The sequence below is a fragment of the Corynebacterium sp. HMSC11E11 genome (assembly GCF_001807025.1).
Lineage (GTDB): Bacteria > Actinomycetota > Actinomycetes > Mycobacteriales > Mycobacteriaceae > Corynebacterium > Corynebacterium freneyi.
This window is the reverse complement of sequence record NZ_KV787116.1, coordinates 1-56,876: the sequence shown is the minus strand read 5'-3', so window position 1 is coordinate 56,876 and position 56,876 is coordinate 1. Positions and strand designations below refer to the sequence as shown.

50 protein-coding genes, 3 tRNA genes and 2 pseudogenes (1 of these 55 running past the window's edge) are annotated in these 56,876 nt (G+C 68.5%); 28 read left to right on the top strand and 27 right to left on the bottom strand.

Features of this window, described 5'->3' with window-relative positions; translation table 11 throughout:
- Window positions 1-170, bottom strand: partial view of an MFS transporter gene (locus HMPREF3121_RS02810; RefSeq protein WP_070519721.1) — the start only. Its footprint begins 1,069 nt before the window's first position; the window shows 170 of its 1,239 coding nt (coding positions 1-170); it begins with the start codon at window positions 168-170; its stop codon lies beyond the left edge, outside the window.
- Between the two features lie 99 nt (window positions 171-269).
- Here HMPREF3121_RS02810 and HMPREF3121_RS02805 point away from each other — a divergent pair, with 99 nt between their 5' ends.
- The gene (locus tag HMPREF3121_RS02805; protein WP_070519672.1) at window positions 270-1,178 is read left to right on the top strand and encodes a LysR family transcriptional regulator; all 909 of its coding nucleotides are present in this window, start codon (window positions 270-272) and stop codon (window positions 1,176-1,178) included.
- Between the two features lie 108 nt (window positions 1,179-1,286).
- Here the strand turns inward: HMPREF3121_RS02805 and HMPREF3121_RS02800 are convergent, their stop codons facing one another.
- Complete coding sequence (locus HMPREF3121_RS02800) at window positions 1,287-2,585, bottom strand: cystathionine gamma-synthase (protein WP_246580152.1); 1,299 nt, start codon at window positions 2,583-2,585, stop codon at window positions 1,287-1,289.
- A gap of 111 nt (window positions 2,586-2,696) precedes the next feature.
- Between HMPREF3121_RS02800 and HMPREF3121_RS02795 the strand changes: the two genes are divergently transcribed.
- Both HMPREF3121_RS02795 and HMPREF3121_RS02790 read left to right on the top strand, forming a co-directional pair.
- A complete protein-coding gene (locus tag HMPREF3121_RS02795) occupies window positions 2,697-4,007 on the top strand; it encodes a saccharopine dehydrogenase family protein (RefSeq protein WP_070519670.1) in 1,311 nt (436 codons plus the stop codon).
- Between the two features lie 31 nt (window positions 4,008-4,038).
- A complete protein-coding gene (locus HMPREF3121_RS02790) occupies window positions 4,039-4,890 on the top strand; it encodes an SDR family oxidoreductase (protein ID WP_070519668.1) in 852 nt (283 codons plus the stop codon).
- Here the strand turns inward: HMPREF3121_RS02790 and HMPREF3121_RS02785 are convergent.
- A complete protein-coding gene (locus HMPREF3121_RS02785) occupies window positions 4,862-5,515 on the bottom strand; it encodes a DedA family protein (protein WP_246580151.1) in 654 nt (217 codons plus the stop codon). The genes HMPREF3121_RS02790 and HMPREF3121_RS02785 overlap by 29 nt on opposite strands.
- A 240-nt stretch (window positions 5,516-5,755) precedes the next feature.
- Here HMPREF3121_RS02785 and HMPREF3121_RS02780 point away from each other — a divergent pair, with 240 nt between their 5' ends.
- From HMPREF3121_RS02780 to HMPREF3121_RS02770, 3 genes are all read left to right on the top strand, one after another.
- A complete protein-coding gene (locus HMPREF3121_RS02780; RefSeq protein ID WP_070519666.1) occupies window positions 5,756-7,252 on the top strand; it encodes a sensor histidine kinase in 1,497 nt (498 codons plus the stop codon).
- Window positions 7,249-7,926, top strand: a complete 678-nt coding sequence (locus tag HMPREF3121_RS02775; RefSeq protein ID WP_070519664.1) for a response regulator transcription factor — start codon at window positions 7,249-7,251, stop codon at window positions 7,924-7,926. Before HMPREF3121_RS02780 ends, HMPREF3121_RS02775 begins: the two co-directional genes overlap by 4 nt.
- Window positions 7,927-8,053: 127 nt before the next feature.
- A complete protein-coding gene (locus HMPREF3121_RS02770) occupies window positions 8,054-9,397 on the top strand; it encodes an MFS transporter (protein WP_083291203.1) in 1,344 nt (447 codons plus the stop codon).
- Window positions 9,398-9,424: 27 nt separating this feature from the next.
- Here the strand turns inward: HMPREF3121_RS02770 and HMPREF3121_RS12840 are convergent.
- The 3 genes and pseudogenes from HMPREF3121_RS12840 to HMPREF3121_RS02755 form a co-directional block, all read right to left on the bottom strand.
- A pseudogene (locus HMPREF3121_RS12840) lies at window positions 9,425-9,739 on the bottom strand (mismatch-specific DNA-glycosylase); the annotation flags it as partial.
- 3 nt (window positions 9,740-9,742) lie between these two features.
- Window positions 9,743-10,300, bottom strand: a complete 558-nt coding sequence (locus HMPREF3121_RS02760) for an NUDIX hydrolase (protein WP_070519658.1) — start codon at window positions 10,298-10,300, stop codon at window positions 9,743-9,745.
- 31 nt (window positions 10,301-10,331) lie between these two features.
- Window positions 10,332-10,667: a YciI family protein gene (locus tag HMPREF3121_RS02755; RefSeq protein ID WP_070519657.1), complete on the bottom strand. Its 336-nt coding sequence runs from the start codon at window positions 10,665-10,667 to the stop codon at window positions 10,332-10,334.
- Between the two features lie 213 nt (window positions 10,668-10,880).
- Here HMPREF3121_RS02755 and HMPREF3121_RS02750 point away from each other — a divergent pair, with 213 nt between their 5' ends.
- A complete protein-coding gene (locus HMPREF3121_RS02750; RefSeq protein WP_083291202.1) occupies window positions 10,881-11,381 on the top strand; it encodes a DUF488 domain-containing protein in 501 nt (166 codons plus the stop codon).
- 7 nt (window positions 11,382-11,388) lie between these two features.
- On the opposite strand, the gene HMPREF3121_RS02745 is transcribed toward HMPREF3121_RS02750, so the two are convergent.
- Window positions 11,389-12,294, bottom strand: coding sequence for a phytoene/squalene synthase family protein (locus HMPREF3121_RS02745; RefSeq protein ID WP_070519655.1), 906 nt, complete (start codon window positions 12,292-12,294; stop codon window positions 11,389-11,391).
- Window positions 12,295-12,529: 235 nt separating this feature from the next.
- On the opposite strand from HMPREF3121_RS02745, the gene HMPREF3121_RS02740 reads away from it, so the two are divergent.
- Window positions 12,530-13,123, top strand: coding sequence for a hypothetical protein (locus HMPREF3121_RS02740; protein ID WP_141742940.1), 594 nt, complete (start codon window positions 12,530-12,532; stop codon window positions 13,121-13,123).
- Window positions 13,124-13,185: 62 nt separating this feature from the next.
- Here the strand turns inward: HMPREF3121_RS02740 and HMPREF3121_RS02735 are convergent.
- Window positions 13,186-13,271, bottom strand: a tRNA-Leu gene (locus HMPREF3121_RS02735).
- A 388-nt stretch (window positions 13,272-13,659) separates the two neighbouring features.
- Here HMPREF3121_RS02735 and HMPREF3121_RS02730 point away from each other — a divergent pair.
- The 7 genes from HMPREF3121_RS02730 to pknB all read left to right on the top strand — a co-directional run bounded on the left by HMPREF3121_RS02730 (window position 13,660) and on the right by pknB (window position 23,309).
- On the top strand, window positions 13,660-14,868 hold the full coding sequence (locus HMPREF3121_RS02730; RefSeq protein WP_070519652.1) for a DUF3662 and FHA domain-containing protein: 1,209 nt from the start codon (window positions 13,660-13,662) through the stop codon (window positions 14,866-14,868).
- 90 nt (window positions 14,869-14,958) lie between these two features.
- Window positions 14,959-15,423, top strand: coding sequence for an FHA domain-containing protein FhaB/FipA (locus HMPREF3121_RS02725; protein WP_070519651.1), 465 nt, complete (start codon window positions 14,959-14,961; stop codon window positions 15,421-15,423).
- The gene (locus HMPREF3121_RS02720; protein ID WP_070519649.1) at window positions 15,420-16,853 is read left to right on the top strand and encodes a PP2C family protein-serine/threonine phosphatase; all 1,434 of its coding nucleotides are present in this window, start codon (window positions 15,420-15,422) and stop codon (window positions 16,851-16,853) included. Before HMPREF3121_RS02725 ends, HMPREF3121_RS02720 begins: the two co-directional genes overlap by 4 nt.
- Entirely contained in the window at window positions 16,850-18,205 is a 1,356-nt protein-coding gene (locus HMPREF3121_RS02715) for an FtsW/RodA/SpoVE family cell cycle protein (protein WP_070519647.1), read from the top strand. The genes HMPREF3121_RS02720 and HMPREF3121_RS02715 overlap by 4 nt, the downstream gene beginning before the upstream one ends.
- Window positions 18,202-19,635: a penicillin-binding transpeptidase domain-containing protein gene (locus HMPREF3121_RS02710; protein WP_070519645.1), complete on the top strand. Its 1,434-nt coding sequence runs from the start codon at window positions 18,202-18,204 to the stop codon at window positions 19,633-19,635. Before HMPREF3121_RS02715 ends, HMPREF3121_RS02710 begins: the two co-directional genes overlap by 4 nt.
- An 83-nt stretch (window positions 19,636-19,718) precedes the next feature.
- Window positions 19,719-21,197, top strand: coding sequence for a serine/threonine-protein kinase (locus HMPREF3121_RS02705; RefSeq protein ID WP_371327310.1), 1,479 nt, complete (start codon window positions 19,719-19,721; stop codon window positions 21,195-21,197).
- A gap of 69 nt (window positions 21,198-21,266) precedes the next feature.
- The gene (pknB, locus tag HMPREF3121_RS02700; protein ID WP_070519641.1) at window positions 21,267-23,309 is read left to right on the top strand and encodes a Stk1 family PASTA domain-containing Ser/Thr kinase; all 2,043 of its coding nucleotides are present in this window, start codon (window positions 21,267-21,269) and stop codon (window positions 23,307-23,309) included.
- A 13-nt stretch (window positions 23,310-23,322) separates the two neighbouring features.
- On the opposite strand, the gene HMPREF3121_RS02695 is transcribed toward pknB, so the two are convergent.
- Window positions 23,323-23,988, bottom strand: a complete 666-nt coding sequence (locus tag HMPREF3121_RS02695; RefSeq protein WP_070519639.1) for an aminodeoxychorismate/anthranilate synthase component II — start codon at window positions 23,986-23,988, stop codon at window positions 23,323-23,325.
- Window positions 23,989-24,181: 193 nt separating this feature from the next.
- On the opposite strand from HMPREF3121_RS02695, the gene crgA reads away from it, so the two are divergent.
- Entirely contained in the window at window positions 24,182-24,451 is a 270-nt protein-coding gene (gene crgA, locus HMPREF3121_RS02690) for a cell division protein CrgA (protein ID WP_035121598.1), read from the top strand.
- Between the two features lie 814 nt (window positions 24,452-25,265).
- On the opposite strand, the gene HMPREF3121_RS02685 is transcribed toward crgA, so the two are convergent.
- Window positions 25,266-25,796, bottom strand: a complete 531-nt coding sequence (locus HMPREF3121_RS02685) for a peptidylprolyl isomerase (protein WP_052054109.1) — start codon at window positions 25,794-25,796, stop codon at window positions 25,266-25,268.
- A 283-nt stretch (window positions 25,797-26,079) separates the two neighbouring features.
- Here HMPREF3121_RS02685 and HMPREF3121_RS02680 point away from each other — a divergent pair, with 283 nt between their 5' ends.
- A complete protein-coding gene (locus HMPREF3121_RS02680) occupies window positions 26,080-27,027 on the top strand; it encodes a prolipoprotein diacylglyceryl transferase (protein ID WP_070519637.1) in 948 nt (315 codons plus the stop codon).
- Window positions 27,028-27,282: 255 nt separating this feature from the next.
- Here HMPREF3121_RS02680 and HMPREF3121_RS02675 read toward each other — a convergent pair.
- The 4 genes from HMPREF3121_RS02675 to gyrA form a co-directional block, all read right to left on the bottom strand.
- Window positions 27,283-27,355, bottom strand: a tRNA-Ala gene (locus HMPREF3121_RS02675).
- 66 nt (window positions 27,356-27,421) lie between these two features.
- Window positions 27,422-27,498, bottom strand: a tRNA-Ile gene (locus HMPREF3121_RS02670).
- A 157-nt stretch (window positions 27,499-27,655) separates the two neighbouring features.
- A complete protein-coding gene (locus HMPREF3121_RS02665; RefSeq protein WP_070519635.1) occupies window positions 27,656-27,988 on the bottom strand; it encodes a DUF3566 domain-containing protein in 333 nt (110 codons plus the stop codon).
- 3 nt (window positions 27,989-27,991) lie between these two features.
- Window positions 27,992-30,586 (bottom strand): DNA gyrase subunit A, encoded by a 2,595-nt coding sequence (gene gyrA, locus HMPREF3121_RS02660; protein WP_070519633.1) that lies wholly within the window; start codon window positions 30,584-30,586, stop codon window positions 27,992-27,994.
- Between the two features lie 198 nt (window positions 30,587-30,784).
- Between gyrA and HMPREF3121_RS02655 the strand changes: the two genes are divergently transcribed.
- Entirely contained in the window at window positions 30,785-30,988 is a 204-nt protein-coding gene (locus tag HMPREF3121_RS02655; protein WP_070519632.1) for a CopG family transcriptional regulator, read from the top strand.
- On the top strand, window positions 30,985-31,425 hold the full coding sequence (locus HMPREF3121_RS02650; RefSeq protein WP_070519630.1) for a hypothetical protein: 441 nt from the start codon (window positions 30,985-30,987) through the stop codon (window positions 31,423-31,425). Before HMPREF3121_RS02655 ends, HMPREF3121_RS02650 begins: the two co-directional genes overlap by 4 nt.
- 33 nt (window positions 31,426-31,458) lie before the next feature.
- Here HMPREF3121_RS02650 and HMPREF3121_RS02645 read toward each other — a convergent pair whose 3' ends face one another.
- Window positions 31,459-32,466: an alpha/beta fold hydrolase gene (locus tag HMPREF3121_RS02645; RefSeq protein WP_246816048.1), complete on the bottom strand. Its 1,008-nt coding sequence runs from the start codon at window positions 32,464-32,466 to the stop codon at window positions 31,459-31,461.
- 174 nt (window positions 32,467-32,640) lie between these two features.
- Here HMPREF3121_RS02645 and HMPREF3121_RS02640 point away from each other — a divergent pair, with 174 nt between their 5' ends.
- Window positions 32,641-34,062, top strand: coding sequence for a lipase family protein (locus HMPREF3121_RS02640; RefSeq protein ID WP_224370844.1), 1,422 nt, complete (start codon window positions 32,641-32,643; stop codon window positions 34,060-34,062).
- Between the two features lie 200 nt (window positions 34,063-34,262).
- On the opposite strand, the gene gyrB is transcribed toward HMPREF3121_RS02640, so the two are convergent.
- The 6 genes from gyrB to dnaA all read right to left on the bottom strand — a co-directional run bounded on the left by gyrB (window position 34,263) and on the right by dnaA (window position 41,957).
- On the bottom strand, window positions 34,263-36,329 hold the full coding sequence (gene gyrB / locus HMPREF3121_RS02635) for a DNA topoisomerase (ATP-hydrolyzing) subunit B (protein ID WP_070519626.1): 2,067 nt from the start codon (window positions 36,327-36,329) through the stop codon (window positions 34,263-34,265).
- 173 nt (window positions 36,330-36,502) lie between these two features.
- Window positions 36,503-37,144 (bottom strand): DciA family protein, encoded by a 642-nt coding sequence (locus HMPREF3121_RS02630; RefSeq protein WP_070519624.1) that lies wholly within the window; start codon window positions 37,142-37,144, stop codon window positions 36,503-36,505.
- Complete coding sequence (recF, locus tag HMPREF3121_RS02625) at window positions 37,141-38,331, bottom strand: DNA replication/repair protein RecF (protein WP_070519622.1); 1,191 nt, start codon at window positions 38,329-38,331, stop codon at window positions 37,141-37,143. The genes HMPREF3121_RS02630 and recF overlap by 4 nt, the downstream gene beginning before the upstream one ends.
- Before the next feature lie 52 nt (window positions 38,332-38,383).
- A complete protein-coding gene (gene dnaN / locus HMPREF3121_RS02620) occupies window positions 38,384-39,574 on the bottom strand; it encodes a DNA polymerase III subunit beta (protein ID WP_070519620.1) in 1,191 nt (396 codons plus the stop codon).
- 84 nt (window positions 39,575-39,658) lie between these two features.
- Window positions 39,659-39,991, bottom strand: coding sequence for a hypothetical protein (locus HMPREF3121_RS12310; protein WP_141742938.1), 333 nt, complete (start codon window positions 39,989-39,991; stop codon window positions 39,659-39,661).
- 157 nt (window positions 39,992-40,148) lie between these two features.
- Window positions 40,149-41,957: a chromosomal replication initiator protein DnaA gene (gene dnaA, locus HMPREF3121_RS02615; RefSeq protein ID WP_246816047.1), complete on the bottom strand. Its 1,809-nt coding sequence runs from the start codon at window positions 41,955-41,957 to the stop codon at window positions 40,149-40,151.
- 735 nt (window positions 41,958-42,692) lie between these two features.
- Here dnaA and rpmH point away from each other — a divergent pair.
- From rpmH to HMPREF3121_RS12070, 8 genes are all read left to right on the top strand, one after another.
- Window positions 42,693-42,830, top strand: coding sequence for a 50S ribosomal protein L34 (rpmH, locus tag HMPREF3121_RS02610; protein ID WP_035121629.1), 138 nt, complete (start codon window positions 42,693-42,695; stop codon window positions 42,828-42,830).
- A gap of 15 nt (window positions 42,831-42,845) precedes the next feature.
- Window positions 42,846-43,220, top strand: coding sequence for a ribonuclease P protein component (gene rnpA / locus HMPREF3121_RS02605; protein WP_070519619.1), 375 nt, complete (start codon window positions 42,846-42,848; stop codon window positions 43,218-43,220).
- Window positions 43,183-43,491: a membrane protein insertion efficiency factor YidD gene (yidD, locus tag HMPREF3121_RS12080; protein WP_083291200.1), complete on the top strand. Its 309-nt coding sequence runs from the start codon at window positions 43,183-43,185 to the stop codon at window positions 43,489-43,491. Before rnpA ends, yidD begins: the two co-directional genes overlap by 38 nt.
- Window positions 43,492-43,554: 63 nt before the next feature.
- A complete protein-coding gene (gene yidC, locus HMPREF3121_RS02600; RefSeq protein WP_070519617.1) occupies window positions 43,555-44,763 on the top strand; it encodes a membrane protein insertase YidC in 1,209 nt (402 codons plus the stop codon).
- A gap of 441 nt (window positions 44,764-45,204) precedes the next feature.
- Window positions 45,205-45,909 carry a 16S rRNA (guanine(527)-N(7))-methyltransferase RsmG gene (gene rsmG / locus HMPREF3121_RS02595; protein WP_083291199.1) on the top strand — a complete coding sequence of 235 codons (705 nt, stop codon included), beginning with the start codon at window positions 45,205-45,207 and terminating at the stop codon, window positions 45,907-45,909.
- Between the two features lie 280 nt (window positions 45,910-46,189).
- The gene (locus HMPREF3121_RS02590; protein ID WP_070519615.1) at window positions 46,190-47,116 is read left to right on the top strand and encodes a ParA family protein; all 927 of its coding nucleotides are present in this window, start codon (window positions 46,190-46,192) and stop codon (window positions 47,114-47,116) included.
- A 14-nt stretch (window positions 47,117-47,130) separates the two neighbouring features.
- Window positions 47,131-48,420 carry a ParB/RepB/Spo0J family partition protein gene (locus HMPREF3121_RS02585; protein ID WP_070519613.1) on the top strand — a complete coding sequence of 430 codons (1,290 nt, stop codon included), beginning with the start codon at window positions 47,131-47,133 and terminating at the stop codon, window positions 48,418-48,420.
- A gap of 375 nt (window positions 48,421-48,795) precedes the next feature.
- Window positions 48,796-49,440: a hypothetical protein gene (locus HMPREF3121_RS12070; protein ID WP_083291197.1), complete on the top strand. Its 645-nt coding sequence runs from the start codon at window positions 48,796-48,798 to the stop codon at window positions 49,438-49,440.
- Here the strand turns inward: HMPREF3121_RS12070 and HMPREF3121_RS02575 are convergent.
- The 6 genes and pseudogenes from HMPREF3121_RS02575 to murJ all read right to left on the bottom strand — a co-directional run.
- Entirely contained in the window at window positions 49,398-50,585 is a 1,188-nt protein-coding gene (locus tag HMPREF3121_RS02575) for an N-acetylmuramoyl-L-alanine amidase (protein WP_070519609.1), read from the bottom strand. The genes HMPREF3121_RS12070 and HMPREF3121_RS02575 overlap by 43 nt on opposite strands.
- A 70-nt stretch (window positions 50,586-50,655) precedes the next feature.
- Entirely contained in the window at window positions 50,656-50,979 is a 324-nt protein-coding gene (gene trxA, locus HMPREF3121_RS02570; protein WP_035121641.1) for a thioredoxin, read from the bottom strand.
- Between the two features lie 38 nt (window positions 50,980-51,017).
- Window positions 51,018-51,953 (bottom strand): thioredoxin-disulfide reductase, encoded by a 936-nt coding sequence (gene trxB / locus HMPREF3121_RS02565; RefSeq protein ID WP_035121643.1) that lies wholly within the window; start codon window positions 51,951-51,953, stop codon window positions 51,018-51,020.
- A gap of 109 nt (window positions 51,954-52,062) precedes the next feature.
- On the bottom strand, window positions 52,063-52,701 hold the full coding sequence (locus HMPREF3121_RS02560) for a hypothetical protein (RefSeq protein ID WP_070519607.1): 639 nt from the start codon (window positions 52,699-52,701) through the stop codon (window positions 52,063-52,065).
- Window positions 52,702-52,718: 17 nt separating this feature from the next.
- On the bottom strand, window positions 52,719-53,360 hold the full coding sequence (sigM, locus tag HMPREF3121_RS02555; RefSeq protein WP_239252743.1) for an RNA polymerase sigma factor SigM: 642 nt from the start codon (window positions 53,358-53,360) through the stop codon (window positions 52,719-52,721).
- Window positions 53,361-54,656: 1,296 nt separating this feature from the next.
- Window positions 54,657-56,876, bottom strand: a pseudogene (gene murJ / locus HMPREF3121_RS13030) (murein biosynthesis integral membrane protein MurJ); the annotation flags it as partial.

The following is a 56,876-nucleotide window of genomic DNA, read 5'->3' as shown; positions in this document are numbered from 1 at the left end:
GCCAGGTCCTCCGTCAGCACCGGCAGCAGCGCCTGCGTCGCATACAGCGCCTGGAACGAGGCGATGCCGGCGAAAAGCACCGCGACCAATGCGCGGCGGAAACCCGGGGCTCCGGGCGTCAGCCCCTCCGGAATCGCCGGAGATGCGACCGTGTGCTGCTCGTTGCTCATGTCGACCATGGTGCGCCGGGGCCTTCGATACTTCCAATGCATTGTCCGGGATGATCCATTGCATGTCGCGCATATCCCCTCGTGGGATACCGTTGTTTCATGATCCCCACCGACCTCGACTGGTTCCTGGACCTCGCGCGCACCCGCCACATGGGCGACTCGGCGGCGAATCTGGGCATCCCGCAGCCGACGCTGTCGCGGCGCCTCGCCAGACTCGAGGCGACGCTGGGCGCGCGACTCTTCGACCGCGATGGCCGGGGCCTGGAGCTCAACGCCCGCGGCCGGGCCTTCGCCGAAGCCGCCGGCGCCGCGACGGATGCCCTACGCGCCGGCGCCGCCGAGGTCGCCCGCCTCGTCGACCCCGCCCAGGGCCCCGTGCGCCTGGACTTCATGCATTCGCTGGGCACGTGGATGGTCCCGGAGATCCTCCGCGCCGCCCGCGCCACCAGGCCGGATGCGGCGATTTCCCTGCATCAGGGCGCCGCCCGCCTGCTCGTCGACCGTGTCTTGGCCGACGAGGCCGACCTCGCGCTCGTCGGCCCGCAGCCCCCCGAATCCCTCGCCGACGGCCCCCTCGAGTGGACGCCCCTGGCCCGCCAGCGTCTGGCCGTCGGCCTGCCCGCCGATCACCGCCTAGCCGGGTCGGCCGCGCCGCTGCGCCTGCGGTCGGTGGAGGAGGATCCGTTCATCGCGATGTTGCCCGGCTACGGCACGCGGCTGCTGCTGGATTCGCTTGCCGACGCCGCCGGGTTCCGCCCCCGCCTCGTCTTCGAGTCGATGGAGTTGACCACCGTCGCGGGCCTGGTCAGCGCCGGTCTGGGGGTGGCGTTGCTGCCCATCGACGATCCGTTTCTCTCCGTGACGGGGATCGTGTTGCGGCCAATCGCCCCGGCGGCCCACCGCGAGCTGGGGATGATCCGCCGCCGCGCCGTCGACATGACTCCGCCCGTCGCCGCGCTGAACGACGACATCCTCGCCCTGGCCGATGCGGGCCGCTGGGTGGCGTGACCGGCGGGCCGGCAGCGGCAGCGGCTTTTCGGCGTTGATGGGCAGCTGCACCACGGGCACGTCGGCGGTGGGCATGAGGTGCTTGAGCACGAACCAGGGGCCGCCCTCCTAGAGCCGGTCGAGAGCCTGCGCGAGGTCCGCGATGAGGTCGTCGACGTCCTCGATGCCCACGGACAGGCGCACCAGATCCGCCGGGATCTCCAGCTGCGTGCCCTCGGTGGACTGGTGGGTCATGCCGGCCGGAACCTCGATGAGCGACTCCACGCCGCCCAGCGACTCCGCCAACAGGAACTCGCGGGTCGACTCGCACAGCTTCGCCGCCGCCTCCGCGCCACCGGCCAGGCGCGCCGACACCATGCCGCCGAAACGCTTCATCTGCGACTTCGCCACCTCATGATTCGGGTGCGACTCCAGGCCCGGGTACAGGACCTGCGAAATCTCCGGGCGCGACTCCAGGAACGCGGCGACCTTCTCGGCATTGTCGCAGTGGCGGTCCATGCGCAGACCCAACGTCTTCAGGCCGCGGGCGGTGAGGAACGCGTCGAAAGCGCTCGGCGTCGCGCCGATGCCGCCGCGCAGGAAGTCCAGCTCCTCATCCAGCGCCGCATCGTTGGTGACCACCGCACCGCCGATGACGTCCGAATGGCCGCCGATGTACTTCGTCGTCGAATGCAGCACCGCATCCGCGCCCAGCTCCAGCGGGCGCTGCAGGTACGGCGAGGCGAACGTGTTGTCCACGATCAGCTTCGCGTCCGCGCCCAGCTCCGCATTGGCCTCCTTGACCGCCGCGGCGATGCCCGCGATGTCGCCGACGGTGAGCAGCGGGTTCGTCGGGGTCTCGATCCACACGATCTTCGTGTTCGGCCTGATCGCCGCGCGCACCGACTCGACGCTGCCCAGGTCGGCCACCGAGTACTCCACGCCCCAGTCGCCGAACATGGTGTCCACCAGGCGGTACGTCCCGCCGTAGGCGTCGTTCGGAATGACGATGTGCGCACCCGGGCGCAGGTACGCGCGCAGCAGGATGTCCGTCGCCGCCATGCCCGACGCGAACACCCGGCCGTAGCGGGCGCCCTCGAGCTCGGCGATCGCGGCCTCCAGCGCAGCCGACGTGGGGTTGGCCACGCGGGTGTACTCGAAACCGCCGCGCAGCACGTTGATGCCGTCCTGCGCGAACGTCGAGCTGGCGTAGATCGGCACGTTCACCGGGCCGTACAGCGAATCCGGGTGGTAGCCGGCGCGCACGGCGGCGGTGTCGAAGGCACGCTCGGGATGCGCCACCTCGTGGGTCGAGTCGTAGTCGGCGCCGTCCTTCGGGGCGTGGGACTGGTCGGCGTCGGCCTGGCTCATTGCGATCTTCTCCTGCTCGTAATCGGTGCACGCCGCCGACGGGCGCGTGACGGGCACGGCCCGCCGACGGCGAGCGGGGTGCCCGTCATTATGCCCTTAGACCGAGCTGTCTACAAACGAATGGCGAAAAACCCCGCGAGAATCCCGCGGCCCCGATAGCGTGGGACCATGACTCGGGACGACAACGCCACCGACCGCACCGACCGGATCAGCGACGCCGCCACCGACCGCACCGAACGCCCACACGACATCGTGGTGTTCGGGGCCACCGGATTCGTCGGTGGGCTCGTCGCAAAGCATCTGGCCGCGCACGCGCCCACCGGAACCTCCATCGCACTGGCCGGACGCGACCGCGCGAAACTATCGGCCCTGCGCGACGACCTGCCGGACACCGCCGCGGACTGGCCGCTCATCGTCGCCGACGCCGCCTCCGACGCCGACATGCGGGCACTGGCCGAATCCACCCGCGTGGTGCTCACCCTCGTCGGGCCGTACGCCCGTTACGGCCACCCGCTGGCCCACGCCTGCGCGGCCGCCGGCACCGATTACGTCGACCTGACCGGCGAAGTGCTCTTCGCACACGACTCCATCGCCGCCAACCACGAACTGGCGCAGTCGACTGGCGCGCGGATCGTCCACTCGTGCGGCTTCGACTCGATCCCCTCCGACATCGGCGTCAAGGTGCTTCACGACGCCGCCGCAGCCGCCGGAGACGGCAACCTCGGCGAAACCACCCTCGTGGTCACCCACATGCGCGGCGGAGTGTCCGGAGGCACCATCGACTCGCTGCGCCAACAGCTCAACGACGTCAAGGCCGACCCCGACCGTGCCCGCATCGCCGGCACCGCCTACTCGCTCAACCCCGGACTCGAGGGGCCGGGGCCCAGGCGCCAGGACGACGCACCCATCGTCCCTCGCCGCGACATCTACCTCGGCGAGACCGGCGCGTTCGCACCGTTTTTCATGGCGCCGTACAACACCCGCGTCGTCCGTCGCACCGCCGCCCTGCTCGACGCCGAGGGCCCCGACGGCTACGGCGACGGCTTCCGCTACCGCGAGGTCATGTCCGTCGGCCGCGGCCCGAAGTCGGCCGTCCGCGCCCGCGCGTTCAAGGCCGCCATGGGTGCGCTCATCGGCGGCATGACGTTCGGCCCGACGGCGAAACTGCTGGACAAGAAGCTGCCCGCACCCGGCGAGGGCCCGTCCGAGGAGGACCGCGCCCACGGCCGCTTCACCATCGACGTCCACTCGCTGACCCTGTCGGGCGCCCAATGGACCAGCCGCGTCGAATTGGAGAAGGACCCCGGCTACGACGGCACCGCCATGATGATCTCCGCCGCCGCCCTGGCCCTGGCATTCGACCGCGACCGCCTGCCGAACCGGACCGGCGTACTCACCCCCGCGTCCGGCATCGGCGACGCCCTCGTCGAACGCCTCCGCGAGGGCGGCATGAAGATCGGCGCCCGCAAGCTGGGCTGACCCGCCCCGCCCCTACCGAAAGGACCACGCCATGGCCCTGCCCCGCACCACGTTGACCCACGGCCCCAAACTCCCCGCCGTTTCCGGCCGCGCGCTGGTCACCGGCGCGTCCTCCGGCATCGGCTGGGCCTGCGCCGAGGCGTTGCGCGACGCCGGGTTCGACGTCGTCGGGACCTCCCGCAAGGGCGCCGACGCCCCGCACCCCGACGGCATCGAGATGATCGCCCTCGACATGGGCGATCGCGCCTCCATCGCGGCCGCAGCCGACGAAGTCATCTCCGGCGGCGCCCCGTCCGTCGTCATCGCCAACGCCGGCGAAAGCCAGTCCGGCCCCTTCGAGGAGCTGCCCGCCGACGCCCTCAACAGGCTGTTCCAGGTCAACGTGCTGGGACAGGTGGATCTGGTTCAGCGCCTGCTGCCGTCGATGCGCGACGCCGGGCGCGGCCGCGTGATCCTGGTCGGCTCGATGCTCGGCGGTCTGCCGCTGCCCCACCGGTCGTCGTACGTGGCCACGAAGGCGGCGCTGCGCGGTTTCGGCATGTCGCTGCGCGGGGAGGTGTCGCGCTTCGGCATCGGCGTCACCGTCGTCGAGCCGGGCAGCATCAACACCGGCATCTCCAACCGCCGCACCAAGTACGGCGCCGACGTCGACTCGCCCTACCGCGACGACGCCCTGACCATGCTGAAGAACCTCGACGCCAACGAGGCCAAGGGCATCTCCGCCGACGACGTCGCCGAGACCGTCATGCACGAAATCACCGCCGAGCGCCCGCTGCCCCTGGTCGCCCGGGGATCGAGGGCGGGGCTGGTCGTGCCGTTGACGCGGGCGCTGCCCACCGAGGCGACGCTGGCCCTCATGCGTCGGGTCCACGGCCTGAAGTAGCCGTCCGGTCTCCCTCGCGCTCGCGCCTGCGCCGCCGCACGAGCAGCACGACGGCCACCACCGCCACCACCGCGCAGGCGACGTAGATGACCACCGAAAACCTGTCGATCCACTCGCCGACGATGTGCCACTTCGCACCGAGGATGACGCCCAGGTACACCAGCACGCCGTTCCAGATCGTCGACCCCGCGGTCGTGTACAGGGCGAATTTGAGCAACGGCATCCGCCACAGTCCCGCAGGCACAGAAATGATGGACCGGATGCCCGGGACCATGCGGCCCAAAAACACCGACGCCTCTCCGTGTCGGCCGAACCACTCCAGCGCGTAATCCACGTCGGATGCCCTGGTGAGCGGAAGCTTCTCCGCGATCGCACGTACGCGCTCCGCCCCCAGCGCCGCCCCGGCCCAGTAAAGCACGAACGCGCCCACCACCGAACCGCCCGTCGCCCACGCCACCGCACTCCACCAGGTGAACTTGCCGGTCGTGGCCGTGAACCCGGCCAGCGGCAGGAACAGCTCCGAAGGCACCGGCGGCAGGATCGTCTCCACGAGGATCGCCAACGCGATGCCCGGCGGACCGAAGACGCCCATGAGGGACACTGACCAATCGATGATCGTCTGCACGGGGCTCCTTCATCGCAGCTCGCGGACCCGGGGACCGGCCGCATTCCAGCGATTTTCGCGTTTTCGGGGACCCCTGCACAACTCCCCGCCGCCCCAGATGGTTCCCGCCCAGGCGGCGGGGGTAGCGTACGCGCCACCGTGAAACGGGCGCGGGAGCCACTGTATTTTCGCTGGTGGAACGGTGAAATTGGGTCAGACGGAGCAACAGGGCCCCGTCACCGGGATACGGAAGGACCCGCCATGAACACCACGTACACCAACGACACTTCGCTTTACGACGGCGCCGAGGCGCGTGGCACGCGGACCGTCGCAAAGCACCCCGAGGGGCGCGGACCGGCGGCGACCCTCGGTGAGGCGCTGCGGCGGCCGGGCTACCTGTTCACGAAATGGCCGTGGCTGGCACTGGGCAACATCATCGTCGGGCTCGCGCTGTCGTCGGTGCTCGGCTCGGTCATCCTGCCGCTGCTGGTGATCAGCCTGGTGCCGCAGATCCGGAATCTGCTGTGGCCGGCGCTGCTGCGCGTCGAGGTGTGGCGCCTGCGACTGATCGACCGGCCCGGCGCCGACGCCATCGGGCCGCCCATCGACCGACTCGCCGACGAGGGCGGTACCCCGACGTTCTCCCAGTTCGCGCACCTGGCGCTGGTGATCTTCCTGCTCTTTCCGTTCACCGTGGGCGTGGCGTTCCTGCCGGTGATGTTCACCATGCTGTTTTCCCCGTGGCCGTTCTTCGACGGCACGCCCGTGGAGGCGCTGGACCCGAACGCCACCGACGCAGAGTTCGGCCAGGGCGTGTACGACGCCGTCATCGCGCCGCTGCCGACGTGGATGCTCGTGGTCTGGATGGTCGTCGCGGTGGTGGTCTTCGCCATCGCGCTGCTCTACTCCGCCGGGCTGTGGGCGTGGGCGACCGGACGTCTGGGCCGGACCCTGATGGCGCCCGACGAGGAGCAGCTGCGCGCCGACGTCGACCGCCTCGAATCCTCCCGCGCCGACGTGCTCGACGCGGCGGCGATGGAACGCGCGCGGATCGAGGGGGCGTTGCATGACGGCGTCCAGCATCGGCTGGTCGCACTGACCATGAAGCTGGGCATGGCCGAGGCCGAGGACCCCGAGGGCCCCACCGGCAAGCTGGCCGCCGAGGTGCATGGCGACGTCGACGAAGTGCTCGCCGACCTGCGTCGCGTCATCCGCAACATCCAGCCGCGGGCGCTGTCCGAGCACGGATTGCGGGCGGCAGTGGCCGACCTCGCCGCCGAAATGCCAATGCCCGTCGACGTCGACGTCCCGTCGGTGCGGATGCCCCGCCATATCGAGGAGGCGGCGTTCTTCTTCGCCTCCGAGGCGCTGTCCAACGTCGCCAAGCACTCCGGTGCCTCGCGGGCGACGGTCGTGGCGGCCATCGATGAACCGGCCGAAGGCGCGGATGGTCCGGCCGCGGGTGCCGGCGGTGAGCGACGCGGCACGTTGACGCTGACCATCGCCGACGACGGGCGCGGCGGTGCCGTCGAACGGGCCGCCGGGCTGCACGGCTCCGGTCACGGCCTGCGCGGGATGCGCCAGCGCGCGGCGGGCGTCGACGGTACCGTGACCGTGACCAGCCCCGACGGGCGCGGCACCACGGTGACGCTGATCTGCCCGACGCGGATCATCCCCGCGGCGGCCGACCGGGCGACCGTCCAGGCAGACGCCGCCAACGACACCGCCCCGACCCCCGAGGAGGATTCCCGCCGATGACCGCCGCCACCCCCGCGCGCTCCCCGCTGCGCATCGTCCTCGCCGAGGATTCGCCCCTGCTGCGCGCGGGGGTGGAGGCCGTTCTGGGCCGCGGCGGCCATGAGGTCGTCGCTGCGGTCGGCGATGGCGACGCGCTGGTCGCCGCCGTGCGCGCCACCGTCCCGGATCTCGTGATCACGGACGTGCGCATGCCGCCGAATCATTCCGACGAGGGCCTGCGCGCCGCCGCGCAGATCCGCCGGGAGCGCCCGACGCTGCCGATGATCGTGCTGTCGCAGTACGTGTCGGTGGCCTACCTCGATGATCTGATGGCGGGCGGCGGCCGCGGTTTGGGGTATCTGCTCAAGGACCGTGTCGCGCACGTCCGTCACTTCCTCAATGCGGTCGCGGAGGTGGCGACCGGCCAGACGATCATCGATCCGGAGGTTGTCCGCGCGCTCGTCGGCGGTGCGGCGGCGTCGGGCCCCATTGCGACGCTGACGCCCCGCGAGCGCGAGGTTCTGTCGCTGATGGCGGAGGGCCGCACGAATCACGCGATCGCCGAGGAGCTCGTCGTCTCCGAGGCGGCGGTGCGCAAGCACATCGGCGGGATCTTTTCCAAGCTTCCACTTGACGACGGTGCCGACCGCCGGGTCTCGGCCGTGCTCGCGTATTTGCGTTCGGAAGGCCGGTAGCGGGGACGAAGGCCGCTGTCGGAGGCGCCGGCCGTCGTAAAGCCCGCCCGGCCCCATTCGGGGGGTTTGCCCCTCAACGCCGTTAACGGCCGCTCGCCCGCGGGGGTTCCATCGGTAGGGTTGCCGCATGACTGTGACGCGGAACACGCACGGGAGCCCCGGCGAGCCCGACGAACCCACCCCGCCACCCGCGGCCGACCCTCACCCTGCGGACTCGACGGCGACCTCCACCGCCGCCGAGCGCCCCGCATTCGGTCACCGCGACTGGCTTCGCGTCGCATTGGCGATGTTCGCCATCGGTTTCGGCGCGAACCTCTTCGCCCCGATGCTCGAGGTCTACCGCGAACTCAACGGCACCGGCCAGTCCTCCGTGACGGCGATGTTCGGCATCTACGCCGCCGGCCTGGTCCCGGCGCTGCTGATTTTCGGCCCGATCTCCGACCGCCGCGGCCGCCGTGCCGTCCTGCGCCCGGCGATGCTCGTATCCGCCACGGGCACCGTCATCCTCGCGTCGGCGTCGTTCGGCCCGGAATGGCTGCTGTTTCCGGGCCGTTTCATCGTCGGTGCGTCGGTGGGCATGGCCATGGCGTCCGGGGCGGCGTGGATCAAGCAGCTGTCCGTCGACAAGCCCTCCGCCGGCCCGAGACGCGCAACCGTCGCCGTGTCAGCGGGTTTCGGCGGCGGCCCGCTGGTCGCCGGCCTGGTCGCGCAGTTCGCGCCCGAGCCTAAATTGGTGCCCTACCTGGTGTTCCTGTGCGTGCTGGCGGCGGCCACCCCGATCATGTGGTCCACCCCGGAAACCCAATTCCCCTCCGACGGCGCGGCCGCCCGGCGCGGCCCGCTGATCCCCAAGACTGCGCTGACCGGCACGTTCCTGTGGGCGGTGGCGGCGTGGGCGCCGTGGGTGTTCGGCACGGTGACGGTCTCGTTCGTCACGTTGCCGATTTACGTCGCGCAGGACATCGACATGAAGATCGCCTACATCGGCGTGCTGGCCGGTGTCGCGATGATCTCGGGCATGCTCATCCAGCCTGCGGCCGCCCGCGTCGCGGAGAAGGGCGTGTTGCCGCTGTCGGTGATGGCGCTGGGCATCGCCTGCGCGGGGATGCTCGCCGCGGCGGCGACGGTGTGGCTCGACAATGCGGCGCTGGTGTTCCCGTCGGCGCTGATCCTCGGTTCGAGCTACGGCATCATGATGGTCGCCGGGCTCCGCGAGGTCGAGGCCATCGCCCGTCCCGACGAGCTCGGCGCCATGATCGGCGTGTTCTACGCGTTGTCGTACATCGGTTTCTTCGTTCCGTTCATTCTGTCGCTCGTCGCGCCGCTGGTCGGCCGGATCACCGGGTTGGGCGACGTCGCGGGCATCATCCTGTGTCTGCTCTTCGGTGCGGTGGTGTGCGTGGCGTCGATGGCGCCGGTCGCCCGGGCCGCCGAGGCCGGTCTGAAGCTCGCGCCCGAGGGTCGCCGGTAGGGGCGCCGGCTGCGGACGGGTCGTCGATCAGCCCAGTCGCTCCCACACTTCGCGGTAGGCCCGCGCCAGCGAGTCGACCGTTTCGTGAGCGTTGAGCCCGCTCGGGTTGGGCACCACCCAGGTTTCCGCGCCTCCGATTTCGCGTTGCTGCTTGCCGACGCACACCTTCCGGCCATCCGGCCCGGTCGCCCCGAACGCCGTGCGGAATGCCCCGATGCCGGCGACCATGACGATCTCCGGGCCGCCGCGCCGCCGCCGCTGCCGGGCGACCTTGTCCTCGAGGATTCGACCGCCGTCGCGGATCTCGTCGGCGCCGAGTTCACCGGCCCGCGCCGTCGCCCGCGCTCATCGGCGGCGTTCCTCCGCGCCGAAGAGGATCGCGCGGCCGGACTCGACGGCACCGTCGGAGTGACCGGGGCCGCCGGAGCCGTCGCGTCGGGCCCGGATGGCCAGCTCGACGGTGCGGTCGAAACGAGGGCCCATCGGCGGCACGTCGGCCAGCGGCACCCACTCGGCCGCGGTGTTCTCCCCGTCGGCGGGCCGGGGCTCGTCGGCGCCGGAATCATCGTCCGCGACCCGCGCGAGGAAGGCGTGGTCGAGGTACTGCGCCCGGTCGCCGTTGGGGTACTCGATTTTGCGGGTGACCTGCACGGCCAGCAGCGACTCGATCTCCACGGCGACGGAGGTTTCCTCCAGCGCTTCGCGCACACCGGCGACGTCGGGTTCCTCGCCGGGCTCGACGATTCCGGTGACGGGCGTCCACCGGCCGTCGTCGGCACGCTTGACCAGCAGCACCTCCTCCGCACCGGCTTCACCGCGCACGACGATGACGGTCACGCCGATGAGCCACAGCTCCGCATGGCCGACGTACCTGCGCAATTCCTGAATGAAGTCCGGGGTCATGGCCCCCACGGTAGGCGCAAACGGCGGCGCGTCACTCGGCCAGGGCGCGGATTTCCACGGTGTTGGCGCAGGCTTCGGCGGCTTCGGTGGCCAGGTTGAGGGCGGTTTCGTCACCGTCGGCCTCGATGATCCAAAAGCCGCTGGGGAAGGTGTCTGCGTCGAGGTACGGGCCGTCGACCACGGAGCCGTCGGGCAGGATGGTCCTGGCGTCCTCCGGCGGCACAAGGCCCCCGGCGAGCACCCAGTGGCCGCGGTCCTGGAGGGACTGGTTGAACACGCCGACGCGTTCGAACGCGGCGTGCATGTCCTCGTCCGAGTCGTAGGGGTTGATGTCCCGTCGCCCGTGGACGCTCAGGAGATACTGCATGGCGCTCCTCCATTCCCGGGGTCGGCTCCCGCCCACCGTCTCGGCCGACGACGGCGGCCACTGTCACGCCGAGCCCTCCATTTGCCTACAAAATGGTAACACCGGATCGGGATCGGCGGCAGGGACGATTCGTCGTTCGCCTGCGCCGACGGCATGATCCGGCATCCGGATCCTTCGCTTAACGACGCCCGCCTCCTCGCATAGGGTCGTGTCATGTCAGATTCGACGAACGCGAAGCCTGCGGGGGACTCCGGCGACACGACCGGCGACGGCCCGATCCGGGTGGTCAAGATCCACGATCTGCGATCCGGTGACGTGACCGCCGGAGATGGCCGGACGATCCTCGTCGACCGCCTGTGGCCGCGCGGAGTGGCCAAGGACTCGGTTGACCTGGACGACTGGTTCAAGGAGGTCGCCCCCTCCCCCGACCTGCGAAAATGGTTCGGCCATGATCCGGACCGGTTCGACGAGTTCGCCGACCGCTACCGCCATGAGCTCGATGAACGGACGGCCGCGATCAATCGCCCGGATTCCGACGCCGGCGACCGTTCCTCCGACGACGATGACTCCGACGACGATGAACTCGCGGAGCTCCTGGCCGCCGCGGCGGATGCGACCGTCGCAAAGCCCCTGTACCTGGCGTACGCGGCGAAGGACCGCGACCACAACCACGCCCTGGTGCTCGCGGCATGGCTGCGCGACGAAATCGACTGAGCCGCCGTCAGAATCCGGCGCGGCCCGTCCGCGCGGCGGTGACGGCCGCACGCCCGGCGATCAACGCCTTCTTCGGGGAACCGACGCGGATGCGGGTGACGGCGATCCGCTCCGCCGGGGTCTCGCGAAGCTTCTTCGACAACTCTGTGAACAGGTTCGTCGCCGCCAGCACCGCACCACGCGCGGCGCCCGGCAGCAACGGGATGGCCACGCGCGCGTCGGCGACGTTGGCGTCGATGTCGTCGAGGAGCTTGTTCTTGATCGGCTCCGTGAGCGCATGGCCGTCGAGCTCGTCGAAGTACGTCCGGCCCAGCTCTCCGGTGTCCTCGGCGAGGTCGCGGAGGAAGTTGATCTTCTGGAACGCCGCCCCGAGACTGCGGGCCCCGGCGACCATCGTTTCCCGGTCGGCGTCGTCGACGGGGTGGTCGGCGAGGAAAATGGACAGACACATCAGACCGATGACCTCGGCGGACCCGTAGACGTATTCGTCGAGCGCGTCGTGGTCGTACGTCGTCTCGGTCAGATCGCGGCGCATCGATCGGAAGAAGGCGCGGACGTGCTCGTCTTCGATGCCGCAGCGCCGCACCGTGTCCGCGTAGGCGTGGAGCACCGGATCGGGGTGGAACGGCATGGCGGGCGCGCCGAGCACCATCTCCTCGTAGTGGTCGAGCAGCTCGCGAACCTGCTCGTCGGTGCAACCGGCTTCCGCCGCAGTGCCGTCGACGATCTCGTCGGCGATGCGCACCATGGCGTACAAGTTGCGGATGTCCTGCCGTTCGCGCTTGCCCAGCAGTCGGGTGGCCAGGGAAAACGACGACGAATACGTGTCGATGACCGTCGAGGTCGCCTTGCGCGTCATCCGGTCGTACGTCGGAATGAAGCGCTTGCCGACGTCGCCGCGCTTGCCCTTCACCGCACTTCCCTTCTCACGACCGGTTCTTCACCGCGATCACTCCTGCGCCGCCCTCTCGTTCCGGCGGCGTTCCCTTCCGAGACTAGCCCGGACCGCACCCCGTACAACATCGGCGCCTCACCGCGATGACCAGTGTTTAATCGGTGTCATGGACGCCGCCCGCCTGGTCGGCCCCGGCGACGGCACCGACGATGGCACCAACGACACTGAACGTCGTTTCCCCTAAAGTGTTGGCATGCGAATGCTTCGCATCGGCACGCTCATCATGGCCGTCTTCACGGTGCTGTGGTCGAGTTGGGCCTGGCCATCGCCCAATCCGGTGCTGAGCATCGCCGGCATCGCCTTCGCCCTCGCCGCTGCGGTTGTCGCCGTCGTCTCCCTCCTGCGGGGCCGCCGCGGGCGGGGCGGGTCGTCGCAAAGCAAGGAAGAAGCAGTGCTTGACGACGCACAACGCCGCCCAAAGCAGCGTGGGGCATCGCGGATCACGGTGGCGGCCATCATCGTGGAAGTCATCGCGATCTTCGCCGCCATGCGCTGGCTGGGCTCCGCGAACCCGGATCTGATCCAGCCCACTATCGCGCTCATCGTCGGCGCGCATTTCCTCGTCTTCCAGCTCAGCCCCGCCACCCGCGGCGGAGTGCACGTGGTCATGGCCGTGCTCGGCATGACCGTCGGCGCCATCGGCATGCTGATGATCAACGGCGACCGCCCCGCCGACATCGTCCACGCGCTGGTCGGGCTCGGGATGGCCGCGATCACCCTCGGCTACGGCGTGCTGTTCACCCGGGCGCTGGGGCGCACGGCGGCGGTTTCCCGCCACGACCGCTAGAACCCAAGAACGCCCCGAAACGGCGAAAAACCCCGGATTCTTTCGAATCCGGGGTTTTCCCGTGGTGGGCGAAGGGGGACTTGAACCCCCACGTCCCGAAGGACACTGGCACCTGAAGCCAGCGCGTCTGCCATTCCGCCACTCGCCCGTGGCAACGAGGAATACAATAACACCAGCACTCCCACCGACACCAAACCCGCAGGCCAAACGCTGTTTTCGGGCCACTGAACCGATACGACCGTCACGTCGTGAAGCACGCCCGCACCCACCCGAATCCGCCGCGCGCCAACCCCCGGAAGCGTGCCCCGCCCACGCCGAAAAAGCACGTGAGCAGCCCCCGCATCCCCATCCGACCCAGGTCGAGTGGTAGCAAACGACCGTTCTCTCGGGCTGCCCCGCCCCTATACTGGTGCTCGCACATACGCACGCGCGGGCGTCGCGGTCGCAACCGTCACGGCGGTCACGGCCGGCGGCGTCCGCACCCGATAGCCCGCGCCCGCCCCCGGCTGGCCGGGGGAAGGCGAAACGACCCGCAGATGGATTTTCTGGGACGCATCAGGAAGCTCGACAGCTCGCTGCAGCGCGGGCTGGACAACAGCTTCGCCCGCGTTTTCGGCGGCAAGGTCGTGCCCAATGAGCTGGAGGAGTGCCTGAAGCAGGAGATCGAGGATTTCCTGATGCAGGACGCCGACGGCCGTTATCTGGCTCCGAACGACTTCCGCATCGGCGTCAGCGCGAAGGATTTCGCCAACCTGTCGGCGGGCGGCCCCGACCTGCCGTCGGAGTTGGCCGACCGGATGGCCCGGTACTGCCGCAACAACGGGTGGGCGATGTCCGGCTCGGTGACGGTGCGCGTGCAGCAGGTCGATTCGCTGCACACGGGCCAGTTGAAGACGGCCAGCCAGTTCACGGAGGGCTACCGCGACGAGTCCGGCTTCATCGGCGGCGACGGACAGCCGGTCACGCCGGATGCAGTGCCTTCTTCGCGTGACGACGACCCCCGCACCACCTCTTCGCCCTCCGCGCCGCAGGAACCGTCGAACCGGTTCGGCGGTGGCGAATACGGCAACGAGGACGGTGAACACCGGTTCGGCGGCGGATTCGACGCCGGTGCGTCGGGAGCCGCGGGTGCCGCAGGGGCCGCCGGTGCCGTGGGCGGAGCCGCCGCCGCAGGCGCCGCGGGCGAAACCGAATCCCGCTACCGCGCCCCCGACGACGACGCTCGGCCCGCACCCGGGAAGTTCGGCTCCGGGCAGGTCGATTCCGGCCAGCCGGGCATGTACGGAAACCCCGGTGCCCCCGACGATTACCGCGACTCCGGATACGCCGACCGGGACTACGCCGACGACCGTGCGGCCGACTCCCGTGCCGACGTCGGGGCGTCGCAAAGCAACGCCCACTCCCCCTACGACCAACCCGTCCAGGTCCCGCCGGGTCCCGCCTCGCCGGAACAGGAGCAGCTCACCGTGACCCTGCTGCTGCAGGACGGATCCAACCGCACCTTCGAGGTCAAGCCCGGATCGAACATCATCGGCCGCGGCACCATCTCCGACTTCCGCCTGCCCGACACCGGCGTATCCCGGCAGCACGCGGAGATCACCTGGGACGGCCGCGACGCCGTCCTGGTGGACCTGCACTCGACCAATGGCACGATGGTCAACGATTCACCGATCGACAACTGGCTGCTCGCCGACGGCGACGTGATCTCGATGGGCCATTCCGTCATCGAAGTCCGTATCCGTTAACCGGGCCCACCGGCCCGGACACCGGGAGGGCATCCACCCACCGGCCGGGAAACCGGCGCCGAACAGGCGCCGCGACAAGGAGGTAAGTACGTGGAGGCGATCGTCTTCCTACTGTCCCGCATCGCCGTGCTGGTCGTGCTGTGGTTCTTCATCTGGATGACCCTGCGCGCCCTGCGCGCCGACGCCAACGCCGCGTCGGGCCTGCGACCGGTGCGCGCCGCCGCGCCGCCGATGCGCAGCCGGCCGTTCCACCGCTCCCAGACGCCCCACCAGCTGCTGGTGACCGCCGGCCCGCTGGCCGGTTCGCGCATGAACCTGGCCAACCAGCGGGAAATCACCATCGGCCGCGCCGATGACTCCGCCTTCGTCCTCAACGATGATTACGCCTCGTCGCACCACGCGCGCCTCATCCCCCGCGACGGAGATTGGTACCTCGAGGACCTGGATTCCCGCAACGGCACGTTCCTCAACGGCCAGCGCGTGGAACAGCCCGAAAAGCTCCAGCCCGGGATGGAGATCCGCATCGGCCGAACGACTTTGAGGTTGCAGCCGTGAATTATTCGCTCGATTACGTCGCCATTTCCGACCGCGGTCTGGTCCGGCAGAACAACGAGGACTCGGCCTACGCGGGCCCCCGCCTGCTGGCGTTGGCCGACGGCATGGGCGGACACGCCGCCGGCGAGGTCGCCTCGCAGCTGATGATCGCCCAGGTGTCCAAGCTCGACGCCGACCAGCCCGACGCCGACCTGCTCGATGCCCTCGCGCTGGCGTGCGCAGAGGGCAACTCCTCCATCGCGGAGGAGATCGACGCCAACCCGGCGACCGAGGGCATGGGCACCACGCTGACCGCCTTGCTTTTCGACGGCGAACGCGTGGGACTGTGCCACGTGGGCGATTCCCGCGGGTACCTCCTGCGCGACGGTGAACTGACCCAGATCACACGCGACGACACCTACGTCCAGTCGCTCGTCGACGAGGGGTCGCTGACCGCCGAGGAAGCGTCGATGCACCCGCAGCGGTCGCTGATCCTCAAGGCGCTGACGGGCCGTCCGGTGGAGCCGACCCTGAAGTACCGCGAGGTGCGCCGCGGCGACCGGTACCTGCTGTGCTCCGATGGCCTGTCGGACCCCGTCTCCCGCGAAACCATCGCGGAGGCGCTGGCCGAGGGCACGCCGAAGGAGGCCGCCAACCGGCTCATCGAGCTGGCCCTGCGGTCGGGTGGCCCGGACAACGTCACCATCGTCATCGCCGACGTCGTCGCCGCCTCCGCCGACACCCCGAACGAGCCGGCGCTGGCCGGGGCCCTGGGTGCGATCGACTCCGAGGCGCCGCGGCCCAACACCTCGGCGGGGCGAGCCGCCGCGATGCGCCCGCCCGCCGAACAGGAACGCGCCGTGACCACCGACCCGGTCGATGACCCGCCGAAGCAGCGCGGCCGCTGGCTGGTGGCGACGTTCGTCGTTCTAGCCCTGGTGGCGTCCGCCGCCGTGGGCCTGTGGGGGTGGCGCAAGAACAATTCGATGTACCACCTCGCCGTCGAAGACGGGGTGATCCAGGTGATGCACGGCGTCCCGGGCAGCGTGCTCGGCTTCTCCCTGCATTCCCACCACCAGTACATCTGCCTGTCCGACGACAACGCCGTGACGCTGCCCGACCCCGAATCGGACCGCGGCGACCTCGACTGCCACCTGATGACGCCCGAGGACCTCTCCCCGTCCGCACGGTCGCAGCTCGACGGTTTGCCGGCCGACTCCTATGACGAGATCCGCGGCCAGGTCGGCCGCCTCGCCGAACAGGCGCTGCCGGTCTGCCTGACCGTCGCTCCCGGCGACGAGGCCGACCCGGCGGACGGGACCACCACGCCCGGCGCGCCCGGCGCCGAGGCGCCGGAGGGCGACAACGCCGACAACGCCGACGGCGCCGACGGGGAAGATCCGGGCACCGGCTCCGAACCGGGCGTCAACTGCCGGGAGGTGCAGCGATGACCGATTCCCGAACCGAATCCCCCGCCCGCCCGGGGCGCAGCCGTGAGCTGATGATGCTTCTTCTCGCCGGTGCGGTGACCCTGCTGGCGCTGGTATCCACCGAGCTCGGCCAAGGCAACACCGCCACCGTCGAAATGCTCTGGATCGTCGGCGGCTTCGTCCTCGTCTTCGGCGTCGCGCACGTGGTGCTGCGCATTTTCGCGCCCTGGTCCGACCAGGTGATGCTGCCCGTCGTCGCGGCGCTCAACGGCCTGGGCCTGGTGATGATCCACCGTCTCGACATGGCCAACGGCACCGGCCTGGTGCGCAACCAGGTCATGTGGACGGTGCTCGGCGTCGGCATGTTCGTCGCCGTCATGGTGCTGCTGCGCGACCACCGGTCGCTGTCGCGGTACTCCTACATCCTCGGGCTCTGCGGCCTGATCCTCCTGGCCCTGCCGCTGGTGTGGCCGTCGTCGATCAACTCCGACGCCCGCATCTGGATCTCCATCGGCCCGTTTTCCGTGCAGCCCGGCGAGTTCGCCAAGGTGCTGCTGCTGATCTTCTTCGCGCAGCTGCTGGTGAACAAGCGCTCGCTGTTCAACGTCGCCGGCAAGCGCGTCCTCGGGCTCGATTTCCCTCGCCTGCGCGACCTCGGCCCGATCCTCGTCGTCTGGGGCATCGCCCTGGTGATCATGGCGCTGCAGAACGACTTCGGTCCCGCGCTGCTGCTGTTCGGCACGGTGCTGGGCATGCTGTACATCGCCACCGCGCGCGGATCCTGGTTGGTCATCGGCCTGATCCTCGTCGCCATCGGCGGCTTCGGCGTGTACCAGGTGTCGACGAAGATCCAGGATCGCGTGAATCACTTCATCGACCCCATCGCCCACTACGACACCGGCGGCTACCAGCTGTCGGAGGCGCTGTTCGGCATGAGCTGGGGCGGCGTCACCGGCACCGGCCTGGGCAACGGCTACCCCGAGAAGGTGCCGGTCGCCCACTCCGACTTCATCCTCGCCGCCTTCGGCGAAGAGCTCGGCTTCGTCGGCCTGTCCGCCATCATCCTGCTGTTCGCCATCCTCGTCGCCCGCGGCATGAACGCGGCGATGCAGGTGCGCGATTCCTTCGGCAAGTTGCTGGCCTCCGGTCTGTCGCTGACCCTCGCCATCCAGGTGTTCGTCGTCGTCGCCGGCATTTCCAAGATGATGCCGCTGACCGGCTTGACCACCCCGTTCATGTCGGCGGGTGGTTCGTCGCTGCTGGCCAACTACATCCTGCTGGCCATCGTGCTGCGCATCTCGGACTCGGCCCGCCGCCCGTGGGGCGCCTTCGCCCCGACGCCGGAGCCGGCCGCGGAGGTGGGGGCGCGATGAACAAGTCGATCCGCCAGGTCATGCTCTTCACGATGGTGCTCATCGTGCTGCTGCTGGCCAACCTCACGTGGGTGCAGGCGTTCCGCACGGAGCAGTACGCCGAAAACCCCCGCAACTCCCGTCAGTTCCTGGAGGAGAAGTCCCGCCATCGCGGTCAAATCAGCGCGGGCGGCGAGATCCTCGCCCGCTCGGAACTGGGCGACGACGGCTTCTACTCCCGCCGCTACGAGGCCAACCCGGAGGCGTACGCCCCGGTCGAGGGTTACCTGTCCGACATCTACGGGTCGACCGGCCTGGAGCGTTCGCAAAACGACATCCTCAACGGTTCCGACCCGTCGCTGTTCGCGTCGCGTGCCATCGACACCATCACCGGCCGCGCGAGCGGAGGCGCGAACCTGGAGCTGACGCTGCTGCCGGAGGCGCAGGAAACCGCGTACCGCGCGTTGGCCGACAACGGCTACGTCGGGTCGGCGGTGGCCATCCGCCCGTCGACGGGCGAGATCCTGGCCATGGCGTCGACTCCGTCGTACGACCCGAACGACATCGCGGCCAACGACGCCGACGCGTGGGCCCGCCTCAACGCCGACGAGGACGCCCCGCTGCTCAACCACGCGACGCAGCGTCCGCTGCCGCCGGGTTCGACGTTCAAGGTGCTGACCACCATCGCGGCCGTTGAAAACGGCGCGAGCCCGGAGACCACGGTCACCGGCGCCTCGGAGATCACGCTGCCGGGCACGAACACGACGCTGGAGAATTACGGCGGCCAGTCGTGCGGCGGCACCACCACGCTGCGGACGGCGTTCGCCCGCTCCTGCAACACGGCGTTCGCGGAGCTGGCGATCGACAACGGCGCGGATTCGCTGCGCGACGTCGCCGACCGCATGGGCGTCGGCGAGGAGTTCGACGGGTTGGGCGTCCCCCAGGAGTCGTCGACCATCGGCGAGATCCCGGATGATGCGGCCCTGGGCCAGACGGCCATCGGCCAGCGCGACGTGTCCTTCACGCCGCTGCAGAACGCGATCATCGCGGCGACCATCGCCAACGGCGGCAAGCGCATGGAGCCGCACCTGGTGAAGTCGATCCAGGGCCAGGACCTGTCGCCGCTGAAGACCATCGAGCCCAAGGAGGTCAACGAGGCCATCCACCCCGACACCGCGGCGATTCTGACGGATCTGATGCGCGGGTCGGAGAACAACTCCGGCGGCAACGGGTCGGCCATCGCCTCGAAGACGGGCACCGCGGAGCATGGCTCGGAGCGCGGCGTGTTGGCGCCGCACGTGTGGTACATCGCCTTCGCCCCGGATTCGGACGTGGCGGTCGCCGTGGTCGTCGAGTCCGGCGGCGGCCAGGGCCAGGGGGCGACGGGCGGTTCCGTCGCGGCTCCGGTCGGCCGGGAGATCATCGCGGCCGTGGAGAGGGCGGTGCGTTGAGCATGAGTTCCGGCACCACTCCCAACGGCGGACATTCTTCGGCCGGCGGTCCCCTCGATTCCGAGGCGGCCGCCGTGCAGGAGATGCTCGGTTCTTCCCGGTATCGGGTCCGCACGGTGTTGGGCCGCGGCGGCATGTCCACGGTCTGGCTCGCCGACGACGTGTCGGCCGGCGGGCGGCAGGTGGCCATCAAGATCCTCAACCGCGAGTTGGGCGACGACGACGAGTTCCGCCAGCGGTTCCGCAATGAGGCGTCGGCGGCGCGCAGCGTCGACAGCCCGAACGTCGTGGCCATCTATTCCCACGAGGAACCGGGCCGCGGGGCCGACGGCCCCTGCTACATCGTCATGGAGTACATCCGGGGCGAGTCGCTTGCCGACGTTCTGCGTCGTCGCCGCACGCTGCCCGAGCATCTTGCGCTGGACGTCATCGAACAGACGGCGCATGGCCTGTCGGCGATTCACGCCGGCAGCCTCATTCACCGGGACATCAAGCCGGGCAATCTTCTGGTGACCCCGGAGGGCACCGTGAAGATCACCGACTTCGGCATCGCGAAAGCGGCGGAGGCCGTGCCCCTGACGCGCACCGGCATGGTGGTGGGCACCGCCCAGTACGTGTCGCCGGAGCAGGCCCAGGGCAAGCGGGTCACTCCGGCGACCGACGTTTATTCGCTGGGGTGCGTGGCGTACGAGATGGTCGCGGGTCGTCGTCCGTTCCTGGGCGACACCACCGTCGCCGTGGCCGTCGCGCACATCAACGAGCCACCGCCGCCGCTGCCGTCGTCGGTGCATCCCCACGTCCGCGAGCTCATCGGCATCATGCTGCGCAAGGATCCGGCGCGCCGCTACGCCGACGGCCGCGAGTTGGCGCAGGCGGTGGCTCGGGTGCGGCAGGGTCACCGTCCGCCGCAGCCGGCCGGGGTGCAGCCGCGGGTGCACCGCCAGTCCGATGCGGCGCATCCGGCGACGAGTGAGCTCGGTGCCCTCACCGAGCCGGGTCTGCGCCGACCGCCGGAGACCCGTGCGGTCGGGGCGACGGGCGCATCGGGGCACACCGCCTCCCGCCCCACAACCGGTCCGGCCCCGCGTTCCCCTCGACCGGCGCAGCGCCCGCAGCGTCCGCCGCAGCGCAAGAAGAGCAACGCCGGCCTGTGGCTGACGCTGATTCTGCTGCTCGCGGTGCTGGCCGGTGCGGTGTGGATTCTGATGGGCCAACTGTCCGAGCGCGGCACGGGCGAGACCGAAACGAGCACGGAGACGACCACGGAGACTGCGACGGAGGAGTGGACGACCCCGACGGGCACCACCGAGGACGAACCGACCGAGACGCGCACGTCGCAGCCGCCCACGACGAACGAGACGATTTCGCCGGAGATTCCCGACGTTCCGGAGCTTCCCGATCTCGGCGACCTCCCGGGTCTCGGCGGCGGCGATTCGAACGGCGGCGCGGGCAACGACTCGGGCACCGGTGGCGGCGGTGCAGGCGTCGGCGACGGCGATTCCGACCTCAACGGCGCTCCCCGTCTGCCGGGGATTCCGCTTCGCCCGGGTTTGACGGGATGATGGGCGGATCACGATGATTTTCAACTCATGTGCGATGGCACTGCAGCAACCGATCGAAGGGAGTCACCGATGACCACCGGCGACGAACTCCTCTCCGGCCGTTACCGCCTCGGCGGTCTCATCGGCGTCGGCGGCATGTCCGACGTCTACGCGGCCAACGACACGCTGCTCGGCCGCGAAGTCGCGGTGAAGATGATGCGAGCCGATCTCGCCCGCGACGAAAGCTTCCTCGAACGGTTCCGCCGGGAGGCGAAGAACGCCGCGTTCCTCAACCACCCGGTCATCGTTGCGGTGTTCGACACCGGCGAGACCGAGGGTCCGATGGGCACGGTGCCGTACATCGTCATGGAGTTGGTGCAGGGCGAGACTCTGCGCGACATCGTGCGCCGCGAGGGCCCGATGGACCCTGCGCGTGCGGCGTCGATTCTGGCGTACGTCTGCGATGCGCTGGATTTCTCTCACAAGCAGGGCATCATCCACCGCGACGTCAAGCCGGCGAACATCATGCTGACCAACACCGGCGCGGTGAAGGTCATGGACTTCGGCATCGCCCGCGCGCTGGGTGATTCGACGTCGATGACGCAGACCGCGGCGGTGATCGGCACGGCGCAGTACCTGTCGCCGGAGCAGGCGCGCGGCAAGCCGGCCGACGCCCGCTCGGACGTTTACAGCGTCGGTTGCGTGCTGTTCGAGGCGCTGACCGGGCAGCCGCCGTTCACCGGCGAAACCCCGCTGTCGGTGGCCTACCAGCACGTGCAGGACGATCCCCCGTTGCCGTCGACCCTGGTGGAGGGGCTTTCCGACGAAGAGGGCACCGCCCTGGACGCCGTTTTGCTCACCGCGATGGCCAAGGACCCGGCCGAGCGGTACGACACCGCGGCCGATTTCGCCGAGGAGCTGCGCCGCATCAGCCGCGGCGAGGTTCCGTTGGCCGCGGTGCACCACGTCCGCGGAGCCGACGATGATGCTCCGGAGCAGCGACCCCGCCGGGCTTCCGCCGCTGCGGCGGGTGCCGCGGCCGGAGGCGCTGCGGCCGCAGGCGGCGCCGCACGCCGTTCCGATTCGGCGCCGGCCCGTCGTCAAGCGGACGAGCCCGCCCCCCGCGAACGCGGGGAGGAAAAGAAGAAGGGCGGAAAGCTCGCCGTCGTCGCGTGGCTGGCCATCGCCGCGCTGCTGCTCGGCGGCGTGGGCGTGGTGTCCTACAACCTGTTCACCGACTCCGGCCAGTCCGAATCCGTCGCCATCCCGCAGGTCGAGGGCATGCCCGCCGACCAGGCGCAGGCGATGCTCGAGGACGCCGGTTTCGTGGTCGACCGCCGCGACGAACCGCACCCCGACATCGCCCGCAATTTCGTCATCGGCACCGACCCGGCATTCGGTTCGGGCGTGCCGAAAGGTTCGACGGTGGTGCTGAAGGTGTCCTCCGGCCGCGAAATCACGGACGTCCCCGACGTTCGCGACAAGCCCGCCGAGGAGGCCCGCCGCCTGCTCGAGGAAGCCGGCCTGCAGGTCGACCCGGTGCTGCGTGAAGAGGCGTCGCCCGACATCGAACGCGGCCACATCATCGACCAGTCGCCGTCGGCGGGCGCGCAGGTGTCGAAGGGCACCCGCGTGAACCTGACGGTGTCGTCCGGCCCCGCCACCCGCACCGTGCCCGACGTGACCGGCCAGAACCTCGAGGCCGCCCGCGCGACGCTGGAGTCCGCCGACTTCGTCCTGCGCGTCACCGAGGTCGACTCGCCGGAGCCGGAGGGCCGCGTTCTGGAGGTTCCGCAGGCCGGCGAGCGCCTGCCCGCGGGTTCGACCGTGGAGATCGTCGTCTCCCGCGGCAACCAGATGCACATGCCCAACGTCGAGGGCCGCACGTTCGAGGAGGCCGAGCGTGCCCTGCGCGACGCGGGCTTCACCGGCACGATCCACCGACGCGAGGTGACCACGCTCGACCCGACGCGCGTGGACCGAGTCCAGTCGCAGCGACCCGGCCGCGACGCCGTGGTGAACAAGGACGGCGACGTCGACCTCGAGGTGTTCATCCTGGGCGTGAGCAATCCGCCCGAGGACGACCGCGGCATCGACCTTCCCGTTCCGTTCGGCGCCCGCCCCGGCAGGTGACCGCGACGGCCGGTCAGCCGGAGACGACGTCGTCGAAGGCCCGCTGGTAACCGGCCTGCTCGTCCTCGAGCGCGGTCAGCAGGGTCTCGGAGTAGTTGCCGCCGGCGTCGGTGAGCCAGTTGGCCAGCATCCGGTGGCCGTACTGGGTGAGCACGGATTCGGGGTGGAACTGCACGCCGTGGATGGGCAGGTCGCGGTGCCGCATCGCCATGAGCATGCCGGAGGGGGTGTGGGCGGTGGCGACGAGCTCGTCGGGAAGCGTCGACTCGTCGACGGTCAGCGAGTGATAACGCGTGGCGATGAACGGGTTGGACAGGCCGCGCAGCACGCCGGTGCCGTCGTGGGAGACGGGCGAGGTTTTGCCGTGGAGCAGCTCGTCGGCGCGGACGACGTCGGCGCCGAACACTTCGCCGATGGCCTGGTGGCCCAAGCACACGCCGAGCAGCGGGGTGCGGGCGTCGGCGCAGGCGCGGACCATGTCGGGGGTGCGGCCGGCATCGGCGGGGGTGCCGGGCCCAGGCGACAGCAGCACGGCGTCGAACTCGCGGGCCACGGCGGCCGGGTCGGCGAGGCGGTCGTCGTCGTTGCGCCACACGGTCGTCGTCTCGCCGAGCTGGCCGAGGTACTGGACCAGATTGAAGACGAAGCTGTCATAGTTGTCGACGACGAGGATGCGCATGAGCCAGAATCATACTGGTAGATTGGGCGCCGATGATGGTCGGGCGCCGTTGCCGGGCCACCGCGCCGGTACCCGCATTCCGGGGCCGTCCGCACACGACCGGTTGGGCGTGACCGACTGCGCACGACCGACCGCGCACGACCGACCGAGCACGATCAACCGAGCACGATCAACGAGATGGAATGGGGATCCGATGCCCAAGGCAAAGGTGAATCGCACGACCAACGCGCCGACCGGGGGCTCCGGGGTCAGCCGCACCCCGGTGAAGATCAACACCACCCAGACCCCCACCTGGTACAAGGTGATCATGTTCGGCCTGATGGTGATCGGGCTGCTGTGGCTGGTGGTCAATTACATCGCCGGCCCGTCGATTCCGTTCATGGTTGAACTCAACGCCTGGAATTACGTCATCGGTTTCGGCATGTTCGTCCTCGGTCTGTTGATGACCATGGGTTGGCGCTGACGCCTTCCCGCTGACCCCGGCGGGCCCGGTGGGGCCTCCGTTGGGCCAATGCCCCGCGCTTCGTGCGCGGGGCTTTTTCATGCGCGAGTTCGGGGGCGCTTTACGACGGCGATCTACCCCCGGTTCGGGCATCGTATCGCAGAATTCTCCGTTCCAGGGGTCGGGGGCTGCTGCGGAATTCATCCACGGAAAGGTGTGTATCAACGGTGTAATTTGTGGATGAATGTGGATCGCCGGCTGTGGAAAGCTGTGGATGGTTTTCATGGCCGCATCCGTAACGGGACCCGCGGATGAGCCGAAACAACTGTCCACATCCTCCACAGGCTGTGGATAACTCTGTGCACAATAACGCCACATACCCTGCAGGGTCTCGCCGCGACCCCATGTTCACCCGATTTTCGGAGGGTTCGCACGGCTTTTCGTAAATTACAACAGTGGAATTATCCACAAGTGTGGACACCCCTGTGGAGGTTTGTGTACCGGCGGTTCACGTCCACGTAGGCGTCGTAAAGCCCCGGAATCGGTGGTGGATCGGTGGATGAACGGGCGGGGAATCCATCCACAGCCCTGTGGATATGTGGATCACCCCGCCCACCCCCGACCCCCCTTAAGTACACATTGAGGGTTCACGTGAGGGTTGGCCGCCTCACGGGGACCCATGGCGGCGAATCGCACGCCATGAAAGCGGGGACGACATGGCCACTGCCCGGGAGGGACCGTGAAACGGGACCGGAAAAGGGCATGAAAAAGCGCCGGCGGAACGATGTCCGCCGGCGCCTACTGCCGGGAAGATGCCCCTCGCGGGGCGCGGAGCTTACTTGGCGATGTCGATGCCGGTGATGACGACCGGCTCCAGCGGGCGATCCCAGTGGTCGGTGGCGACGCGCGCGATCTCGTCGACGACCTTGCGGGACTCCTCGTCGGCGACCTCGCCGAAGATGGTGTGGTTGCCGTTGAGGTGCGGGGTCGGAACGACGGTGATGAAGAACTGGGAACCGTTGGTGCCGCGGCCGCCGCGCTTGCCGGCATTGGCCATGGCCAGCAGGTACGGGCGATCGAACTGGAGCTCCGGGTGGATCTCGTCGTCGAAGTTGTAGCCCGGGCCGCCGGTGCCGGTGCCCAGCGGGTCGCCGCCCTGGATCATGAAACCGGCGATGATGCGGTGGAAGATGGCCTCGTCGTAGAACGGGCCGGACTCGGTGCCGGAGGCGTTCTGGCCGGAGTACTCCTTCGTGCCCTCGGCCAGGCCGATGAAGTTGTCGACGGTGACCGGCGCGTGATTGCCGAACAGGTCGATGGTGATGTCACCGTGGTTGGTGTGGACGGTTGCGGTGGCGGTCTTCATAGTCACCTGGCCGAGGATACCGGCGACCGCGCGGCCGCAACAACGAAGCCCCCGGCAGCGTGCTCCCGGTGGCCCGCCTGCGGCGTGCTCATTCTTGCCGGCCGCAGCGCGTCGGCTGCATCACAAGACCACGGTGCGGTCACGATCCCGGGAACATCCGCCGACCCGCCCACGGGAGCGGGCGGAAATGAATACGCTGGAAGGTGAACGCCGTGCCAACGGTCGCCCGCATTGGGCGCACGGGCACGGAGATTATCCCCACCGACGAGGAGAGAACCACACCATGTACCCCAGCACCGTTTCGCTGGCTCTCAAGGGCGCCAAGTCCGCGTACGACGCTTACGCCGACTACCGCGACAAGAAGGCCGCCGAACTGTACGACACCATGCAGGAGGCCAAGGCCGTCGCCGAGAAGCGCAACAAGGAGGCCGTGGAGAAGGCCTCGTCGCTGGCCGATGACGCCCTGGACAAGCTCCAGACCTTCGGCGACGACGTGACCTCCGAGGCCGAGTCCCTGCGCGACCGTGCCTCCGAGGGCGTCGCCGACCTGAAGAAGGCCGGCGAGAAGAACCGCAAGAAGACCGCCAAGAAGGCGGCCAAGCTGCAGAAGAACGCCGAGAAGAAGCGCTGCAAGGCCCGCCGCGAGGCCAAGAAGGCCCGCAAGGACGCCGCCAAGCGCGCCAAGTCGACCCGCAAGGACCTGGAGAAGAAGGTCCAGCAGACCGCCGACAAGCTGTCCGGCAAGGAGGCGCGTCGCGCCAAGGCCGGCCGCGTCGCCACCGGCTCGATCGTCTTCGCCGTGGTCGCCGCGGTCGTCGCCGCGATCATCTGGAAGCTGAAGTCCGACGACAAGCTGCCGGTCGACCCGGCCCCGGTGAAGCAGAAGGCCGCCGAGGTCAAGGACACCGTCGCTGCGAAGGCCGGCGAGGCCAAGGACGTTGCCGCGGAGAAGGCCACCGAGGCCAAGGAGACCGTCGAGAAGAAGGCCGCCGACGCCAAGGACGCGGCCGACAAGAAGGTCGAGGAGGTCAAGGACGCCGCCGACAAGCCCGCCGAGACCGCCGCGGACAAGGCCGAGGAGTCCAAGGCCGAGATCGCCGAGGAGGGTGACGTCGACGGTGACGTGGCCCCGACCGAGGTGAAGGTCCAGTCCGAGGTCAAGGCGCCGAAGACCACCGCCCCGAAGCCGGGTGGCGCGAAGGCCCCGAAGCCGGGCAACGCCAAGAAGTAGCCGCCGGCACCGGCATCGGACCGCATCGGACCGGTCATCGCCACCGGCCACCGGCCACTGAAGACGAAGCGGCGCCCTCCCGAATCACCCGGGAGGGCGCCGCTTTCGCATGTTCCCCGACCGCCGAGGACTACGAACGGCCAAGATAGCGGGCGGAAACTACGAGCAGCCAAGATAGCGGGCGGGAACTGCGAACGGTCCGGGATCGTGGAACGGCAAAAGCCCCCGCCAGCGGACTGACGGGGGCCTTGAACGTGGAGCATAGGAGAATCGAACTCCTGACCTCCTGCTTGCAAAGCAGGTGCTCTACCAATTGAGCTAATGCCCCGGGTTCACGGAAACGGGAAACCCCGCGTCGACGAGCTTTCGACTTCGTCGGCGCGGGGCCCGTTCGTGGTGGGCCTAGGAGGACTTGAACCTCCGACCTCTTCGTTATCAGCGAAGCGCTCTAACCGCCTGAGCTATAGGCCCCTGAACCGGGATATAACTTAACCCGGACGCGTGAAGGAAACCAAATCGGCTGGTCAATAACCATTTTTGGCACTTGCTCCGAACATCGCCGGGTGGCGCTCCTGCCCGGGTGCGGCTTGACGACGACCACGTGGCCGTCGTCAAGCCAAACGACGCGCTACTCCACGTCGTCGAGCGTGATGGTCACGCCACCGACCAAATCCGAGCACGCGTTGTAGACCACGGCACCCAACGTGGCCAGCGCCGACACCAGCACCGCCCACAACACCCCGATGCCGGCGGCGAGCGCGAAGATCATGCCGACGCCCAGGGCCGCATCCCCGCCGAGGAGATCGTTGAACCGATCGCGGTACCCCATCGCCTCGAACAGGAGGTAGAGCACCGCAACCGCGACCATCCAGGCCAGGAACCCGATGACGCTGATCGCCGCCGAAACCCGCAGCGTGGTCCACGGACTGATCCGCCGGACCAACAGTTGCGTATGGGCCATGGCCTACTCCTCGCCGCCCTCGTCGGACCCGCCGTCGGAAGCCGACGCGGAAACGCCGCCGGGGCGCGCCTCGACGCTGTCGAGGGTGCCGGTCTCGGACACCTTCACGGCGGTCTCCTCGCCCTCGTCCTCGACGTTGCGGTCGATGGCGAGCAACTCGGTGCCGTCGGCCAGGTTCACCAGGCGCACGCCCTTCGTCGCACGCGACGTCGCGCGGATCTCGTTGACGCGGGTGCGGATGATGTCGCCGGCGGAGGTGACGGCGAAAATCTCGTCGTCGTTGGACACCACCAGCGCGCCCATCAGCGGGCCGCGCTTCGGGTCGTACTTCAGGGTCAGCACGCCCTGGCCGCCGCGGCCCTGCGCGGAGTACTCGTCGAGCGGGGTCTTCTTGCCGTAACCACCGGTGGTGGCCACCAGCAGGTGCTGGCCCTCCTCCACGACGACCATGCTCAGCAACTTGTCGTCGCCCTTGAACCGCATGCCCAGCACGCCGGCGGTGGCGCGGCCCATCGGGCGCAACGCGTCGTCGGAGGCGGTGAAGCGGATGGCCTGGCCGCGCTCGGAGACCAGCAGCAGGTCGTCGTCCGCGGAGCACAGGCGGGCGCCGATGAGGGAGTCGCCCTCCTTGAGGTTGATGGCGATGAGGCCGGCGCTGCGGGCGGAGTCGTACTCCTCCAGGCGCGACTTCTTCACCTTGCCCTCGCTGGTGGCCAGCACCAGGTACGGAGAGTCCTGGTACGTCTGGATCTGCAGCACCTCGGCGATGCGCTCGCCCGGCTGGAATTCCAGCAGGTTGGCCACGTGCTGGCCGCGGGCGGCGCGGGTGGCCTCGGGCAGCTCGTAGGCCTTGAGGCGGTAGACGCGGCCCTTGTTGGTGAAGAACAGGATCCAGTCGTGCGTGGAGCAGACGAAGAAGTGGCGGATGATGTCGTCCTGCTTCAGGTCCGCGCCGCGCACGCCCTTGCCGCCGCGTCGCTGCGACTTGTAGGCGTCGACCTTGGTGCGCTTGGCGTAGCCGGTCGAGGTGATGGTGACCACGACGTTTTCGCGGGCGATGAGGTCTTCTTCGGTGACGTCGCCGACGGCGCCGATGATCTCGGTGCGGCGGTCGTCGCCGAATCGCTCGACGACCTCGGCGAGTTCGTCGCGGACGATGGCGCGCTGGCGGTCGGGGCTGGCGAGGATGTCCTTCAGGTCGGCGATGCGCTCTTCGAGTTCGGCGAGCTCGTCGATGATCTTCTGGCGCTCGAGGGCCGCGAGGCGGCGCAGCTGCATAGCCAGGATGGCGTCGGCCTGCACCTCGTCGATGTCGAGCAGTTCCATCAGGCCGGTGCGGGCGGTGTCGACGGTGGCCGACCGGCGGATCAGGGCGATGACCTCGTCGAGCATGTCGAGCGCCTTGACCAGGCCGCGGAGGATGTGGGCCTTCTTCTCGGCTTCGTCCAGGCGGTACTGGGTGCGGCGGACGATGACCTCGATCTGGTGGTCCACGTAGAGGCGGACCATCTGGTCGATGCGCAGGGTGCGCGGCACGCCGTCGACGATGGACAGCATGTTGGCGCCGAAGCTGGTCTGCAGCTGGGAGTGCTTGTACAGGTTGTTCAGGACGACGCGCGGCACGGCGTCGCGCTTGAGCTTGACGACGATGCGCATGCCCCACTTGAGGTCGGATTCGTCGTCGATGGAGGCGATGCCGGCGAGTCGACCGTCGCGGACCTGTTCGGCGATGTTGGCGATGAGTCGGTCCGGGTTGACCTGGTAGGGCAGCTCGGTGATGACGATCGACTGGCGGTTGCCCTCCTGCTCGATGGAGGTGACGCCGCGCATGCGGATCGAGCCGCGGCCGGTGGTGTAGGCGTCGGTGATGCCCTTGTCGCCGACGATCTGGCCGGCGGTCGGGAAGTCGGGGCCCTTGATGTGGCTCATGACGGCTTCGAGGGCCGTCTTGTCGTCGGCGTCGGGGTTGTCGAGGCACCAGTTGATGGCGGCGGCGACTTCCCGGAGGTTGTGAGGCGGGATGTTGGTGGCCATGCCGACGGCGATGCCGCCGGAGCCGTTCATCAGCAGCTGGGGCACGCGGGACGGCAGGATGACCGGTTCGGTGGTGCGGCCGTCGTAGTTCGGCTGGAAGTCGACGGTGTTTTCGCGGATGTCGCGGACCATTTCCATGGCCAGCGGGGTGAGGCGGGCCTCGGTGTATCGCATGGCGGCGGGGCCGTCGTCGCCGCGGGAGCCGAAGTTGCCCTGGCCGTCGACGAGCGGATAGCGCATGGACCACGGCTGGGCCATGCGGACCATGGTGTCGTAGATGGGGTAGTCGCCGTGCGGGTGGTAGTTGCCCATGGTGTCCGACACGGGCTTGGCGGACTTCACGTAGCCGCGTTCGGGGCGGTAGCCGTTGTCGTACATCGCGTACAGGATGCGGCGGTGCACGGGCTTGAGGCCGTCGCGCACTTCCGGCAGCGCTCGACCCACGATGACGGACATCGCGTAGTCGATGTAGCTGGACTGCATCTCGTCGTTGATGTCGATGGGGCGGATCTGGTCGTCGTCGCCACCGCCGCCTCCGAAGAGGGTTCCGTTGTCGTCGCTCACTCGTCATACCTCCGGGTTGTCCCGCGCGGGTGTCGCGCCGGTGGTGGCGGCGCGTGGCGGGTGCAAGGGTTTTACTCCCCCATCTTACGCGCCCCGATGGCCGCAACGGCCCGTGAAGGGCGTGCTTTACGACGTTTCCGCCCATATCCGGTATCAGCGTGATACCAATAGGCGCCCTTTCGTGATTATTCTGGCGCCATGGCGATGACATTGCGGCTCAGCGAAGCCGAGGATCGGGCCCTGACCCTGTTGGCCGGCACGCGCGGCACGTCGAAGCAGGAGGCGGCCAAACGCGCGATCGTCGAGGCCGCGGCCCGTGCGGTGCGGGATTCCGAGGTGCGCATGCTCACGGCGGAGGCCGTCGAATCCCACGCGGCCGTGCTGCGGCGGTTGGCGACATGAGTTCGGCAACCGGCATACCCGGGGGCACCGGGGCCGGGTTGACGGCCGAGGATCTGGTGTCGGTCATCGACGTCCTCGTCGAACTGCTGCCCGAGTACGACGGCGTGCGCATCGTGCGGCCGTGGGCGTTGGCGGCCGCCGGTGCCGCAGGCGGCGGAATGATCGGCGCCGTCGACGTGCACCGCGATCTCGGCGATGTCGGACCACGACCCGATGGCGCACGCGGTGGAGGTCATCCGCCCGGCGACGACCGGCTCGAGGACCGGGACCGGACGCAGGCCGAAACCATCCGCCGCCTCAAACCCCTCGACCGCGGCAACGACGCCTTCGCCGTCACGGCGGTGCTGGTGCACGGACGGCTGGCGGGCACCCACATGTCCTTCGACCGGGCCGCGGCCATCGCCGGCGTGCGCGACCCGGCACGGCGGATGCGCTGACGACGAGCCGTCGTCACGCAAAACACCCGGACATCAAGGCCAGGGCTGCCCGGAGGCGAGCTCGTCGAGCCACCGTTCGAACCGGTCGGCGACGGCCTCCGGCTCGCGGGCCCAACGGTTGTGGCCGAGGCGGTGATCGAGGAACTCGAAACGGGCCGCCTTCGGCAGACGCGAGGCCAGGTCCATCGCCGACTCCGGAGTGCAATCCCGGTCGCCGTCGCAGGTCAACATGAGCACGGGGGTGGTGACCTTCGGCATCTCGCACCCGTAATCCATGTCCGCCGTCGTCGGACGCAGCCGACCGTTGCGGGCGAACATCGCCCACTCGCGGACATGCCGGCCGGACTGGCGCCCGTAGCCCGCCAGATCCCACGGACCCGCCGGCCAATAGCCGAGCAGCCTCGACACCGTCCACATCACCGGACCGCCCAACCGCAGTCGCCGACGCTCGTCGCCGGTGAAGCGAATGTGGTGCGGGGTGCCGGAGCCGACGGTGATCATGCCGTCGACGTCGGCCTCCGGGCGCGCCAGGTACAACGAACCGATCTGGCCGCCCATCGAATGGCACATGAGGTAGACCGGCAGACGCTCGCCGGAGGTCTCGAACTCGGCGCGCGCCGTCGCCACCGCCTCCGGGAAATCGTTCGAGGCCAGCTCGTTGTACCCCCACTGATTGCGCCGCGTGGGCTTGGCGGTCTGCTCGCCCTGACCGTGCAGCTCGGAGACGAGCACCCCGTACCCGCGATCGCACAGTTCCTGCGCCATCGGCCAGTAGTAACGGGCCCCCATGCCGAAGCCGGGGAAGAACACGACGATCGCCTTCGGCGCAGCCTTCGGGCGGTACAGCTGCATCGGCGTGACCGACCCGTCGAACAGCGTGCGCTCGACCACCTCGGGCTCGTGGCGCGTGCGCTCCCCGGCGTGCGCGGCAGGATCCTCGGTCACGGCTTCCACGGCGTCAGCGTCGGCGTCGGCGTCGGCGTCGGCGGCGCCTCGCTCGGGGTCGGCTGCGGTCTTGGCCCGTTCATCGTGTTCGTTCACGGCCGATACGATATCCCGGTTTGCCTCCGGGAACACCGAAACAACCCGGCAAACGGTGTTGCCGCACCGATTCGCGCCGGTTCACCACCCCCGCGGGCGTGCCGTTCACCGGCGGATACCATTTTTTCACCAAAACGTGCTCGCGCCCCGTGACAAATGCCGATAATCCGAAACATGCGATCCCCTTCTCGAATCAGGCGCCGCGCCGCCGCAGCACTCCTCGCCAGCACGATGACGATCGGGGGTCTGCTCACCCCTGCCTCCGCCGCACCGAACCTTCCCGACATGCCCGAGGTTCCGGGCCTGGAGGGAATGCCGGAGGTTCCCGGCGGCACCGGTTCCCTCGGCTCCTCCGATGAGTCGCCAGCCATCGACGAGTCCTTCTACGACACCTCCACGGTCACCGCCGGCGCCCCGGGCACCATCCTGCGCACCGCCGCCGCCCCGACCGCGCCGATGCCTCCGGAGCTGAACTACCCGCTGCCGTCGTCGGTGACGAAGGTGCTGTATTCGACCACCGACATGCACGGCAACGCCGTCCCGGTCAGCGGCTACATGGTCGAGCCGTCGGTGCCGTGGACGGGCGTCGGCGAGCGCCCGACCGTCGTCATCGGCCGCGGCACCGTCGGCCAGGGCGATCAGTGCGCCCCGTCGCGCAACTGGCCGCTGGAAAACCAGGCCGACCCGTTCTCCTCCGGTCGCCTGGTCAACCTCGAGGGTCTCTACGATTGGGTTTTCGCCGCCGCGGGCGTGCGCGTCTTCGTCACGGACTACGTCGGCATGGGCACGCCGGGCATCCACACGTACATGAACCGCGCCGAGCAGGCCCACGCGATGCTCGACGGCGCGCGCGCCGCACGGAATCTGTCGGGCGGCAACGGCCGGGTCGCGTTCTACGGTCACTCGCAGGGCGGCGGCGCCTCGGCCGCCGCGGTCGAGGCCGCGAGCTCCTACGCCCCGGATCTGGATGTCGCGGCCGCCTACGCCTCCGCTCCCCCGGCCGACCTCGACGCGGTGCAGAGGAACATCGACGGTTCCGACCTCGTCGGCGCCATCGGCTTCACCATCAACGGACTGGCCGCGCGGTACCCGAACCTGGCCCCGGCCATGGATCGCCACATGAACGAGGGCGGCAAGGAGACGCTGCAGAACCTTTCCACCATGTGCACCGACGAGATCACCAAGGCGTACGGGCATCAGCGCACCAGCCAGTGGACCAACAGCGGTCTGAGCCTCGACGAGATCCTGGGCGACATCCCCGAGGGGCAGAAGGCCATGAACGACCAGTTCATCGGCCATGGCGTCCCGGCCGCGCCGACGATGATCGTGTCGGGCCGCCATGACCTCAACGTCGAGTACCAGCAGGCCCGGGATCTGGCGGACAACTGGTGCGCCAACGGCGGCGAGGTCTTCTACCGCGACGACATCCTGCCGAAGATCGAGGGTTACAACCACTTCGCCCAGGCGATCAGCGGCGCGCCCTTCGGCGTCGGCTTCATCCTCGCCATGTTCAACGGTGCGTCGGGCGCCGGCGCGTGCTCGGGCATCGACATCCCGGGCGGTTCCGGCGAGATCCCGATTCCGTCGTCCTCCTAGGCGCGGCGGTCGCCTCCCCGGCGGTCGTTGCTTGACGACGCCCGCCGGGAAATCCAGGGGCGTACACCAACAGATGGCCTAAAACCAATGATGGGGCGCCGACAATCATCTCGTTCAGAGATCTTTGTCGGCGCCCCATCGGCGTCGTAAAGCAGCTGGTCAAAGCCCGAACACGCCGGGCCCGACCGTGCAGGCCCGCCCTAGACGTCCAGGAAGCGGACGTCCTTCGCGTTGCGGGTGATGAAGGAACGACGCGACGCGACATCATCGCCCATGAGAATGGTGAACAGCTCATCGGCCTTCTGCGCATCCTCCAACGCGACCTGACGCAGGACACGACGCTCCGGATCCATCGTGGTCTCCCACAGCTCCGAGGCGTTCATCTCACCCAGACCCTTGTAGCGCTGGATGCCGTCGTCCTTGTTGATCTTGCGGCCGGCGGCCAGACCCTCCGCGACCAACTGATCGCGCTCCGCATCCGAGTACGCGTACCCGGGCTCGCCCTTCGCCCACTTCAGCTTGTACAGCGGCGGCTGCGCCAAGTACACGTGCCCCTCGTCGATGAGCGGACGCATCAGACGGAACAGCAGCGTCAGCAGCAGCGTCGCGATGTGCTGGCCGTCGACGTCGGCGTCGGCCATGAGCACGATCTTGTGATAGCGCAGCTTGGAAATGTCGAACTCGTCGTGGATGCCCGTGCCCAGCGCCGTGATGATCGCCTGCACCTCGGCGTTCTTCAGCGTCTTGTCCAGGCGCGCCTTCTCCACGTTGAGGATCTTGCCTCGCAACGGCAGGATCGCCTGGAACATCGAGTTGCGGCCCGACTTCGCCGAACCACCGGCGGAGTCGCCCTCCACCACGAACAGCTCGGACTGCAGCGGATCCTTCGAACGGCAATCCGCGAGCTTGCCCGGCAGACCGCCCAGATCCGTCGCCGACTTGCGACGCACCAGGTCACGGGCCTTTCGGGCCGCCACACGGGCATGCGCCGAGGCGATGGCCTTGTTGACGATCGCCTTCGCCTCCGCCGGATTGGCCTCCAGCCAGTGCGAGATGTGCTCGTTGGTCATGCGCTGCACGAAGGAGCGGATCTCGGTGTTGCCCAGCTTCGTCTTCGTCTGGCCCTCGAACTGCGGATCGGCGACGCGCACCGAAATCACCGCGGCCAGGCCCTCGCGGGCGTCTTCGCCGGTGAGATTGGCTTCCTTCTCCTTGAGCAGCTTGTGCTCGCGGGCGTAGCGGTTCATCAACGACGTCAGCGCGGAGCGGAAACCCTCCTCGTGGGTGCCGCCCTCGATCGTGTTGATCGTGTTGGCGAAGGTGTGCACCGACTCCGAGTAGCCGCTGTTCCACTGCATGGCGATCTCGACCTCATGGCCCTCGCCGCCGGCATCGAAGCTGATGATCGAGGGGTGGATACTGGTCTTCGACTTGTTCAGGGCCTCGACGTAATCCTGCAGGCCGTTCGGGAAGTGGTAGACCTTCTTCTTCTCCCGACGCTTCTTGGCCTTGGTCACCTGGTCCTCGGCGCCCTCGGCGGCGTCGCCGTTGTCGCCGTCCTCGGCGTCGGCCTCGACCAGCGCGGCCGATTCCTTCTCGGCCTGCTCCGCCAGCGCCTCGGCCTCCAGCTCCTCCTCCGACACGCGCTTGTCGGTCAGCGTGATGGTCAGGCCCTTGTTCAGGAAGGCCATCTCGCGCAGGCGACGTGCGATGGTGTCGAAGTTGAACTCGGTGGTCTCGAAGATCTCCGGATCCGGCCAAAAGCGGATGGTGGTCCCCGAGCCGCGGGCCTTCTTGCCCTTGACCAAATCCTCCGGCACCGCGTTGGTGAAGTTCTGCAACCACACGTGGCCGTCGCGGACGATCTCGGCCTCGACGCGGGTGGACAGGGCGTTGACCACGGAGATGCCGACGCCGTGGAGGCCGCCGGACACGGCGTAGGACTCCGAGTCGAACTTGCCGCCCGCGTGCAGCTGGGTCATGACGACCTGCACCGTCGGGGCACCGGTCGGGTGCATCTCCACCGGAATGCCTCGGCCGTCGTCGACGACCTCGACGCCGCCGTCCTCCAGCAGAGTCACCTTGACCTCGGAGGCGTATCCGGCCATCGCCTCGTCGACGGAGTTGTCGACGACCTCCCACACCAGGTGGTGCAGGCCTCGCTCGCCGGTGGAGCCGATGTACATGCCGGGCCGCTTGCGAACGGCCTCGAGCCCCTCGAGGATGGTGATCGATGAGGCATCGTACTGGTTTTCGGTGGCAGCCACTGTGGACCCGGTCTCCCTTTGCTTGTGCGCTTGGTATGCCCGTCCATCTTACCCCGTAGTCCCCCACCGGACACGCATCAGGCCGCGCCAAAAGGGCGTTCAGCGCCGATTTTCGCAAAATCGGGTCGTCGTGATCCCCGATTTCGCCTCCGCATTCGCGTCGGACGTCGACGTCACCCGTACGTGTCGCGCGGACCGCGGCCCTTTACCCGCAGCCGACCCTTCGTCCAACTCGGCCCCGTCGGCCCCTTGATCTGCAGCTTTTCGACGACTCCGTCCCCGACTTCATCGGCGATCGTCGCCAGAATCTGCGATTGCGCCAACCGCAGCTGCGTCGCCCACGTACTCGAAGCGCACTGGACGACCAACGTGCCGTCCTTGAACTCCACGACCTCGGTGTGGTCGGCGATGACCTCGCCGACAAGTTCGGGCCACTTGGACATGATGATGCCGTTGGCGATGTTGCGCCGCCAGCCGCGTTCGGTCGCCTGACGGGCGAGGACGGACCCGAAGGACAGCGGACTTCGATCGCGGCGACGGCGAATCCGAATGTCGTCGCGGTACAGGAACCGCTCGGGAATGCGCGTCCCCGCCAGGTCGCGGGCGACGGTGTGGTCGCCGCCGTTGCCGGCGGTGTCGGCGGTGCCGCCGTCATCGTCCCGCTTGATCACCCTTGGCCCCGCTTCCAGCGTGAATCCCGAGTTCTTCCGGGCCGGCCGCTGCAACGACGGCGGGTGCTTGCCGCCCATCTTCGCCGTGGCGCGCATCCGCCCGAAAACCTCCCCGACCAGATCCGGGGCGTCGCCCTCGCTCATCGATCGGCGTCCCCGTCGGCGTCGAGAAGCGAAATGCGTCCGTCATCGGTGTCCCGCACCGTCACGACGTGCGTGCTCACCGCCGGGACGTCGGCAAGCCCCTCCGGCAGCTCCTCGCCGACCGCCGACGTGATGAGCACCTGCTCGGCCTGCTTCGCGATGTCCACCAACGCCTCGCGACGATGACGGTCGAGCTCGGCGAAAACGTCGTCGAGGACGAGGATCGGATCCGGGCCCTCCTCGCGGAGCATGAGATACGACGCCAACCTCAGCGACAACGCGAACGACCACGTCTCGCCGTGACTGGCGAACCCCTTCGCCGCATCATTGCCGAGATTCAACTGCAGATCATCCCGATGCGGCCCGACGAGGCTGATGCCCCGGTCGATCTCCCGGTTGCGGCGCGCGCCGAGCTCCGTGAGCAGCAGCGCCTCGATGATCTCGGGGTCGTCGGGAAGATCGTCGACCGGCAACTTCGTGCGGTACTCGACCGTCGCCGGCCGCGACGACGGCGCGAGCGTCGCATACGCCTCGACCACCCGGGGACCCAGATCGCGGACCAGCCCGATGCGCGCCGCGGTGATGATCGCCCCGACGTGGGCCAGCTGCGAATCCCACGTGTCCAGCGTCGCCAACGCCGCCTGCCCCTCCGACGACGAATACCCGCGGCGCAACGATCCTCCGGCCGACTTGAGCAGGGCGTTTCGCTGCCGAAGAATCCGCTCGTACTCCAGACGCGCGCCGGCCATCCGCGGACGACGGACGGCGAGAAGATCATCCAGATAGCGGCGCCGCTGGGCCGGCTCGCCCTTGACCAGCTCCAGATCCTCCGGCGCGAAAAACACCGACCGCACCGTGCCCAACAACTCGCGCGGGCTGCGCAGCCTCGTGCGGTTGAGCTGCGCCAGGTTCGCACGATGCGGGTTGATCAGCAGATGGGCGGTGAGCTCACGGCCGTCGTTGACGGCGGTGGCCGACACGCGCGCAGAATCCGCCCCCGACCGCACCAGCGGGGCATCCGTCGACACGCGATGCGACGACAACGTGGACATGTAGCCCACGGCCTCGACGATGTTCGTCTTGCCGTAGCCGTTGCGCCCGGTGAACACCGTGATGCCCGGCTCCAGCTCAAGGCTCAGCTCCGGCCACGACCGAAAGTCGCGCAGGCTCAACGAACGCAAATACATGTCGGCACCGCGGAGACGTCGCCCCGCTTCCCTTCCGCCCCGGAAAAGCCGGTCAGCCCGGAAGGCGGACGGGCATGAGCAGGTACGTGAATTCCGTCTCCGGAGTCGGGAACATGCCGTCTTCGTCGGCGCCCGGCAGCTCGTCCGGCTCCGGGATGAGCACCGCGGGACGCGACGGCTGCGTGAAGCCCATGACCACGCGGTCGGTGTGAATCGCCGACAGGCCGTCGGACAGGTACCCCGGGTTGAAGGCGATGAGCAGCGGCTCACCGACGAACGCGCACTCGAGGACTTCCTCGGCGCGACCGGCCTCGTCGCCGTGGGCGGAAAGCACGACCTGGCCCTCGGAGAAATCCATGCGGATCTGGGCACCGCGATCGGCGACCAGCGACACGCGGCGGATCGCCTCGCGCAACGGATCGATGCGCACCGACGCCAAAGACGAATGCTGCTTCGGCAGCAACGGGCGGAACTTCGGGAACTCCACGTCGAGCAGACGCGTGGTGGTGCGACGCGGGTCGGCCAGGATGCCCAGCAGACCATCGGCGCCGACGGCCCGGCCATCCGAGCCGTCGCCGAACGCCAGGGTCACCGGTTCGCTCGAACCGGAGTCCAGGGAACGCGCCGTGTCTGCCAGCGTCTTGGCGGGGATGAGCAGCTCCGCGTTGCCCTCCGGGATCTGATTCCACTGGAAGGTGCGCACCGCCAGGCGGAAACGGTCCGTGGCGGCCAGGGTGACCGTGTCGCCCTCGGTCTCCATGCGGATGCCCGTGAGCATCGGCAGGGTTTCGTCCTTGCCGGCGGCCACGGCGACCTGGCCGATGGCCTCGGTGAACAGCTGCGGGTCGATGGTGCCGGTGGCGGCGGGAACCGACGGCAGGGCCGGGTAGTCCTCCAGTGTCATAGCCGGCAGCTCGAAACGAGACTTACCGCAGGTGACCAGCACCCTCGTGCCGTCGTAATGCATGTCGATCGGCTTGTTCGGCAGCTTGGAGACGATGTCCGAGACGAGCTTGCCGTTGACAGCGAAACGACCCGTGTCGGAGATCTCCGCGGCGATGCGGATCTGCGTCGACACCTCGTAGTCGTAGCCGGCGATCTCCAGACCATCGTCATCGGCGGTGAAGACCATGCCGCGAAGGATCGGCTGCGTCGGACGCGTCGGCAGATTGCGTGCGACCCACCCCACCGCGTCAGCGAGATCATCCTTGGCTGCGCGGAGACGCACGTCCGTCTGCTCCATCGTCCCTCCATGAGTTTCACGATTTGTGACCCGCCGGCGCAGCCGACGGTCCGGCCGTCGCCGGTGCTTCCTCGAATCACAACCTTAACCCAGTTTGCCGCCGTCGATGTCGGCGGTCCGGAGACTTCCTGTCATTCGCGGCCCGGTCGCGGCGGCGAGCGCGCCGCTTGTCGACAGGCCCCTTTTTCTCGGACGTTGATTGAGATGGATGGTCGGAAGAAGTAGTAGGGGCTGTGGATCCTGTGGGATGACCGGTCCGCCGCTGGTCGGCGCGGAAATCCGAGTGTGGGCAAAAAGTTGATGGATCTGTGGATGAATCGCCCGAACTGTGGATGGATCGACCGCCGGCGGATTCTTCCACAGAAGACTGCGGTTCATCCACACCTCCGTGAACGAAAAACCGCTGGTTACCAACATGATCCGTGTGATCGGGGTCTCTAAATTACACAGCCGTAATTACACGCATTAAGCAAGGAATAGGCGAGCTTCAGTGAGGCGAGCTTCGTCGTAAAGCGATGACGCCCGCCCCATGCCGCGCACCGTCCGCCGACGCCGGCGACGCCGCCGACGCGAATCATCCGATGGTGCGGGAACGCTCCCGGATGCGCGTGGTCAGATCGTTGACCTGGTCCTGGGTGGCCCGCTTTTCGGCGATCTCCTTCTGGATCTTCCGGTGCGCGTACAACACCGTCGAATGATCCCGGTTGCCGAAAACCTTGCCGATGGCCGGCAGCGAAATGTCGATGAGCGACCTGGTCAAGTACATCGCCACCTGCCGCGCATGCGACACCGGGCGGGTCTTCCCCGGGCCCGTGAGATCGGCGACGGTGAGGCCGTAGAACTCCGCCGTCGCCGAAATGATGATGTCCGGCGTGATCTCCACCTCGGCGCTGTCCGAGCCGATGATCTCCTCCGCCAGCGCCAACGTCACCGGCATCTTCAGCAGCGACGCCTGGGCGGTGACCTGCAGCAGCCGGCCCTCGAGCTCGCGGATCGACGACGCCGTGTGTTCCGCGATGAACTGCAGCACGTCATGCGGGACGTTGAGGCGGTCGAGCTGCGCCTTCTTCGACAAAATCGCGATCCGGGTTTCCAGGTCCGGCAGCTGCAGATCCGGGGTCAGGCCCCACTCGAAGCGGGTGCGCAGGCGCTCCTCCAGCGTCTTCAGCTCGCGCGGAGGACGGTCCGACGACAGCACGATCTGGCGATCGGCCTGGTGGAGGGCGTTGAACGTGTGGAAGAACTCCTCCTGCGTGCCTTCCTTGCCCTCCAGGAACTGGATGTCGTCGACGATGAGAATGTCCAGGTCGCGGTAGCGGCGCTTGAAACTCTCCTGGGCGTCGTCGCGCACCGAGTTGATGAAGTCGTTGGTGAACTCCTCCGACGACACGTAGCGCACCCGCAGCTTCGGGTCGAGCGCCGTGGCGTAGTGGCCGATGGCATGGAGCAGGTGCGTCTTGCCCAAGCCGGAACCGCCGGAGATGAACAGCGGATTGTAGGCGCGGGCCGGCTGCTCGGCGACGGCGGCGGCCGCGGCGGCGGCGAACCGGTTCTGCGGGCCGATGACGAACGTCTCGAAGGTGTACTTCGGATTCAGCGTCGGCTCCTCCACCGGCTGGGACATGGGGTTTTTCATCCCGTGGAGGTGGTACTTGCTCTGGCCGAAAAGGTCCGCGGCCGTGCCCTGCGTCTGGGCGCCGCCACCGTGCGGCATCTGGGGGGCCTGGCCCGGGTGGGGGGTTTGCGGGGGGTGGGGCGCGCCCGGGGTGCCCGGCATCTGCCCGCCCTGGTCCTGCTGGGGCATCAGGGGCGACCGCGGGTCATGGGCAGCCTGGCCGGTGAATCCACGGGGATCGCCTAACTGTGCGGTGTCGCGGGCGTCGCGTTCGAACTCGATGGTGCGCCAGGCCCCGGAATCATGGCCGGCGGCCTGGTCGACGCCGCGGGAGCGGTTGGCATCCGGGTATGGGGGGTTCGGGGCGTCTCCATCGGTCGCGGCCGGTGCCGGGCGACCGGCCGGCATCTGTCCCGCCTGCCCGGGATGCGGGGCATCGGCGTGCGAGGTATCCGCGTGCGATTTGTCCGCGTGCGACGAGTCCTCCGAGATCGTCACAACGACTTGCTGGGGACGCCCGGTGATCACATCCAACGCGCGTTCGATGCGCTCGGACAATTCCTCCTTGACCAGCGTTTGGACCATCTCGGAGCCGGTCGCCAGCAGCACGAACCCGTTGAGCTGGCCGACGGGCTGGACGGACCGGAGCAAAGCCTTGTGCTGGGTGGTCAGCGGCTGCGGCTCTCCGTCGCGCACGTCGGTGCCGCGAATGAGCATGTCGACGACCTGGGTCCAGGTGTCGTTGAAGTCTCGGCTGGGCGTGGTCAACTCGGTGGTCCTTCTGGGTTGGTTCGGACGGTCAGCGTAACCCGCCGGGTCGGTCGGCGGGCCGTTCCCGATTCAGCGCCGACGCCACAGGGGTGCGCGAGCGTCGTCGTCGATGGTGCGCCGATTGGCGGGGGTGGAGGTCGGGTGCTCCGGTCGGGCTGTTCGGTTGTGGGATTTCGTTCCACACCGTCGTGGCCCGATGGCCAGGACTTCCACACGTCGATGCACAGGTGTGGAGCGTTTCTCGGCGTTGGTTTCTCAACAGTCTATCCACACCCTTGGGCCGCAAGAACTCGGGGGTTTTGCAACCGCCTGACCTGCGAAGTTACATCGAACGCGCAGGTCGTATGTTACTCGAGTGACGATAGTTATCCACAGTTGTATGCTTCCGCGGCCATGTGAATTCATGTGGATCGTTCGACAACGACACAGGTCGCGTCGCGTGTCGGGTCCGCTCGAGGCGACGCGCGGGGCGACGCAGGATTTGTATTGGCGGCCCCGCTCCACGTACCCTGATCGGGTCTGTCATATCCGCGACCCCGGGTGCGCCCAGGGTCGCCGGTGTGTTCACCGCATCTGCGCGGGACTCGGTCGTTTCCGGGTGCTGCGCCTAGCGGGCCCGTCGCAGGGAACGTCCGGTCACGTCGGCCGGTTCCGGCGGAGGGTGTGAAATCAATCGTTTGGCCAGGTCGCCGGCTGTCCGGCCCGGGCCCTGAATCCCTAGGAGTGTCACCCGTGTCGAAGCGGACGTTCCAGCCGAATAACCGTCGTCGTGCCCGCGTGCACGGCTTCCGTACCCGCATGCGCACCCGTTCGGGCCGCGCCGTGGTCGCCGCCCGCCGCAACAAGGGCCGCGCCCGCCTGTCCGCCTGATCGCGGACTCGAATCGTGCTCCCCGCGCAGCACAAGCTGCACCGTTCCGGAGATTTTTCCGTCACGGTCCGTCGGGGTCGCAGGTTCGGTCGCAGGACGATCGTCCTGCATTATCTTGATGCCGCCGGCGACGGTGGCGATGATGCCGACGCGCAGATTTCCCGTTTCGGGGGTCCGCGCGTCGGTTTCGTCGTATCGAAGGCGGTGGGCAATTCGGTGGTCCGGCATGCCGTGACCCGCAAGCTTCGGCACGTGGTCATGGATGTGCTTGACGACGTCCCGTCCACCGTGGACATGGTCATTCGGGCGCTGCCCGCTTCGGCCACGGCGACCAGCGAGGAGTTGGCGACCGATGTGCGCAAGGCACTCGCACGAGCTACCCGACGCTGAAGACCGGGGCCCCGCCACCCGGCTCGTCGAACGCGCCATCCTCTTCTATCGCCGGCGCATCTCCCCCGCCAAGGCAACCGGTTCCTGCCGCTTTGAACCGACTTGCTCGGCCTACGGGCTCGAAGCCGTCCGACGATACGGCGCGATCGGCGGCCTGTGGCTGACCTTTTTGAGGATCGTGCGGTGCGCTCCCTGGCATCCCGGCGGTTGGGATCCCGTGCCCCGCACCTATCCCGGCCTGGGTACCTGGTGGCGAAAGATGCACGGGTAACCTGGCTGCCGAGGCTGACGCGTAGACGGCCGCAATCCCCCACGACAGGAGAAACACCAGACCGTGCTTAACTTCGTCTATTGGCCGATTTCGGTCGTACTCTGGTTCTGGCATCAGGCCTTCGGCCTGTTCCTGGACCCGGCTTCGGGAATTTCCTGGGTGCTCGCCATCATGCTGCTGGTGGCGACCATCCGAATCCTGCTCATCAAGCCGATGCTCAAGCAGCAGCGATCCGCCATCAAGATGCAGAAGATGCAGCCGAAGATGGCCGAGATCAAGAAGAAATACAAGAACGACCAGCAGGCCCAGGCCCTGGAGATGCGCAAGCTCCAGAAGGAGATGGGCGTCAACCCGCTGGCCGGCTGTCTGCCGCTGCTCGTGCAGATGCCGGTGTTCCTCGGCCTGTTCCACGTGTTGCGTTCGTTCAACCGCACCGGCACGGGCGCCGGCTCGGTGGGACAGTCCTCCATGAGCGTCGACGACAACTGGAATACCCCGAACTACTTCTTCGGCGTCGAGGATGTTCAGTCGTTCCTGCTCGCCCGCGTGTTCAACGCTCCGTTGTCGGCGTCGGTCGGCATGGACGAATCGCAGTACGCGGCCTTCACCGCTCCGGGTGACCCCGCGGACTTCACCCGCACCGACATCATGATCGTCGCGATTCCGTTGATGATCATTTCCGCGGCGATGATTCACTTCAACGCCCGGATGTCCATCGCCCGCACCAAGCGCCGTCAGGCCGCCGGTCTCCAGCAGCAGCAGGAGGGCATGATGGGCCAGCAGATGGACATGATGAACAAGATGATGCTCTGGTTCATGCCCATCATGATTCTGGCCACCGGCTTCCTGTGGCACATCGGTCTGCTCGTCTACATGGTCACCAACAACGTGTGGACCTACTTCCAGCAGAAGTACATCTTCGCCAAGATCGACCGCGAGGAAGCGGCCGAGATCGAGGCCGAGAAGGAAGCCAAGCGTCTGTCGCAGGCTCAGCTGGCCCCCAAGGTCGGCGTCAAGCCGGTGAACCCGAAGAAGGGCGGCAAGAAGGCCGCGAAGAAGGGCCACCTCCCCGACTCCCCCGCCACCAAGGCGACCCAGACTTCCGAGGCCGCCGTGGACAAGTCCGGCGCCCCCTCGGATGCCAAGACGTCCGGGGCCGGAGCCAACTCCGGTTCCGAGTCCAATGTTCAGCCGTCGAAGCCGGCCCCGGGACAGAAGCCCGCAACGGGTAAGCGGAAACAGAGCAGGAAGAACCGCAAAGGAAAAAAGTAGCCGCTGACGGCAACTGTCTACGCCAAGAAAGAAGAGCGCCCCACCACCACGGTGGGGCGCTTTCTAGTGTTCATGGCTCCGACCCATCACTCCCTCCCTCTCTGTCCGCCCGTAGACTGGGGAACGTCATATTCGAGATGAGACGGTCGCTTCGCGACGTCGGGTCGTGAGTTCGCGACTCGAGTCGGCGGTTGGGCGGCTCGCGTCGACGACCAAGCGCGTTGCGGCGGCCGCAACGCTCGCGGGCCCAAGTTAAATGACACCGATGTGATTTGGAATTTCGGCACAAGGTTGGGGTTTCACGTGAAACATCGACGCGTGGTCCGGCGGGGCGGCCGATGATCGAGCACGGACACCGTGAAAAAGGTCGGCACTTCACCGAGCTGCAACGCAACCGGAGTCGGGATGGAAGTGGGACGAAATAAGATTGGTGGAGAACACATGACGGAGAACAACGACAACGCTGCTTCGGCGAAAGCTGCCGGAGCAGAAGAGGCCAACTCTGCCGGTGATGTCGCCACGCGTACAGATGCGGCGATTCAGACGGCGTTCGGCGACCGGAGTGATCTCGCCGACCGGTACCACTCGTGGCTTGCCGAACATGCGACCGTTCGCGGTTTGATCGGCCCGCGCGAGGTGCCGCGGTTGTGGGATCGGCACATCCTCAACTGCGCTGCTTTGGCGGATGTGATTCCGAAGGGGGCGACGGTCGCCGACATTGGATCCGGCGCGGGTCTCCCCGGGATCCCGTTGGCCATCGCTCGTCCGGATGTTTCCGTCATCTTGATCGAGCCTCTGCTGCGCCGTACGACGTTCCTCAACGAAGTCGTCGAGGATCTCGGTTTGGAGAATGTCACCGTCATTCGCGGTCGGGCCGAAGAGAAGGTCGTGCGCAAGGAAGCGGGCCTCGTTGATGTCGTCACTTCTCGGGCGGTCGCACCTCTCGGGAAGCTTGCCGGGTGGTCGCTCCCCCTCGTTCGGCCGGGCGGACAGATGATCGCCATGAAGGGCTCCTCCGCGGCTGAAGAAATCGAAAGGGACGCGAACCTCATTCACAAGGCGAAGGGGAAGAACCCTGTCATCGTCGAGATCGGTGCAGAAGTGCTCGACACCCCGACGTACGTAGTGAAGATCCAAAAAGTCTGACTGGGTAGCGGCGGCCTTAGTTTCACGTGAAACATCGATGGCGTCGAGACCGTCAGGACGAGTCGTCTGAAAGCTCATCGCCGGCTTGGTTTCACGTGAAACCATGGCGTGCGTTCCTTCCCGTCGTCTGTCCGTTGAGGGCGATCCGGCAGAAGGACTAGAGTAAGTCCCGTACGTTGGGCCCGCCGGGGGTATCGCCTCGTCGAGGCCCTGCCCGCATGTGGACCTGGATGAAAGTGGTCGATTACCCGGACTCGTTCCGGACGCGAAGGGATGTTTGATGGCCCGCAAATCGTGGGAAGATTCGCCGATTGCAGCTGCTGCGCGGCGCGCCGCTCAGGTGAAGGGGCCCAACCGGCCGACTTTGCCCAAGCCGGAGAAGACCCGCCGAATTGCCTTCGCGAATCAGAAGGGTGGCGTCGGCAAGACCACGTCGGCGGTGAACTTCGCCTCTGCGCTGGCTCATCACGGGCTCAAGGTGCTCGTGATCGACAACGATCCGCAGGGAAACGCTTCGACGGCTCTCGACGTGGACCATCGAAGTGGCACCGTGTCCACGTACGAGGTGCTGATCGGCGAGGTCGAACCGGCGGAGGCGATGCAGCAGTCGCCGGAGAACGAGAACCTTTACTGCATTCCGGCGACGCTGGATCTCGCCGGCTCGGAAATCGAATTGGTCAACCTCTTCAATCGTGAACGTCGACTGCGGCAGGCGATCACGGATGAGTTTCTTGAAGAGCACGGCTTCGACTACTTGATCATTGACTGCCCTCCGTCGCTGGGTCTGCTGACTCTGAATTCGATGACCGCGGCATCCGAGGTGATCATTCCGATCCAGTGCGAGTTCTATGCGCTCGAAGGCGTCACGCAGCTGCTCAACAACGTGCAGATGATCCGCCAGCACCTCAACCCGGATCTCCACATTTCCGCAGTGCTGCTCACCATGTACGACGGTCGGACGAAGCTCGCCGACGAGGTCGCCAACGAGGTGCGGCGTCACTTCGGCGATGCGGTGTTGCGCAACGTCATCCCCCGCTCGGTGAAGGTCTCGGAGGCTCCGGGCTACGGCAAGACGATCATCAGCTACGACCCGGGTTCCAGGGGCGCGCTGGCGTACATGGACGCGGCGAAGGAACTCGCCGGCCGCGGCGATTACCTGCCCTCCCCCACCAGCGGTGCCATCGGCGTCGCTCCCGAGAACCACTAGTTGAAGGACGAACCATGGCGCAGGACAAGAAGGACTCCCGTCGCGGCGGTCTCGGTCGCGGCTTGGCCGCTCTCATCCCGACTGCCCCGGAGCAGAATCCGGCCGTCGGCGATAATGCCGCGGACATCATCTTCGGCCCGAAGTCACGGCGACCGGATTCGTCCGGCCTCGCTCAGGCCGATCGCATCGCCGGCCGCAATACGATGAGACGCGATTCGAGCCAGAAGCGTCACAGTGACGAATATGGCTCGACTGGCGGGTCACCTATGAAACGTCACAGTGACGAAACGGCAAATCGTCGTCAAGCAAGTGCTGATGTTTCACGTGAAACACAGGGATCCGTCCGCGGCGAAACCAGTGGCACTGCGGGAGGGAGCGGACCGGAGGGCTCGGAGCAAGCCGTCGAAGCCGGCGTCGGATACCGGTCCTCGGACATTGGCGCGTCGTACCGTGAGATCCCCATCCCGCTCATCGTTCCGAACCCGCGGCAGCCGCGCGAGGTCTTCGACGAAGAGCCGTTGCGGGAACTCGCTCATTCGATCGGCGAGTTCGGGCTCATGCAGCCGATCGTCGTCCGCCCCATCGGAGATGATGTACGGGCGAAGACGCTCGAGGAAGCGCGGGCCAAGGATCCGAAGGCCGAGCAGCCCGAGTTCGAGATCATCATGGGCGAGCGTCGCTGGCGGGCCAGTCAGCTTGCCGGACTCGACGCCATTCCCGCGATCGTCCGCGAGACCTCCGACTCGTCCATGCTTCGCGATGCCCTCCTGGAGAACATCCACCGGGTGCAACTCAATCCGCTCGAAGAGGCCGCGGCGTACCAGCAGCTCCTCGAGGAGTTCGACGTGACGCAGGCGGAACTCGCCGACCGCATCGGGCGGTCCCGCCCGGCGATCACGAACATGATCCGGCTCCTCCAGCTTCCCGTAGACGTCCAGCGACGCGTCGCCGCCGGCGTGCTGACCGCCGGTCATGCGCGTGCCCTGCTCGGAATCAAGACGGGCACCGCCGACCAGTCGATGCTCGCCGACCGCATCATCGCCGAGGGCCTGTCGGTGCGCGCGACGGAAGAGGCGGTCACGCTCATCAACCGGGGCGAGGACGCGGGCACCCGCCGCAAGCGCGAACCGCTCCCCCAGCCCGAAAAGCTGACGACGTGGGCTGATCGGCTGTCCGACACCTTCGATACGAAGGTGTCGGCGACGATGGGCAAGCGGAAGGGGCGCATCGTCATCGAGTTCGGGGATCTCGCCGACTTCGACCGCATCATGTCGCTCATCGGCGCCCCGGGCGAGGATCAGTAGGTCCCCGCCATGTCCCCCGGATTCATCGGCCCGATCGACCTGGCGAACCGCCGTTCGATTCATCCCGACACCATGCGCAGCCTGTTCTGGGAAATCGCGCCCGAACAGACGCCTTCGTCGTCGGACGACGGGCCGGTCGCGGATCCGAACCGCGTCGTCGGCAACCCCTGGCGCAAAATGGGCCTCCAGCATGGCCCACAGCGCCCTGGAGGGCGCGATGCACACCAGAACCCGGAGGCGCCACGCGGACGCTCCACGGGGCGTCTGAATCCGCGGGACCCTCTGAGCCCGCCGGGTCCGCCGGGTCCGTCGGGTCCGCTGGGGCCGATTGGTCCGGTTGGTCCGGATGGGGGCGGGAACCGCACGCGTGAGGCCATGGACGCCGAGCTCGAAAAGGAACTGTGGCTCAACCGCGTCCTCGTTGACTGGGGGCTGTGCGGATTCAGCATCGCCGAGGCGTACGGCCAGCCGGTCACGGCGACCCTGCTGTTCGGTCCCCCGCGCTACGCCCCGACGTCGCGGTCCATGCCCACCGGCCCGATATCCCCGGACGCCGTAATGCTCACGAGCCTGCACATCGACCCCGTCATGGCCGACCGCGGCGCCGAAGAGGCTCTGATCGACGCCGCCGTCACCCATCTCGCCGGCCGCGGCATCCGCGCGGTCGAGGCGTTCGGCTGCTCCGGCGGCGGCGACGACGGCGAGGACGCCGTCCCGCGCGAGGAGATGTCGCTCACGGAGTCGATCCTCCAGTCGGTCGACGCGCCCCGCACGCCGCACCGCTGCGAGTCAACGGCCCTCGGCGCGATCAATCATGCGGCGGGCGACGTCATCCCGACGCGGGTGCTCATCAATTCGGGATTTACCGTCGTCGCGCCCCACCCGACGCACCCGCGTCTGCGCCGCGACATCGACCCCGATCTGGACTGGGCCGCCGCCGTCACGGATGCCCTCGACCAGCTGGTGGCCGCGCAGTTCTACGCGTCCTTCTCGGCTTCCAGGAGCTCGACGAAGCTGTAGGTGCCGGTCAGCGGCTGATCGTCCTCTTCGGTGAGGTACAGGCGCTTCACGCCCACGACGATGGCCTCGGCGATCTGGTCGCGCTGGTCGGGCGACGTCAACACCGCGACATCCTGCGGGTTGGTCAGGTAACCGACGACGACCTCGACGGTGGGCATGCGCGTCAGGCGCATCAGATCCCACGTCCGGGCGTGCGTGCGGCAGTCGATCAGCGGCGTGCGGGCGACGATTTCGCGCTGGATCAGGCCGGACAATTGCTCGCCCAGAATCGAGCTGTTTCCGACGATCGACCCGAAGTAGAAGGTCGCCAACCCGGAGGCGCGCTCGTTGGGGTACCGGTCGGCGCGCAGGGAAATCATGACGTCGGCGCCGAAGGCGTTGGCCATCTCGGCCCGCTCCTCGATCGACGGGTCGGCGGTGCGCGGACGCGACAGAATCGTCTCCGCACCGGCGGCGACCAGACGTCCCTCCACGCGGGAGGCGAGGTCCCAGAGGATCTCCTCCTCCGTGATCGGGCCGTAGGGCCCTTCGACGGTCATGCCGGGGTCGGCGTTGCTGCAGCCCGGGTCGATGACGACGCGCTTGCCGGACAGTTTCGGGCCGGCGGCGCGCACCTGTTCGCGTTCGTGCATGGCGACGTGCGATCCGCCGGTCACCCGGCGGCCGAGGTAGCTCAGGGCGCGGAAGGTGACCGGCCCGCAAATGCCGTCGGGCTCGAGGCCGTAGTTGAGCTGGTACTCGCGCACCGCGGCGTCGGTGAGCGGACCGAAGTGGCCGTCTACGCGAGTGTCGAAGAAACCGAGCTCCTGGAGGATGCCCTGCAGCTTGCCGATGTCGTCGCCCGTCATCGGCGCAAGGGGGTCGTGAGACAGCACACGGGCGCCGAGAACGTACGACGCCTCGCGCAGGGTCTTCAGGGTCGAGTCGCGGATGACGCCGTCGGCGTAGATGCCGCGGGACTGCTGGAAGGCCAGCAGGGCGGCCCGCAGCTCTTCGTCGAACAGGTCGTCGTCACCGCTCCACTGCGGCGAGTCCTGCTGGACGGCGTCCCCGGCGTAGCCCGGCATGAGGCCAAGTCTGGCCAGCGCGGTGCGCACCTCCGCTACACGCGGCGATCGCTCCCCCACCTGCAGATACTCCCGCACCGGGCGTCCCCTTCCTTCACGTGCTCGAATCGGTGCGACGTGTCGGTCGCACACGTTCACACGCTACCAGTTAGAGCTGAGCTTCAAGCTTCTGCCGGATCTCGGCCTTCGGCTTGACGCCGACGATCTCGTCGACCTTCTGGCCGCCCTTGAAGATGAGCAGCGCGGGGATCGACATGATCTGGAACATGGCGGCCAGGGTGCGCTCGGCCTCGATGTCGCACTTGGCGATGACGGCCTGGTCGCCCATCTCCGCGGCGAGCTCCTCGATGACGGGGCTCAGCTTGCGGCAGGGGCCGCACCAGTCGGCCCAGAAGTCGACGAGCACGGGCTTGTCGGACTCGATGACGGTGGCCTTGAAGTTCTCGGAGGTGACGTGGACGACGGACATGATTCTCCTAAAAGTATGCGTCGATTATTTGGCTAATTGTATCAGGCCTGGTCCAGCGAGGCCAGGTAGTGCTCGGCGTCGATGGCGGCGGTGCAGCCGGTGCCGGCGGCGGTGATCGCCTGCTGGTAGTGGGAATCGACGAGGTCGCCGGCGGCGAAGACGCCCGGCAGGGAGGTGCGGGTCGACGGGGACGCCACCTTGACGTAGCCGGACTCGTCGACGTCGACCTGGTCGGCGACCATCTGCGAGCGGGGGTCGTGGCCGATGGCGACGAACATGGCGGTGACGGGCAGCTCGGAAATCTCGCCGGTCACGGTGTCCTTGAGCTTCAGGCCGCTGACGGAGCCGTCGCCGACGACCTCGTCGACGACCTTGTTGGTGGCGAAGCGGATCTTCTCGTTGGCGCGGGCGCGCTCCAGCATGATCGCGGAGGCGCGGAACTCCTCGCGGCGGTGGACGATGGTGACGGACTTGGCGAACTTGGTCAGGAACGTCGCCTCCTCCATCGCCGAGTCGCCGCCGCCGATGACGGCGATGTCGTGGTCGCGGAAGAAGAAGCCGTCGCAGGTGGCGCAGGAGCTGACGCCGTGGCCGAGCAGCTCCTTCTCGCCGGGGACGCCCAGGTATCGCGGGGCGGCGCCCGTCGCGAGGATGACGGCGCGGGCCTTGTGCTCCTCGTCGCCGACCCACACGGACTTCACGTCGCCGGTCAGATCCATGCGGTCGACGTCGTCCATGCGCAGGTCGGCGCCGAAACGCTCGGCCTGGGAACGCATCTGGTCCATGAGGTCGGGGCCCTGGATGCCCTCGGCGAAGCCGGGGAAGTTCTCCACCTCCGTGGTCGTCATCAGGGAGCCGCCGAACTCGACGCCCTCGAACACGACGGGCGCGAGCTCGGCGCGGGCGGCGTAGATGGCGGCGGTGTATCCGGCGGGACCGGACCCGACGATGATGACGTCGTGGATGGTGTCGGACATTCTTCGTTCCTCCTGGTGGGTGCCATCTGACGTGGCTTTTCGCGTGTTCGGCGCGGTCGTGGCCGGCCGGTCGCCCGGCGGTGTCCGCGTCGTCGTCTCGAGCGGCAGCCTACCCGGGCCGCCCGATCGTCTCGTGCACGACGGGTGCCTCGGGTTCGCTTCCGCAGGTGTTCACGGTCAACAACACCGTCACCTGCCCGTGCATTCCCGTCGACAGGACGAAAAGCTGCCCGACCCGGTCGCCGTGGGCCATGGGAGCGGCACCGAGCAGGGCGTCGGCGCGTTCGCCGTGTTCGGCCAGGCAGGCTTCGGCCAGGGCGGGGTCGACCAGTCCGCCGAGGTCGACGGCCCCCATGGCGTCGGCGACGGCGGGGCCGAGGGCGGCCAGGTCGATCTCGGGTTGGGCGGACTCGCTTCCGCCGGCTGCGGGCCGCGTTTCCTCCGGCTGCGCGATCCTGCTTGACGACGGCCCGTCCCCCGCTTCCCCGCCCGGGGAGCGGTCGGCGCCGGGTGCCGTGACCCAGATGCCTCCGGCAAGGAGCACGATCGCGGCCGCGGCGGCAGCGGCAAACCCACCGAACGAAGACCCGAACGGTGGGCGCGCCACCGTCGCCGAATCGGCGTCGCCGCCGTCCGCATGGTCCCGTCGCCATGCCGAGTGAACGCTCGGCGGCGGCGCCTCGTCGCCAAGCAACGACGCGGCGAGGCACTCGAGCGAATCGTCGTCGAGGGATGCGTCGGAACGCATGTCGTGGAGTGGGCGGTTCATCGGGCGACCTCCGCTTCCAGGCGGCGCAGCTGGCGGCGCAGGGTGGCGCGGGCGCGGGAGCGGCGGGATTTCACCGTGCCCTCCGGGATGCCGAGCCGACGGGCGACGTCGGCGAGCGGCCAGCCCATGACGTCGACCTCGAGGATGACGAGCCGCTGCTCCTCGGGCAGGCGCGCCATCGCCTGGCGCATCACCACGGCCAGCGCGGGATCCCCGGCACACGCCTCGACCGGCGCGGGCGCGACGCGATCGTCCACCACCCCGTCGGGAGGGCCGTGACGCCCCCGCATCCGGTCATGGCAGCAGTTGACCACGATGCGGTGCAGCCACGTGGCCACCGACGAGTCGCGGCGGAACGACGCTGCGCTGCGCAGGGCCTTGACCAGGGCCTCCTGCATCGCGTCGGCCGCGTCGGAATCGGTGCGCGAGTGCCGCTTCGCCGTCCACCACAACTGCCGTTCGTGCCTGTCGACGAGCGCCGGGAACGCCCGCGCATCACCGGCCAGGTGCGCGGTGAGCAGCTCGAGATCCCCGCGATCATCCGGTGGCGCGCCATCCCCCGGCGCAGCCCCGGCTCCATCCGTGTTTCCCCGGTCGACCAACGCCGTCGGCGCGGTGACCCTCCCCCCGAAGTTCACGCGCCCATCCCACCACGGCCGGAGCGGGCGCGCCATTCGGGGACGGACGGGGCACCCGGCTCCGGGCGGCCGCGGTCACCGCTCGACGGTGACCTCCGCGATGGAGGCGGCCTGCGGCATGGGCAGCTTCGTGACCCAGATCAGCAGGTGGCGGCCCTTCGGGGCGTCGGTCAGCTCGATGGTGGTCTCGTCGTCGCCGAGTCGACCCCGCCCGAGCACTTCCGTCTCCTCGAGATCACCGGTGCCGGCTTCGGCGAGATCGGCCGGGATGGACCGGATTTCGACCATCGCGCCGGGCGAGCCGAGGATCTCCGCGAACCGCGGCGTCGCGTCCTGCTCGAAGGTGAGCACCAGGCCGATGCCCTCCTTGAACGCGGTGGGCCCGGTGCCCAGTTGCGCGTTGTACACCGACGTCGTCCAGGCGGTGTCCTCGTCGCCGTCGATGGCCAGCTCCGCGCCGTAGGGGTCGTCGGGGCCCGCGAGGGGGTTGGGGTTGGTCGCCTGCCATTCGGCGACGTCGTCGATGGTGATCGGTCCGCGCGGCAGGGCCCGTTCGGCGGCTTCGGATCCGCGGCGCACCGAGTCCGGCGTCAGCGGGGAGTCCTCGGAGCGGTTGAGCCACGCGAACACGGCGGCGAGGATCAGCGCGACCACCAGCACCATGCCGACGACGATGGCGCCGGAGCCCCACAGCCGCCCGCGCGTGGTCGAGGTGACCTGCTTCAGCCGCGCCGGGGTATCCGGCACGTCGGCGTCTTCGGCGATCACCCGCAGCTGGCCCGAGTCGGGGCCGAGGGCGGCTTCCCGCAGGCGGTTGGCCATCACCAAGCCGCGGTTGCGGTCGCCGGCGGGATCGGCGGCGTCGGCGGAGTCGTTGTCGTCCCGTTCGTCCGTGCTTGACGACGACTCGCCCCACGCGCGATCGGCCGACGCGCTTCGGGAAGCGTCGTCGAGAATCACCCGGACGTCGGCGGGCACGTGCCGGCAGCCGTCGAGAAGCGAGGACAGGGCGCGGCAGGTGACCTCGATGTCTTCGTCCTGAGTGGCCTCCGGCAGCGGCGCCGGGAACGCCAGCACCACCCGGCCATCGACGCTGACGCGAAGACGGTCGAGATCATCGGCGCCGAGGACGATGCCCTCGCCATGGGCGCGGCCCGCCGCTTCCGCGAGATCGGCCACGGCGAAGGCCGCCGCGTCGGCGTTGGTGCCTTCGCCCACCGCCGACAGCGCAATGCCCGGCACCCAATCGGCCGCCACGATGACGTCCGTGCGACCCAGGTGCACCGCACGGATGCGCGCCAGACCGACGCCCTCCACGCGGCGCAGCGCCTTGGTGGCCTCCGCGATCTTCACTGCGGCGCCCGGCGCCGTGTAACCGACGTGCGGTGCCGTGAGCGTGTCGATGAACGTCAGGGCGACCTCGTCGTGAAGCTTCTTTCCGTCCGCATCCGTGCGCACCGGACCCGACCGATCCACCGCGCGCCAGAACCGCACGCCGGGGCGGGACCCCTCCTCCGACAGCAACCGGTACCGGCCGCCGAAGACCATCTCGCCGGGGACGAAACGCGTCGGACGGGACGCCTCCGACGGCATCGGCGGCAGCATCGGCGAGGCGGTGAAGCCCTCCGACGCCATCGCCGCGTTCTCGCCGGCCGCCGCCACGGGACCACCAACGGCCGCGCCGACGATCGCGGCGTCGGCGTCGTCGGACTCGAGGGCCGCGTCCGCGTCGGCCGGCGCGGGGGCGAAGCGGCGCAGACCCGGGATGCGACCCAGGAAACCGCCGAGGGTGCGCACCTCCGGCAGCGGCGAACGCGACAGGACCACGCCGGCGACGACGAGGAACAGCACGCCCGACACCGCCACGCGCAGCAGCGCGCCGATCGACCCGAGGGTGTCCAGCGGATCGCCGATGACGAACGAATCCAACGCCATCGCCACCGCAATGCCGACGAGCGCCGAGCCCAGCGCCCACGCGCACGTCTTCAGCACTTCACGGCTGCGCAGATCGCCCAGCGTCCTGCGCAGCAGCCATCCGCCGATGATCGCGCCGGCGACGAAACCGAAACCGTTGGCCGCGCCCAGCAGGACCACGACGAGCTCCGTGCGCGACGCCATCAGCGGCGCCAGCATCGACAGCGTCACCTTCACCAGGGTGATGCCGAAGATGATGAACGTCGGCGTCCACGCCTCCTCGCGGGCGTAGAACACGCGCAGATGCAGCAGCACCAACGCGTACGGGATGAGCGTGAACGCAGAGAAGGACAGCGTCCAGCCGAGGATGTCCGCCGTCTCCTTCGGGAAGAACCCGTAGGCGAACAGAGCGTTGGCGATGGGCACGCCGAAGGCCGTGAAGAACACCACGATGGGGATCAGCGCGATCATGGTCAGGCGCGTGCCCACCGACAGGTCGCGGACGACGGCCTTGTCGTCGCCGTCGGCGGCGTTGCGCGACAGGCGCGGCATGATCGCCGTCAGCAGCGTCACGCCCACGATGCCGTAGGGCACCTGCAACAGCAGCCACGACTGCTGGTACACCGTCGGCGCCGCGGCATCCGCCGTCGACGCGATGCGCGTGGTGACGATGTAGCCCGCCTGCGAAATGGCCACGTACGTGACGATGGCGATGCCCATCCCGCCGAACTGCTTGATGCGGTCGTCGATGCCCCACAGCGGGCGCAGATCGATGCCCAGGCGCCGCAGCGGCGGGATCATGATCAGCGCCTGGATAACCACGCCCAACGTCGTGCCCAGGCCCAGCAGCAGAATGTGCGGGTCCGTGATCGTGCCCGGGTGGTCCTCCGGGAGGGAACCGGGCAGCAGCCAGTAGAGCAGGAGCGTCGCGATGGCCACCACGTTGTTGGCCACCGGCGCCCACGCCCCCGGTCTGAACACCCCCTTGGTGTTCAGCACCGCCATGAGCAGCGAGAATATGCCGTAGAAGACGATCTGCGGCAATAACAGGAACGCGAACGACGTCGATAGCGGGACGTTGACCTTGCCGTCGGCGTTGAGGCTGATCCTGGTCAATATCGGTGCCGCGATGACCGCCAGGACGGTGACGGTGCCCAGCAGGGTCAGCGACAGCGTCAGCAGCCGGCGCACGAAGGCGGCGCCGCCGTCGGCGTCCTCCTTCTGGGCGCGCACCAGCACCGGCACCACCAGCGAGGTGAGGACCGCGCCCAGGACGATCTCGGTGATGAGGTTCGGCAGGGTGTTGGCGACGTTGAACGCCGACGCCACCGCCGGGCCGAGCGTGATGCCGATCAGCGCGTTGCGCAGGAACCCGGTGATGCGGGAAAACAGCGTCGCGATGGCCATGGAGCCCGTCGACCGGACGACGTCGGCGTCGCTGGTCTTGCCGGAGTCCTTCGACGCACCGGCCGCGTTCGCCGAGCCCGAACTCGCGGAGCCGCCGGGCGAGGTGTCGGCGGCGCGGGTCATGGTGCCCGCCGCCGTGCCGGAGGCGGTCGTCCCCGCCCCGGAACCGGCGGTGCCCGCCGCGGTGGACGGCCC

What these genes read in the sequence shown, in the direction of transcription:
- HMPREF3121_RS02780 (WP_070519666.1), top strand. Translation starts at nt 5,756, where the DNA reads ATGAACACCACGTACACCAACGACACTTCGCTTTACGACGGCGCCGAG.
- HMPREF3121_RS02630 (WP_070519624.1), bottom strand. Translation starts at nt 37,144, where the DNA reads ATGAGCGAGGGCGACGCCCCGGATCTGGTCGGGGAGGTTTTCGGGCGG.
- HMPREF3121_RS02795 (WP_070519670.1), top strand. Translation starts at nt 2,697, where the DNA reads ATGACTCGGGACGACAACGCCACCGACCGCACCGACCGGATCAGCGAC.
- HMPREF3121_RS02640 (WP_224370844.1), top strand. Translation starts at nt 32,641, where the DNA reads ATGCGATCCCCTTCTCGAATCAGGCGCCGCGCCGCCGCAGCACTCCTC.
- HMPREF3121_RS12310 (WP_141742938.1), bottom strand. Translation starts at nt 39,991, where the DNA reads ATGTTGGTAACCAGCGGTTTTTCGTTCACGGAGGTGTGGATGAACCGC.
- HMPREF3121_RS02740 (WP_141742940.1), top strand. Translation starts at nt 12,530, where the DNA reads ATGCGAATGCTTCGCATCGGCACGCTCATCATGGCCGTCTTCACGGTG.
- HMPREF3121_RS02665 (WP_070519635.1), bottom strand. Translation starts at nt 27,988, where the DNA reads ATGGCCCATACGCAACTGTTGGTCCGGCGGATCAGTCCGTGGACCACG.
- HMPREF3121_RS02585 (WP_070519613.1), top strand. Translation starts at nt 47,131, where the DNA reads ATGGCGCAGGACAAGAAGGACTCCCGTCGCGGCGGTCTCGGTCGCGGC.
- rsmG (WP_083291199.1), top strand. Translation starts at nt 45,205, where the DNA reads ATGACGGAGAACAACGACAACGCTGCTTCGGCGAAAGCTGCCGGAGCA.
- HMPREF3121_RS02750 (WP_083291202.1), top strand. Translation starts at nt 10,881, where the DNA reads ATGTCAGATTCGACGAACGCGAAGCCTGCGGGGGACTCCGGCGACACG.
- HMPREF3121_RS02560 (WP_070519607.1), bottom strand. Translation starts at nt 52,701, where the DNA reads ATGCGTTCCGACGCATCCCTCGACGACGATTCGCTCGAGTGCCTCGCC.
- crgA (WP_035121598.1), top strand. Translation starts at nt 24,182, where the DNA reads ATGCCCAAGGCAAAGGTGAATCGCACGACCAACGCGCCGACCGGGGGC.
- HMPREF3121_RS02680 (WP_070519637.1), top strand. Translation starts at nt 26,080, where the DNA reads ATGTACCCCAGCACCGTTTCGCTGGCTCTCAAGGGCGCCAAGTCCGCG.
- dnaN (WP_070519620.1), bottom strand. Translation starts at nt 39,574, where the DNA reads ATGGAGCAGACGGACGTGCGTCTCCGCGCAGCCAAGGATGATCTCGCT.
- HMPREF3121_RS02650 (WP_070519630.1), top strand. Translation starts at nt 30,985, where the DNA reads ATGAGTTCGGCAACCGGCATACCCGGGGGCACCGGGGCCGGGTTGACG.
- HMPREF3121_RS02775 (WP_070519664.1), top strand. Translation starts at nt 7,249, where the DNA reads ATGACCGCCGCCACCCCCGCGCGCTCCCCGCTGCGCATCGTCCTCGCC.
- HMPREF3121_RS02710 (WP_070519645.1), top strand. Translation starts at nt 18,202, where the DNA reads ATGAACAAGTCGATCCGCCAGGTCATGCTCTTCACGATGGTGCTCATC.
- HMPREF3121_RS02770 (WP_083291203.1), top strand. Translation starts at nt 8,054, where the DNA reads ATGACTGTGACGCGGAACACGCACGGGAGCCCCGGCGAGCCCGACGAA.
- HMPREF3121_RS02715 (WP_070519647.1), top strand. Translation starts at nt 16,850, where the DNA reads ATGACCGATTCCCGAACCGAATCCCCCGCCCGCCCGGGGCGCAGCCGT.
- HMPREF3121_RS02590 (WP_070519615.1), top strand. Translation starts at nt 46,190, where the DNA reads ATGGCCCGCAAATCGTGGGAAGATTCGCCGATTGCAGCTGCTGCGCGG.
- HMPREF3121_RS02755 (WP_070519657.1), bottom strand. Translation starts at nt 10,667, where the DNA reads ATGCAGTATCTCCTGAGCGTCCACGGGCGACGGGACATCAACCCCTAC.
- recF (WP_070519622.1), bottom strand. Translation starts at nt 38,331, where the DNA reads ATGTATTTGCGTTCGTTGAGCCTGCGCGACTTTCGGTCGTGGCCGGAG.
- HMPREF3121_RS02685 (WP_052054109.1), bottom strand. Translation starts at nt 25,796, where the DNA reads ATGAAGACCGCCACCGCAACCGTCCACACCAACCACGGTGACATCACC.
- HMPREF3121_RS02790 (WP_070519668.1), top strand. Translation starts at nt 4,039, where the DNA reads ATGGCCCTGCCCCGCACCACGTTGACCCACGGCCCCAAACTCCCCGCC.
- trxB (WP_035121643.1), bottom strand. Translation starts at nt 51,953, where the DNA reads ATGTCCGACACCATCCACGACGTCATCATCGTCGGGTCCGGTCCCGCC.
- HMPREF3121_RS02705 (WP_371327310.1), top strand. Translation starts at nt 19,719, where the DNA reads ATGCTCGGTTCTTCCCGGTATCGGGTCCGCACGGTGTTGGGCCGCGGC.
- HMPREF3121_RS12070 (WP_083291197.1), top strand. Translation starts at nt 48,796, where the DNA reads ATGGACGCCGAGCTCGAAAAGGAACTGTGGCTCAACCGCGTCCTCGTT.
- HMPREF3121_RS02760 (WP_070519658.1), bottom strand. Translation starts at nt 10,300, where the DNA reads ATGACCCCGGACTTCATTCAGGAATTGCGCAGGTACGTCGGCCATGCG.
- HMPREF3121_RS02695 (WP_070519639.1), bottom strand. Translation starts at nt 23,988, where the DNA reads ATGCGCATCCTCGTCGTCGACAACTATGACAGCTTCGTCTTCAATCTG.
- HMPREF3121_RS02730 (WP_070519652.1), top strand. Translation starts at nt 13,660, where the DNA reads ATGGATTTTCTGGGACGCATCAGGAAGCTCGACAGCTCGCTGCAGCGC.
- HMPREF3121_RS02655 (WP_070519632.1), top strand. Translation starts at nt 30,785, where the DNA reads ATGGCGATGACATTGCGGCTCAGCGAAGCCGAGGATCGGGCCCTGACC.
- pknB (WP_070519641.1), top strand. Translation starts at nt 21,267, where the DNA reads ATGACCACCGGCGACGAACTCCTCTCCGGCCGTTACCGCCTCGGCGGT.
- yidD (WP_083291200.1), top strand. Translation starts at nt 43,183, where the DNA reads ATGTGCGCAAGGCACTCGCACGAGCTACCCGACGCTGAAGACCGGGGC.
- HMPREF3121_RS02805 (WP_070519672.1), top strand. Translation starts at nt 270, where the DNA reads ATGATCCCCACCGACCTCGACTGGTTCCTGGACCTCGCGCGCACCCGC.